The organism is Streptomyces sp. NPDC026589, assembly GCF_040638385.1.
Classification (GTDB): Bacteria; Actinomycetota; Actinomycetes; order Streptomycetales; family Streptomycetaceae; genus Streptomyces.
This window is the reverse complement of record NZ_JBEZYG010000014.1, coordinates 110,673-165,007: the sequence shown is the minus strand read 5'-3', so window position 1 is coordinate 165,007 and position 54,335 is coordinate 110,673. Positions and strand designations below refer to the sequence as shown.

The following is a 54,335-nucleotide window of genomic DNA, read 5'->3' as shown; positions in this document are numbered from 1 at the left end:
CGGCAGGCGCAGAGTCCAGGTATACGAGGGCAAGGCGGAGTGGCCTGAGAGGTCCCACGTGCTTCCCCCGACGACACGGAGGCAGGGCTGTCCGCCCGTCTGCACCGATGTCACGCCGGTGACCCGCGTGGGCACCGGCCACGGGCACCGGCCACGCCGGCCGGCGCGAGCCGGGAATCCTCATCCCGTCCGGGCCTCGGCCACCCCCTCCACGTCCCTGCCCTCCCTGATCGTGACGATGCGGCGGCACGCGCGCGATGCTCGCCGGCACACCTGCCCGGGTCGTCAGGCAGCCCGCGCCGGCGCGTGGCGCTCGGCGTACGGTCCGCCCAGCCCCCACGCCTGGTGCATCGCGTCGGCGAAGGCGGCGGCGAGTCTGTGCTCGCCCGTCGGGCCGGGGTGGGTGCCGTCGTAGGTGTCCGTGCGGATGTCGTACGCCGTGGGGTGTGAGGCCAGCAGGAGCGGGGAGGACGGTTCGTCGAGGTCGGCCACGGCCTTGGCGAGGAGGTCGTTGAAGTGGGCGCAGGAGGCGGCGAAGGGGGTGTCCGTCACGGCCCGGATGTTCGGTATCACCGGGAGCAGCACCATGCGCAGGCGCGGGTTGGCCGTGCGGGCCGCCGTGATGAACGCGCGGGCGTTGGCCGCCGTCTGCTCGGCGTCCGTGTAGAACCCGAGGTCTATCAGGCCGAGCGAGACCAGCAGGACGTCCGCCTCCGCCTGGCGCACCGCGTCCGCGATCACCGGGGCCATGTGCAGCCAGCCCTCGCCCCAGCCGGCCAGGTGCCGGCGGGCGGCGGGCGGGAAGGACGGGTCGGCGTACGCGTGGGAGACCGGGCCGTTCGCCTCGATGTCGTACAGCGTCGTGCGCGGGCCGACGATCTCGTACCGGAGGCCGGCGGACTCCTCGAAGTGCTGCCACAGGCGGTAGCGCCAGGTGAAGTCGCCGGTGGCGCCGATGGTCATGGAATCGCCGACCGGGAGAAAACGCATGGCGTCATCATGGCCGATCACGGCTCCGGCCTGCGACGTGACGATGGACACTTGGGCCATGCGCTCGTATCCGACCGGCCCGGCGGGCCGCGCCGCCGCCACCCTCGCCGCCGCTCTCGCCGTCGCCCTTCCGCTGTTCGCCGGGGCCGGTCCGGCCGTGGCCGACGACGGACGGCCCGACCGTGACTTCACGATCGAGGACCCCCGTATCACCGAGTCCAGCGGCCTCGCCGCCAGCCGCGCGCACCCCGGCGTCTACTGGACGCACAACGACAGCGACGACGGCCCCTACGTCTACGCCGTCGACTCCCGCACCGGGAAGACCCTCGCGACCATCACGATGCGGGGCGTGGGGGAGCCGAGGGACGTCGAGGGCATCTCGATCGGGCCGGACGGCGACCTCTACGTCGGTGACATCGGCGACAACCTCGACGGCACCTGGGACCACGTCTGGATCTACCGCTTCCCCGAGCCGAAGACCCTGCGCGATGCCACGGTCACGGCCGTGCAGTACGACGTGACGTACGCCGACGGGGCCCGCAACGCCGAGGCGCTGATGGTCCACCCGAAGACCGGCCGCGTCTACATCGCCTCCAAGAACGAGGACGGCGGCGGCCTCTACGAAGGCCCCGCGAAGCTCACCGCCGACAACCCGAACGTGTTCCGGCGCGTCGGCGAGGTGCCGTGGGTCACGGACGGGGCCTTCTCACCGGACGGGACCCGTCTGGTGCTGCGCTCGTACTTCAGCGCCCGCGCGTACGCCTTCGAGAAGGGCCGCCTGCGTGAGGACCGGTCGGTCGCCGCCCCGTTCCAGCGGCAGGCCGAGTCGGTGACGTACACGGCTGACGGCTCGGCCCTGATGTTCGGCTCGGAGGGGGCCGGCAGCGAGGTCGTCCGTGTGGAGACGGAGGGCGGGTCGGGGAGCGGTTCGGGGTCCGGGTCCGGCGAGGGTTCCGGGTCCCCCTCGAAGGGCGGCGACCCGGGGAGCGCCGGCGACGCGGATGAGGGCGGCGGCGGCAACGCGACCCTCGGGGCAGCCGTCCTCGTCGGGGCGGTGGCCGTCTGGTTCGCGTTGAAGCGGCGGCGTAGGTAGGCGGAGCTTCCAGCGGCCGGGGCGTTCGCGGCTCGCTCGGGCTCAGGTGTCGTCGTCCGTCACCGGCCACACCTCGTAGTGCAGGGTCCGGTCCCGCTTCAGCCGGTGCGCGAGCGGGACGAGCACGCCCTGCACGACCGGGTACTTGCGCGACAGCATCCGCGCCGCGTGCGTGTTCTCCTTCGTGCCCGGCCGCAGCAGCCGTGCGTGCGCCCTGATCTGCGGTCCGGTGGGGCTGCCCCGGACCGTGCAGGGAGCGATCTCCACCTGCGGGTGGTTGCGCATCCGCTCCACCTTCCAGGCGGAGGAGAACGTGCGGATGAACGCGTGATCGCCCTCGACGGCGATGTTGACCGGTGTGCCGACGGGGGCCCCGTCCTGCCGGTGGGTGCTCAGCAGGACGGCGTACTGCTTGACGAAAGGAGCGAGTTCCCGGCTGGCGTCCATATATCCATTGGGGCACGGGCCGGGGGTGCTGTCATTTCCGGGCCGCTGTCCGCTCCGTGGCCTGGCCCGTGGTCCCGTCCACCGTCCCGTCCGCCGTCCCGTCCGCCGTCCGCTCCGCCGTCCCCTCCACTGTCCGCTCCGCGACCAGGGCCTCGAAGCCGGCGATCAGCCGTCGCAGCCCGAACGCGAAGTGGTCGAACTCGGCGCTGAAGGCGTCCTCCGACAGACCCGCCATCATCGGGTACGCGCCGCTCAGCATGGCCCGCTCCAGGTAGGGGCGCTGGTTGTCCCAGAACTCCTGGTCGCTCAGCCCGGTCTGCCGTACGGCCTCCGCCGCGTCGGCCTGGGTGCGGGCGAGACCCTCCACGAAGCTGTTGACCGTGATGATCACGCCGATCAGCTCGGGGTCGCGCAGGCCCATGGACCGCAGGCCGGTGAGGGAGAGTTCCAGGCCGCGCAGGGCGCTGGGGCCGAGCACCGTACGCGCCTGGTTGATCTTCAGCAGCCAGGGGTGGGCGCGCAGGTTGTCCAGGTAGGTGCGGGCCATGGCGTCGATGGACGCCCGCCAGTCGGCGGGGGGCGCTTCGACGGGAAGCTCCGTGTCGGTGGGCAGGGGCTGGCCCAGCACCCGGTCGAGCATCAGGTCCAGCAGTTCCGCCTTGCCGGGGACGTACCGGTAGAGCGACATGGTGCCCGTGCCGAGCTCGGTGGAGAGCCGGCGCATGGAGACGGCGGCCAGCCCTTCCGCGTCCGCGACGGCGATGGCGGCGGTGACGATCCGGTCCAGCGACAGCCCCGGTTTGGGCCCGCGGCTGGGGCGGTCCCCGGTGCCCCACAGGAGTTCCAGGCTGCGTGCGATGTCGCCGCTCCCGGTGGCCGTGCCGTCCGTCGCCGCTGTCGATCCGTCTTTCGCCATGGGGCCAGCGTAGTGCTCCGGGACGGAGTTGGGTACGCCGTACCCGCATCGGAGTACGGCGTACCCAATTGAGGGGTACGGTGTACTCAGTTAGCTACCGGTCGGTCGAGAACAGGGAGGTTGCAGCATGCTCATGCCTAAAACCGGGTCGGGGTCCGCGTCCGGGTACGCGGTGCTCGCCGAAGGCGTCGTGAAGCGGTACCGGGGGCGGGGTAAGGGTGGGACGGAGAAGCGGGCGCTCGACGGGTTCGACCTCGCCGTGCGCCCCGGCACCGTCCACGGCCTGCTCGGCCCGAACGGGGCGGGCAAGACCACCGCCGTGCGGATCCTCGCCACGCTCCTGCGGTACGACGCGGGCCGGGCGGAGGTCGCCGGGCTCGACGTGGCGCGCGAACCCCGCCGCGTACGGAGCCGGATCGGGCTCACCGGCCAGTACGCGGCCGTCGACGAAGGCCTCACCGGCCGGCAGAACCTGGAGATGTTCGGGCGGCTCTTCCACCTCGGCAACCGCCGGGCCCGGCAGCGCGCCGGGGAACTCCTGGACCGGTTCGACCTGACCGAGGCCGCCGACAAGGGCGCCAAGGAGTACAGCGGCGGCATGCGGCGACGGCTCGACCTGGCCTCGTCGATGATCCTCCAGCCCGACGTGCTCTTCCTGGACGAGCCGACGACCGGGCTCGACCCGCGCGGCCGGGGCGAGGTCTGGGACGCGGTCCGGGCGTTGGTGGCGGGCGGTACGACCGTGCTGCTGACCACGCAGTACCTGGACGAGGCGGACCGGCTCGCCTCGCACATCACCGTCATCGACCGGGGGCGGGCCATCGCCGACGACACCCCGGACGCGCTGAAGAACCGGATCGGCGGCGACCGGATCGAGGTGGTGGCCGCCGACGCGGGAGACCTCGACGCGGTGGCGAGGGCCGTCGACCGGGTGGCCGGCGGCGGGCTCGTCGTCACGGACGCCACCGCCCGCCGGGTGCACGCCCAGGTCGCCGACCGGGTGGCCGCACTCACCGAGGTGGCCCGGAGCCTCCAGGACGCAGGGATCGCGGTGGAGGACATCGGGCTCCGCCGGCCGAGCCTGGACGACGTGTTCCTGCGCCTGACGGGCCACGGTGCGGCAGGCGACGCCGCGAACCACGACACCACCGCGAACCACGGCACCACAGGGAACCACGACACCACCGAGAACCGCGACGCACGAGAGGTGGCGGCGGCATGACCACACTCGAAAGGAACCCCGCTGAGGCGACGGCCCCGGTCCGCGACCGAGCCTCCGTCTTCTGGGCGGTCTCCGACTGCTGGAACATCACCCGCCGCACCCTCACCCATTACCAGCGGCATCCCTCCGCCGTCGTCTGGCAGCTAGGCTTCCCGATCCTCTCCGTCCTGCTGTACGGATACGTCTTCGGCAGCGCGATGAAGGTGCCCGGGGGCGGGGACTACCGGGAGTTCCTGATGCCCGGCATGTTCGCCATGACCATGGCCATGGGCTTCATGAACACCGCCGTGGCCGTCGTCACCGACGCCTCCAAGGGGGTCGTCGACCGCTTCCGGTCCATGCCGATGGCTCCTTCCGCCTTCGCCTCCGGACGCGGGACGGCCGACCTGGTGGTGGCCGCCGCCGAACTGACCATCCTGGCCGTCACCGCGCTGCTGATCGGCTGGCGCGCGGACGGCGGGGTGATGGCCGGCCTCGGGGCGTTCGGGCTGCTCCTGCTCCTGCGGTTCAGCCTGATCTGGGTGGGCGTCTGGCTCGGCATGCTGGTGCCCACCCCGGAGGCGGCGGGCGGGCTGTACGCGGTGGCCTTCCCCATCACGATGATCTCCAGCACCTTCGTCGCCCCGTCCCTGATGCCGGGCTGGCTGGGCACGATCGCCGCCTGGAACCCCATCTCCTCGACGGCGACGGCCACCCGAGAGCTGTTCGGCAACCCCGTGGCGGGCGGCGGCACCTGGGTGGAGGAGCACGCCCTGCTGATGGCCCTGGTGTGGCCGCTCGTGATCACGCTGGTGTTCCTGCCGCTGGCGGTGCGCCGCTTCCAGCACCTGAGCCGGTGAGGGCGTGAGCCGGTGGGGGCGTGAGCCGATGAGGCTTGAGCCGATGGGGCTTGAGCCGGTGTGGGTCCGGACGCGCCGGCCGTGACCTGCGGAAACGAAGGTGCCGGGGGCCGGTGGTCGGCGTAGGGTCGGGCACCGTGCCGACGACCATCACGCCCTCGCCCTTCACCACCGCCCGCCTCGACGCGCTCCCCCTCGAACCGGCGTACGCCGACGAGATGGCGGCCGTCCTCGCGGACCCGGCGCTGTACGTGTTCACCGGCGGCGGCCCCCCGGACCCGGCCGCGCTGCGGTCCCGGTACGAGCGGCAGAGCGCGGGTTCGCCGGACCCGGGGGAGCTGTGGTGGAACTGGGTGCTCAAGGTCCGCGCGGACGGGGCCCTCGCCGGGTACGTCCAGGCGACGGTACGGGGGCCCCGGGCGGAGATCGCCTGGGTGGTCGGGACGCCGTGGCAGGGCCGGGGCTACGCGAGCGAGGCCGCGAAGGGCCTGGCTGCGCACCTGGTCGCGGCCGGGGGCGTCCGGGAGCTCGTCGCCCACGTGCACCCCGACCACGCCGCGTCCGAGGCGGTGGCCACGGCAGCGGGCCTCCGCCCGACCGGGGAGTGGGAGGACGGCGAGCGGCGATGGGCGGGCAACCCGCCCTTGCCGGGGGCCCGTTAGGGCCGACTCCGATCCGGCCCGTCGTGATGCCACGGGCCGAATCGGAGCAGGCCCTAACGCGGGTTACGTCCTGCTGGGCCGGATGACGTCGGCGGGTTCGCGTAGCCACACCTGCTGGCCCCGGTCGGTCACGGTCAGCCCGAATTCCTCGGCGTCGGGCCGCCCCACCGCCTCGTACTCCCACCAGACCTGCTCGATCTCCTCCCACAGGAACCCGGGCCCGTACTGCCATGCCTCCTCGCCGGTGGCGGTCGTGGCAGCGCCGCCGTCCTCGCGGGTCACCCAGACCTGGGCCCCGTCGGCGGTGTCCTGGTGGATGAGCCGCACGCCGGGCAGCCGCGCCCCGGCGTACAGGGCGAACCCGAGGTCGAGGAGCCGGGCGGGGTCCAGGCCCGCCGCCCGGGCCCGACCCTTGCCATGGACCTCGTGGAGATCGGGCACGCGGTGGGAGCGCATCGGCATGTACGTGGCCCCGCCGCAGAACGGGCCGGTCGCCGTTCCGTCATCGTGAACGTGGAGCTGGACCAGCGCGCCGGACCAGAACTCCCGGGCGAGCGGAGCCACGAGGACCCCGCCGGGGCGGACCTGGCGGAGCAGGGCGTACGGGACGTACCGCAACGCGCAGGTGGCGATCAGCCTGTCGACGGGCCCCAAACCGGGCCAGGGCTGCTCGTCCCCGACGCGCAGATGTGGCCGGTACCCGGCCTGCGCCAAGGCGTCGGCCGCCTGCCGGGCCACGACCGGGTCCAGCTCAACGCTGTGGACGAGATCGTCACCGAGCCGTTCGCAGAGCAGCGCGGAAACGTACCCGGTGCCGGTGCCGATCTCCAGCACCCACTGCCCGTCCTGGACATCAAGGAGCGTGAGCATCCGGGCGACCATCGAGGGCATCGAGTTCGACGACGTCGCGACACCGGGCCCTCCCTCGGCACCGTCGTCGAGCTGAGTGACGACCGGCTCGTCCGAGTTCACCAACGCCAGCCACGCATCCGCCCCCACCACGGGCTCGCACCGGTCGGGCAGCTGCCGCCACACATCCGCCGGAACGAACCGGCTGCGCGGAACAGCCTCGAACACCCGCCGCCACCTGGCATCCAGTAATCCACGGTCGGCGAGATACCGCACCAGATCCGGATACGTGGGTGCTCGCGGTGCGGCGCTCATGGCTGCGGGGCATACGTGGGGCGGCTGCCGTCCGGAGACGGCTTCGGCTCCGACGGCGGCGTCCACGGCTTGTCCGACGGCGCACCACCATGCTTGCCGGCATCGGCCCATACGAGGTTGGTAGTCATCACTCATCTCCTCTGATCGGTGAGACAGTTCGATTGGCAAGACGGTGCAACCGGTAGATCCCGTACGGCGGAAAGACATCGACCCGGCGCGGAGAGCCGCTCTCGGCACACGCCCGGCACAGCAGATCCCGGCCACGAGCGGTGTGCCGGGCGGCGGTCACATGGGAACGCCAACACGCCTCACGGGTACGCACATCCGCAGCCGACAGGCTGACGCTCATCCGGCCTCCCGGAGAACGGTGGCCGCCTCATGGCACGGGCAGACACAATCAGGCCGCAGGCAGTAGGCGTGCACCTCGGCCAGACCCGTCACCAACGCACTTCGGCAGACAACGCCGTACGGACCGTCCGCCCCCGCCGACAACCCGCCCAGGTCAGCCACCGCCACCGCCACCTGAGGCACATCAGCGGAAGTGATCGGATCCCCCCGCCACAACAACGTCACCTCATGCTCCGGACAGTAAGCACCGGTGGCGCCCTCGACCGGCACCTCATGCGCATCCCCCGTCGCGAAACACCTCATCCGCGCGCCACCCGCCAGGCACGGCCGAGCTTGGCAGCAGTAGGACAGGAAATTCCGGTGCGGCAGGTCGGGCAATGCTGGGTATGGCCGAGCCAGGCCCGGTATTCGTCTTCCTCCGGAGCCGCCACGGTCTTCACGAATCGCCCCCAGTACAGAGGCGGCACTCGCATGCGGCGAACTCATTTGAAAACTCCGGTTCTTCCAGCGGAATCACGTCGACCTTCGGCCGGAGCACCCGGGCACGACCCTCGCTATCCACCTCGTACACCTTGATCGTCATCGTCACGACAAACGCCTTCCACTACCCTCTGTCGCAGGGCTGTCACTGTGACTACGACGGTAGAGAGCAAGGGCCGCAGCTTGAACTGACTGCGGGTACGGGTGCCCGACGGGCAAAGGGGGCGCCATGGACAGCGGATCACGCACCACCCTGACCAACGGTCGGGGAATGCCGCAAAGAAGCCGCGGCGGCACAGTGTCCGGGTACGTATTCCGCCAGATCCGCGAGCAGCTGGACCACACACAGGAGACCCTCGCGGAGCAGTTTCGGGTCTCACCCGACACCGTTGCGGGCTGGGAATCGGGGCGGCGGCCTTTGACCGCCGTCCCGGTCGGGCAGATGCTCGTACACCGCCATCAACTCTTACGCCTGGGCAGCGCGCCCGCCCTGCTCCTCGCTCTGGAACGGGCCACGGAGGCCGACGTACTTCTGGCGGCCACTCTCAACGAGGACGTACCCACCGAGGACAGCCCGATCGGCGCGTGGGTTATGCAGCGTGAGCTGGTCGAGTTGCTTTCCTGGCCACTCAACGGCGTGGCTCCGACGCCGTTGCGATCCTTACCCGCCTCTCCGCGACCGCGCAGGGGGCCCGCGCCGCGAGGTCCCGAGCTGTCCGCTGCAGACCGCAGGCGCTTCTTCTCCCGCATGCGTCAAGCCGCAGAGCAGGCGCGAGGCAAGGACCGTTTTCTATTACGTCGTCAAGCCCTCTACCTGGCCGGGTACGACGACGCGTCCGACACTTCCGACTGGCTGGCCCAGCAGCAACGGACCGAGCGCCCGGACGGGTGGCTGGCAGCCTGGCTCAACGCCCGCTCGGTCGCAGCCGTCGCCGCCAGACAGGGCGACCGGGACCGCATGAGGCACTTCATCAACGTGACACTCGCCGAGGACGACGCAGGCGAGGCAGCAAACCTCAACTACTGGGCGTACTGGATCGGTGAGACACCGCATATCCAACTCTCCGACGACTTCATCGCCACCACGAACCCAGGCCCGTGGCCCGGCGACAAACTCATGCGCCACCTGGTTCGTGGCCTGACCCCTGACCATGGCTTCTTCGACTTGAACGTTCACACCCTGTGGGCCCTGCTCGCCGCACGTCCCAACCTGCTGCGGCCCGAAAGCGCGATCAGGAACGAACTACGCGCATCCCTCCCTGTGATGTTGGATAGTCGAGAGCTTTCGGCACGGACGCGCCGGGAGCTGGAGGGCATCCGGTATGCAATCCGCCTCGCCGAGGCGTGAGAGGAGATGGTCGTGGCTGATGACCTGTCCGCGGTGGGACGCTTCCTGTACGAGGCGGGCACGCTCAAGCAGACGCGGCGCACCGGGTGGTGGATGGCCGGGGTCCGTGATCCGGAGAGCGTTGCCGAGCACTCCTGGCGTACGGCTTTGATCGCCACGATCATCGCAAAGCTGGAGGGCGCGGATCCCGCGCGCGCCGCCTATCTCGCCGTGTGGCACGACACGCAGGAGACCCGGACCGGGGACGTGAACCACCTCGGGAAGAGGTACGCGCCCGCCGGCGACCCACAGGAAGTCACCGCCGACCAGACGGCGGGTATGCCCGAGGTGCTGGCCTCGGCGGTCCGCGAACTGGTCGCGGAGTACGAGGCGAAGGAGTCACCGGAGGCGGTCTGCGCCCGGGACGCGGACAAGCTGGAATGCATGCTCCAGGGCATCGAGTACAAGGCCCAGGGCTACGAGAACGCCCAGCGCTGGATCGACAACAGCCGCAGCCGCCTCGTCACCGAGACCGCCAACCGCCTGGCCGACGAGCTGCTGGCGCAGGGGAGCCTTGATTGGCTGCGCGTGGCCTTGGGTGAGGGCAAGAGGTAGCCCCCCTCGCAGCCCGAATCCCGAGCCCTGAGCTTCGGGCCTCGGGCTTCGGGGCGGTCGGGTCACTCTTCTGGGGGTACGTGGATGAGGCCCCGGCCCGAAGCTCGGGTGCCGAGACTCGGGCTTCGGGATGCGGGACTCGGGGTTCGAGCGCCTTCTTTAACCGGTGGGTAGAAGAAGGGGTTTGGGAAAACCTCCCCTACCTCCCTACCTCGTAACGGTCAGCAAGTATGACTAATCGTGACGGCTTGCGGCACAGCGTCACGACTGCTTACGGTGCGAGAACCAAACGACCCCGACCGGTGTCGCAAGCACCAGGCCGGGGTCTCACCGCAAGACCGATCACCTAGAAAGCCGATCCCGTGGCTACTCAGCACACTAGCTCCGCCCTGCCCGCTTCCGCACACTCCGCCGCGTACCCGATGGCCAAGCCCGGCTACGGCAAACGCTCCGCGCCGGACCAACAGGCCCGTACGCCGCACGACTTCGCGCTCCTCCCGGCCCGCGAGCGGTACGTCGCTGGATTCGTCGACCACCTCCCCGAGGGCGCGGCGATGAGCGTGAAGACCCTGGCCAAGCAGCTCCCGCTCTACGGCCAGCAGGCCATCTCCACCTCCTTGACCAGCCTGTCCGTCGCCGGGCATCTGCGACGCGTACGGTGCCCCGCCGGCGAGGGCGACGAGACCCGCTGGGTCTTCCGCACCTTCTGGTCCCGCACCGCGCGCGACAACGAGTGGTGGAACGCCTACCTCGCCACCGAGAAGGCCGCCCTGGCCGCAACCCCCGCACCGGAGAGGCCTGCCTTCAACACGGCACCGCCGCCACCGTGGGCCCCGGCCGAAGAGCCGCCGCCTGCGCCCGCTCCGGAGTGCCCCGGTACCGATCAGGCCCCCGAACCCAGCGCCGTACCGCACCAGCGCACCCCCGACCAGGCCCCGGACGCCGAGGCCGCGCCGCCCCATCCGACCGCCCCGGGCGCGGTGCCCGCGACGCCCCACGGAGCTTCCGAAGCAGGGCGGTCTCCCGCCTACCTCGCCCTGGCCCGTCTCGGCCGTGACGATCACCGGCTCGCCCTCTCCGCCGACGACTGCGCCACCCTGGAAGCACAGGCGGCGGAATGGCTCGCCCGGGGCGTGAGCGTCGACTACCTGACCAGCGCCCTGACCGCAGGGCTCCCCGCCCGGGTCGACAGCCCCCTCGGCTTCGTCCGCCGCCGCCTCAGCGACAAGATGCCGCCTCGGCTCCCCCACGAGAACGCCTCGCCCGGCACTCCCGCACCAACCCGCCGCATCCTCATGGAATGCACCGCCTGCGGACGCCCCGGACGGCCGGAAGCCCCCCCCGACGGCCTCTGCCGACCCTGCCGAGAAGCCCACTCAGTGGACGTCGAGAACTCGACCCGCCCCGTCGAGATCGCCGACGTCAAAGCACACATGAGCAACCTCCGCGACCTGCTCAAACCCGTCTGACCTCGCCTCGGCGAGCAGGCTCGGGTCCGCAGCCCCGGCGCACGGTAGCCATCAGCATCAGGCGGCACGTTGCAGGTCAGCGCACCAGCAGGTCGATCACGCCCGACAGGTCCTCCTCGCCGCTGCCCTCGGCCAGGCGGCGTCGCATCAGCTCGAAGTAGGGGCTGAGCAGTTCGGGGCTGACCCCCTGCTGTGCGGCGGTGTCCAGGAAGGTCGGCGTGCCGGCCACCTGCATGCCGAGGTTGGAGACGACGCCCCTGGTGTAGTCACCGCTCCGCAGCTGGTCGGCGGTCTGGTGGACCGACGGGGCCATCGCGACGAGCCAGTCGGCGAGCAGCGGGGCGAGCGCCGCCGGGTCGATGTCCTCCTTGCGGATCAGGGCGAAGGCGTGCGCCGCCCCGGCGAACATCCCGTACATGGCGCTGAGCAGGGCCACGTCGTGCAGGGCCGCGAATCCCGCGTCCTCGCCGACGTAAGTGGTGCCGACCGGGACGCCCAGCGTCTGCTGGTGTCGCTCGAAGAGCTCCGGCGAGCCGCTGTAGAAGACGTAGCCGCCGGCCTCCGGGACTCCGATCATGGGCGGGACGGCCATGATCCCGCCGTCCAGGTAGCGGGCGCCACGCTCGCGGGCCCACTCGGCGCGGGCCCGGGCCTGGGCAGGGGTGCTGGTGGTCAGGTTGACCAGGTCCTTGCCGGCCAGGTCGGTGCCCGCCAGCGCCTCGGCGACCGAGGCGTCGTCCAACAGGCAGACCACGACAAGAGTGTTCGCCGCGACCGCTTCAGTGACGGTGTCCGCGACCTCTGCCCCCTCGGCGGCGAGCGCCGCGGCGCGGGCCGGGGAGCGGTTCCAGACGGTGAGCGGATGGCCGGCCGCAAGCCAGGTACGCGCCAGTGCGGCGCCCATCGCGCCGAGGCCCAGCAACGTGACGGGGGTCTTCTCAACAGTGTTCTCTGCCATGCGGATCATGCTGGTCGCAGGCCTGGAGGCGATCAAGTACGCACTGTTTAGTGGGTGGTTACCCCGAGGTGAGCAAGCACGTCGGAGCCCTGCGGCAGGACTCCGGCCCGCTGCTCCTCGCGAGCCGCGGGCCGGAGGCGTGGCCCTCCGTCCTGACCGGCTCAGAGAGTGAGCCGGTCAGGACGGGCGGTTCAGGAGTCGAGGACCCATTTCCCGCACGACTTCTCCGACATCCACTGGTGGGAGCTGATCCCGTTGTCGACGGCCTTTCCGCTGCTGAACGTGAAGCCGCTGAGATCGCTCATGTACTGCTCGCCCATCGTGAGGCAGGTGTAGCCGCCGCCCCAGTCCTTGCCGGTCCCGTTGATGACCTGTACGGCCAGCCCCGACGTGCCCTTGTGCAGGATCGACTGGGCGTTGTTGGTGTCGCTGCCCTGGAACGGTCCGGAGCTGTTGCCCCAGTCCGAGTCCCAGCTCGTGGTCTTGCCCAGGTAGCCGCTGCAGTGGTCGCCGGAGTAGGCGTAGAAGTAGCCGCCCAGGGCCGCATGGTAGGCCCGGTTGCAGGTGTCGGACGCTTGCGCCCCTCCGGCGGGAAGGACAACGCCGAGGCCGGCGAGTGCCAGGGTGGCGGCCGTGGCCAGGGTCTTGCGCATGGTGTATCACTCCCTGTGTGTTCGGGTGTTGTGCGGAACCCGCGGCACGGGGCCGCGGAAGTCGTTGTCAGCGGGGCGCCCGCCCCGCGACCGCTCGGTCAGGCGGTCGCGCCGGTGATGTCCTCGGCCCGCGCGAGAGCGGCGAGGCCCATCCGCCGGTGCGCGGCGACGTCTTCGCCGTACTCCGCCAGGAGGGGGGAGCGGTACTCGGCGGTCAGCGCCCGCAGGGTCGCGGCCAGTGGCGTACGCGTCGCGCAGCGGGCCTCGGTCACGGCCAGGCCGTTCTCGACGGCGAACGCCTGGGCGGGGGTCAGCCCTTCGGTGAGCGAGGGAAGGCCGTCGCGGACCGACGGCGGGTCGGCGTAGTCGTGGCCCGCTTCACGCATGCACGCGGACCACGCCTTCAACGCCTTCGCGGTGCGACCGTCCTCGACGACCTCCGCCGCGTAGAGGCGCGCCAGGTGGGTGACGGTCTTGTCCGACCGGTACCAGGTCTCGAAGTCGCCGTACAGCCGGCCTTTCGCATCCGACAGGCAGCTGACCCGCGGGATGCCGACGGTTCCTCCGCCGGGCAGTTCTGCCGCCACCATGCCGTTCGACGAGTCCCCTTCGAGCGCCTTGGTGTAGCGAACGCGTTCGTCCTCGGGGAGCGCGTTGGCATAGGCGTGGTTCGGGTCGTCGCGTTGCAGCCGCTGGAGCCTCTCACGGACCCGGCTCCCGTACCCGTTGCGCTTCGCCCAGGCGGCGTCGGTCAGCACGTAGCCTCCGCCCCGCAGATCGTCGGGCGTCGGCAGGACACCGGCCCAGTAGCTGAAGCCGGCCTCCTCCATGCACTCCTTCACCAACAGCTGTTCCGCGCGCTGCACCAGAAGCTCTTCGGCGGCGGACAGTTCCCGTCCGGTGACCTGCGCCTCAACCGCCGGGTGGGCGCGCTCCGGTGCGGTACCGGCGTCAGCGGCGCAGCCGGCGAGGAAGGCCGCCATGGCCGCCACCCCGGCGCACGTGGACACGTACACCCGTTTCATCGCCGCTCCCCTCGACACGGCGCCGGTACCTCGGCGCCTTTCCGTCGCCGGGGTGCGCGACCGGAGTCGAGTCCTGGAAGTCCGGGACTCGACTCCGGTCGGTGCCCCCGTCCACGGGAAGAATCGCCCAGGTGGCAGTGGCCCGGCCATGCTGTTGCGGCTCACCGCAAAAGCCGAGCCACCGAGGGAGGAAGTAGATGCTCCGCTTGTGTTCCGGCGCAGCCGACCGCACGGGACAGGGGTTGTACGTACCAGTAGATCGCGCGGTATCAGGCCTGTCGTAGGGTTCCGGTCCATGACCGCCGTACCTGACTTCCTGAACGCCACCCGGTCCTCGTACGACGCCATGGCCCCCGGCTACGTCGAGTTCGCCCGAGGCGAGTTGGCGGCCAAGTCTTTGGAACGTGCGCTGTTGGGCGCGTTCGCCGAACTCGCGGCGGCCGGCGGCGGCGGCCTCCCGGTGGCCGATGTCGGCTGCGGGACGGGCCGGGTGACCGCGCACCTTCACGAACTGGGCCTGGCACTGGACGTGTTCGGGATCGACCTTTCCCCGCAGATGGTCGCCGTGGCGCGGGAGGAGCACCCGGGTCTGCGCTTCGAGGAAGGTTCCATGCTGGACCTCGCGCTGCCGGACGCCTCGCTGGGCGGGCTGCTCGCCCGGTACTCGACGATCCACGTACCGGACGCAAAACTGCCGCGCGCCTTTGAGGAGTTCCACCGCGTCCTGGCCCCGGGGGCCCACGTACAGCTGGGCTTCCAGGTCGGGGACGAGCCGCTGCGACTGACGGAGGCGTGGGGCATGGAGGTCTCGCTCGACTTCCACCGGCGGCAGCCCGAGCGGATCGGCGAGCTGCTGCGGGACGCGGGACTGGAGGTGGTGTCCCGGGTGTGGCGGGAGCGGGACACGGACGGGCCGTTCCCGGAGCGGGCGCCGCAGGGGTTCGTACTGGCGCGGAGGCCGTCCGCGGCCTGACCCTGGCTGTCGTCGGATCTCGCGCGCTTTCTGCCCTGCGGGTCTCTGACTCTGGCTGTCGTCCGACGTCGCCCGCCTCCTGGCCTGCGGGTCTCTGACTCTGGCTGTCGTCCGATCTCGCCCGCCTCCTGCCTCGCCCGCCTTCTGCCTCGCCCGCCTCCGATCTCGCCCGCCTCCTGCCCTGCCCGGCTCTGCCTGCTGACCGGCCCGGGAGGGCGGGGTGTCGCACCACCGGCTCACTCAGGATGCGAAGTGACCCGTGGTGACCAGACTGGTCACCATGGCAGACCAACGTTCAGCGCGCGCCGAACGCTCCTCCCCGGGGACCCGGAAGAAGCCCTCGGCCAGGAAGGGGCCCGAGCACGCGGCCCGCGCCGCCTGTCAGAGCCTGGAATCGCTGATCAGCCACCCGGCCGAGGGCGTCTCCGCGATCCGACGATCCGACGACGACGGCTGGTGCGTCGTCGTGGACGTCCTCGAAGTGCCCCGCATCCCGGACACGACCAGTCTCCTCGCCTCGTACGAGGTGCGGCTCGACGGCGCCTGCGAACTCGTGGAGTACACCCGGGTCCGCCGCTACCGGCGCGGTGCCGCCGACGAGTGACCCCACTGCGTCCGACAGCTGGAAGGACCCCCCCATGACCACCACGACCTACGTCGACGGCGCCGCTCCGTGCCCGCCCCGCGCAGGCACGCTCTATGACGTGCTGGAGCTCATTCTCGACCGGGGCATGGTGATCGACGTATTCGTACGCGTCTCCCTGGTCGGCATCGAGATCCTCAAGATCGACGCGCGCATAGTCGTGGCGAGTGTCGACACCTACCTGCGCTTCGCCGAGGCGTGCAACCGTCTCGACCTCGAACGTGACTCGGGCAGCACCACCGTCCCCGAGCTGCTCGGCGGCTCCGCCGCCCGCTCCATCGGCAAGCGGAAGGTGCGCAAGGCCGCGGAGTCCGTCGGCGACACCGTACGCAAGGCGGTCGGGGCCGGCGGCCACGACGATGACGACGAGTACGACGATTACGACGAGGAAGAGGCGGAGGAACGACCGGCGCGCCCGAAGAAGCGTCGCGCCCCCGCCCGCAGCAGCGGCAGCGGTGGTACGAGCCGTCGCCGCAGGGCAGAGGCCTGACGTGCGCGCCGACGGCCCGGTGACGGGCCAGGCCGCCGGAACGGGGCTGTACGTGTACGCGGTCGTCCGGGCCGGAACGCCGCTGCCCGGGAAGTCCGGGGGCGTCGGCAGCCCGCCCGCCCCGCTGCGGACGGTCGCAGTGGGCCCGGTGGCCGCCGTCGTCAGTGCCGCCCCCACGCAGTTGCGGGCCCGGCGGCGTGACCTGCTGGCTCACCAGGAACTCCTGACGCGTCTGGCGGACAGCGGGCCGGTCCTGCCGATGCGTTTCGGCATGGTCGCACCGGACGACGACGCGCTGCGCGCCCAGCTGACCGGGGCGCAGGCGGGCCATCTCGCCGCCCTGGACCGGGTCGCCGGGCACATCGAGATGAACGTCAAGGCTCTGCCGGCCCATGGCTCCCTCGCCGCACTGGTGGCGGGGGACGCGACCGTACGGCGGCTGCGCGAGGAAACCCGCCGGCGGCCCGGATACGAGGCCAATGTGCGCCTGGGGGCGGCCGTCGCGTCCGCCCTGGCGCGCCGGGCGGGCGAGGCGGGACGGAGGGCGCTGCGCGATCTGGCCCCGATGGCCCGGGCGACGGCCGCCGGCCCCGAGGTTCCCGGCTGCGCGCTCAACGTGTCCTTCCTCGTGGCGCGGGCGGACAGCGACCGGTTCCGCGCGACGGCCGATCGTTTCGCGGCGGCCCACCGCGACCACGTCGAACTCCGCCTCGCGGGGCCGCTGCCCTGCTACAGCTTCGTCGGCGCCGCGAGCACGAGGCCGCCCGCGCCGGTCGGTGGAGGCTGACGATGGGGCTGATCTCCGGACTCCTGATGCTCCCCCTCGCACCCGCCCGGGGCGTGGTGTGGGTCGCGGAGCGGTTGCAGGACGCCGCCGAGCGCGAACTCTACGACCCCGGGGTGATCCGCGCGCAGCTGGCGGCCCTCAACCAGGAGCTCGACGAGGGGCACATCGGGCTGGAGGAGTTCGAAGCAGAAGAGGAAAGGCTGCTCGACCGGTTGTATGCCGCGCAGACCGGCCGGACACCGACGACAGAAGGTGACAGACATGGATGACCAGGCGAAAGTGGCGCTCGCAGCCGCCGTAGTGGGCGGATATGTGCTGGGCCGGACGAAGAAGGGCCGGGTCGCGCTGAGCGTCGCGACCTATCTGGCGGGGCGCCGGTTCGGACTCGAACCCCGCCAGCTGGCGGCCGAAGGCATGCGCAGGCTCGGTGAGGTGCCGCAAGTCGCCGAGTTGCAGGAGCAGCTGAGGGGCGAGGTCCTCGACGCGGGACGCCAGGCGGTGACGGCCGCCGCCAACCGCTCCATGGCCTCCCTGGCGGACGCCATCGGCGACCGGACGGCCCGGCTCACGGCGGCGCCGGACGACGAGGCGGACGAAGAGGACGAGGGCGAGTACGAGGACGAGGACGAGGACGAGGACGAGGGGCCCGAGGAAGAGCCGGAAGGCGAGGACGAGGAGGAGGACGAAGAGGAGCCCGAAGAGGACGAAGAGTACGAGGACGAGGAGCCGGAAGAGGAAGACGAGGAAGAAGAGGAAGACGAGGAAGACGAGGAAGAAGAGCCCGAAGAGGACGAAGAGGAAGAGGCGGCCCCGCCGCAGCCGTCCCGGGCGAGGAAGTCCCCCGCCAGGAAGGCGGCCCCGGCCAGGAAGTCGGCGGAGAAGAAGGCAGCCCCCGCAAAGAAGGCTCCGGCGAAGAAGGCCCCCGCCAAGAAGGCCCCCGCCAAGAAGGCTCCGGCCAATAAGGCCAAGAAGGCCGCTCCCGCGAAGAAGGCTTCAGCCAAGAAGGCCGCTCCGGCCAAGAAGGCTGCACCAGCGAAGAAGACGTCAGCGAAGAAGACGGCGAAGAAGACCGCTCCGGCCAAGAAGTCTGCCGCCAAGAAGTCCGCAGCCAAGAAGTCCACCCCTCAGAAGTCTGCCGCGAAGAAGACAGCGACGTCGAAGCGGTCAGCATCCAAGCGCGCCGATCGCCGGAGGTAGTCAGCCATGGCAACGACGGACAAGGACGAATCCGAGGCTCCGGCGGAGTCGGGTGTCGGCCGCATCAAGGAAGAGCTGTCGAAATTCGCCGGCGCTCAGGTCCAGCAGCTTGCCGAGAAGGCAGGCAGCAAACTCTCCGATCTCACGGGCCAGTTGACCGACGCAGCCGAGAACGGCGGCTCACTGCCCGCCATCGGTTCTCGCGTGCTCCAGGGCGAATCCCCGGTGAAGGCGTTCGTCTCGGAGAAGGCCAAGGGCGCGAAGGACGCGGTGGTGGACAAGGCGAAGAGCGCGTTCGGCGGGGGTGGCGGCAAGGGCAACCGCAAGGCCGGCGGCGGCAAGTTCATGAACATCATCGAAGTGATCGACGTCGGTGTGCCGCTGCGTACCGCCTACGACGCCTGGACGCAGTACGAAGAGTTCAGCGGCTTCATGAAGGGCGTCCAGAGCGTCTCCAAGGGCGAGGACGAGGAAAGCGACTGGAAGGTCAAGGTCGGCCCCTCCACCCGCGGCTTCAAGGCCACGGTGCAGGAACAGGTGCCGGACGACCGGATCGTCTGGACCTCCGAGGGCGCCAAGGGCAGCACGCGCGGAGCCATCAGCTTCCATGAGCTGGCCCCGAACCTGACCCGCATCGTGCTGGTCATGGAGTACTACCCGTCCGGGTTCTTCGAGAAGACGGGCAACCTCTGGCGCGCCCAGGGCCGCCGCGTACGGCTGGACTTCAAGCACTTCCAGCGCTACGTGAGCCTCACCGAAGAAGAGCCCGAGGGGTGGCGCGGCGAGATCCGCGACGGCGAGGTCGTGGTCAGCCACGAGGAGGCCGTCGAGCGCGAGGAGGCGGAAGAGGCCGAGGACGGGGAGGACGAGGACGGGGAGGCCGAGGACGAGTACGGCGAGGAGGAGCCTGAGGAAGGCGAGGAGGACGAGGAAGAGGACGAGGAGCCTGAGGAAGGCGAGGAAGAGGACTACGACGAGGAGGACGAGGACGAGCCTGAGGAAGGTGAGGACGAGGACGAGCCTGACGAAGACGAAGACGAAGACGAAGACGAAGACGAAGACGAAGACGAAGAGGACGAGGACGAGGAGGAGCCGGAGGAGCCGCCCGCCAAGAAGCGCGCGAGCCGCAGGCGCCGGTCCGGGGCCTCGCGGTGACCGACCTCGACTTCCGACAGGGAGGGCCGCCCGCCAACGGCCCTCAGACCACCAACCTCGCCGACATCCTCGAACGCGTCCTGGACAAGGGCATCGTCATCGCCGGGGACATCAAGATCGACCTTCTCGACATCGAACTCCTCACCATCCGGCTCCGCCTATTCGTGGCATCCGTCGACACCGCGAAGAAGGCGGGCATCGACTGGTGGGAGACCGATCCCGCCCTCAGCTCCCGGGCCTCGCGCAACGCCCTGGAAGACGAGAACCGCCGGCTGCGGGAACGCCTCCAGGCCCTCGAACCAGGAACGGACGAGGACGCGGACGCGGACGAGAACCCCGGCCCGCGCCCGAACCGGAACGCGGACCGAAACGACAGCAAGGAGACCGGGCAGAGATGACGCATCACGCCCACCTGGACCGGGCTCCGGGCACCGGTGTCACGTACGTGTTCGCCGTCTGCCGGGGCGCCCGTGCCACGCACACGGCCGACGTCACCGGCCTGGTCGGCATGCCCGGCGGTGCGGCCGTCCGGCTGCTGCCCTCCGGACCGCTGACCGCTGTGGTCCAGACCGTCCGGGCCGCCGACTTCACGGACGAGGTCTGGCAGTCGCGACTCTCCGACCCGCGTGAGATCGAACGGTACGCCCGGGCCCACCACGAGGTCGTGTCCGCCGCGGCCGCGCACGGGCCCGCCGTACCGCTGCCCCTCGCCACGCTCTACCACGACGACGATCGGGCCCGCCGTGCTCTCGACGACGAGGCACACCGCTTCCACCGGGTGCTGAAACACATCGCGCACCACGCCGAATGGGGCGTGAAGGTGTACGAGCCCGCGACGGCACCCGAGGAAACGGAACCCGTCACCGCCGGAGGCGGCGGGCGCGAGGCTCCCGCCGCCGGTGCCGGGCTCGCCTACCTGAACCGCAGACGCGGGGTCCAGGAGCGACGCGAGCAGCGCCGGGAACAAGCCCTGTCCGTCGCGGAATCCGTGGACGCCGAACTCCGAGAGCTGGCTGCCGCGTCGCGCCGACTCCGTACGCACGGAGCCGTACCGGGAGGTGACGGCCGGGTGCACGTGCTCAACGCCACGTACCTCGTGGCCGAGCAGAGAGCGGAGGAACTGGACGCTCTGGTACGGGGCTTGGGCGAGCGGACCGGGGCGCGGATCGAGCTGACCGGCCCCTGGGTGCCGTACTCCTTCGTCGGGGAGGTGTAGCCGTGGCAGCGTCTGAGCGCGCGGTGGTCCCCTGGGACAGCCCGGAGCCCCTGAGCGGTCCCATCGGGGTGCCGCTGGTGGACCTGCTGGACCGTGTCCTGGCGACCGGTGTCGTCGTCAGCGGGGACCTGGTGATCGCCATCGCCGACGTACCTCTGGTACGGGTGTCACTGCACGCCCTGCTGTCGTCGGTCAGCGAGCGGGTTCCGGCGCCCTGGGCCGACGGGGGGCCGTTGTGACGGGCGCGGGCCGGGCCCCGGGTTCCCGGGTGGATCTGGACTCCGAGCAGATGGGGCGGGACCTGGTGGCCCTGGTCCTCACCGTGGTGGAGCTTCTCCGGCAGCTGATGGAGCGGCAGGCGATCCGCCGGGTCGAACAGGGCGACCTCAGTGACGAGCAGGTCGAGGAGATCGGGACCACGCTCATGCTGCTCGACCAGCGGATGAAGGAGCTCTGCGATCAGCACGGGGTGCGGCCCGAGGACCTCAACCTGGACCTCGGACCGCTGGGGACGCTGCTGCCCCGCGACTGAGCCCGGTCCCTCGAATGGCGGATGGTCGTGGGCGGGCGGAGAGTGAGTGAGGGGGCCGCACGGGCGGGAGGAGCGCCCGTGGCCATCACTCTCTGCGAGGCGGACATGGTCGACATCGAATCTCGGAGCGGAAACCCGGCGGCGAGCGGCGGGAATCAGGGAAGCGGCGTGCGGGGCAGGACCACCATCGCCGACGGCGTCGTGGCCACCATCGCGGAGATCGCCATCCGCGAGACCGAGGGCGTTCACTCGGTGGGCAAGGGCGCGTCGAAGGCGCTGGGCGCGGTGACGAGCAGGGTGTCCGGGTCCTCGGGCAGGGGCCGGACCGTGAAGGTCGAGGTGGGCGAGAAACAGACGGCGATCGATGTCGACGTCGAGGTGGAGTACGGCGTTCCGATCCATGAGCTGGCCGACCGGATCCGCGCGAACGTCGTCGACGCCGTGGAGACGATGACCGGTCTGGAGGTCGTCGAGATCAACATCAACGTCTTCGACGTGCACATCCCGGGTGAGGACGACGAGGACGACTCGGACGACGCCGATTCCGGAAGAGGCGGTTCCCGCGTGCGGTGAGCCCGGACCGGGGACCCGCGCCCTCAGCGTTTCGAGCGGCCCGCGCGCACGATCCCGTCGACGTCCAGGGAGACTTCGGCGCCGATCGAGGCGGGGAGCGGGGCCTGCTGGCCGGGGGCGTAGACCTCGTGGCGGTCGTAGCCGCCGGGGAGCGGTTCGGTCAGGACGTGGACGCGGCCGTGCTTGCGGTCGACGATCACGTAGACCGGGATCTTGGCCTGGGCGTAGGCGGTGACCTTGTGGCGCAGGTCGGTCTGGTAGTTCCCGGAGGTAACCTCCAGGACCAGGCGGAAGCAGGCGGGGTCGTAGCAGTTGTTTTCGATCAGGTGCTCGTCGAAGTCGGCGTCCACGATCGCCAGGTCGGGGATCACGTAGTCCTCGGGGCCACTGGGTAGCCAGAGGCCGATGCCCTGGAGGACATTCGACTCCTCGCTGTGCAGACCGGCGGAGAGGAAGGGGACCATGAGTGCGGTCAGGGCTTTGGCATGCGGGCCGTCCGGGGGTGGTGCCACGGTGACGAGGCCTCCGATGATCTCGACGCGATGCCCCGGAAGCTGCTCCATGAGACGGTTGGCCGTTTCCAGCAGCGTTTCCGGCTCATCGTCACAGGGGTGCTCGACTGCTGCTGCAGACATTGCGGGCCTCCTGGAATGGGCTGGTGTCGAGAACATCATCGTAGGGCGGAGTGGGCCGCGATCGCGCTTCTGGCATATGCCACCCGGTCGAGTGAAGCAGAAACGACCCGGCACACCGCGTGGGTGCCGGGCCGTCTCCGTACAGCCGTCGAGCCGTGAGCCGGTAGGAGCTTGAGCCGGTAGGAGCTACAGCTTCTCGATCACGTAGTCGACGCACGCCGTCAGCGCCTGCACGTCCGCCGGGTCGATCGCCGGGAACATCGCCACGCGCAGCTGGTTGCGGCCCAGCTTGCGGTACGGCTCGGTGTCCACGATGCCGTTGGCGCGCAGCACCTTGGCGACGGCCGCCGCGTCGATCTCGTCCGCGAAGTCGATCGTGCCGATGACCTGCGAGCGCTTCGCCGGGTCCGTGACGAACGGGGTGGCGTACTTCGACGCGTCGGCCCAGTCGTAGAGGTGGCCCGACGAAGCCGCCGTGCGGCCCGTCGTGAAGTCCAGGCCGCCCTGGGTGTTCATCCACTTCAGCTGCTCGTTCAGCAGGAAGAGGGTGGAGAGCGCCGGGGTGTTGTACGTCTGGTTCTTGAGGGAGTTGTCGATCGCCGTGGGCAGCGAGAAGAACTCCGGGATGTGCCGGCCCGAGGCGTGGATCCGGGCGGCGCGCTCCAGGGCGGCCGGGGAGAACACGGCGATCCACAGGCCGCCGTCGGAGGCGAAGGACTTCTGCGGGGCGAAGTAGTAGACGTCGGACTCGGTGATGTCGACCGGCAGGCCGCCCGCACCGGAGGTGGCGTCCACCAGGACGAGGGCGCCCTCGTCGGCGCCCGCGACGCGCTTGACCGGGGCCGCGACACCGGTGGAGGTCTCGTTGTGGGTGAAGGCGTAGACATCGACGCCCGCCTCGGCCTTCGGGTCCGGGTGGGTGCCCGGGTCGGAGGCGATGACGGTGGGGTCGGACAGCCAGGGCGCGAGCTTCGCGGCCTTGGCGAACTTCGACGAGAACTCGCCGAAGTTCAGGTGCTGGGACTTCGACTCGATCAGTCCGTGCGTCGCGACGTCCCAGAAGGCGGTGGAGCCGCCGTTGCCGAGGACGACCTCGTAACCCTCGGGGAGGGAGAAGAGGCTGCGCACGCCGTCCCGTACCTCGCCGACCAGGTTCTTGACCGGGGCCTGGCGGTGGGACGTACCGAGGAGGGAGGTGCCGGTGGCGGCCAGCGCGTCGAGCGCCTCCGTCCGCACCTTGGAAGGACCGGCGCCGAAGCGTCCGTCGGCGGGCTTGATGTCAGCGGGAATCTGGATGTCGGCCACGGGACGGAGCGTAGTCCCTCGGTGGCACGGCTCAGCAACCGTGTCCGTCGGATGAGACGCGCGCTCCGGCCCGTGGACGTCACCCACGACGGGCGATCAGGAAGCGTGGCCGAACGGACAGCCCAGCTCCACCGGCAGTTCGTGCAGGTCGTTCTGGGTCACGATCGGCTTGTTGCGCAACTCGGCGGCCGGCACCGCCAGGTCCAGTTCCGGGAACCGCTCGTACAGCGCCGGGAGCGCGATGCCCGCCTCCAGGCGGGAGAGCGCCGCACCCGGGCAGATGTGCGGGCCGTGGCCGAAGGCGATGTGGCGGTTCGGGGTGCGGGCGGCGTCGAACTCGCCGGCCGTCGGGCCGTACTGCTCCTCGTCGCGGCCCAGCGCGCCGAACGAGACGATCAGCCCCTCGCCCTTCGGCAGGACCTTGTCGCCGACCTCGACGTCCTCCGTCGCGAAGCGGATCAGCACGTGCGAGGTCGGGGTGTTCCAGCGCAGCGTCTCCTCGATCACGCCGTCCCACCCGAGCTCCCCCTTCAGCACCTTCTCGCGCTGCTCGGGGTGGGTGGCCAGCGCCTCCACGACGTTGACGATCAGGCTGATCGTGGTCTCGTGCCCGGCGGCGATGATCAGTTGCAACGTGTTGACGATCTCCTCGTCGGAGAGGTGGTCGCCGTCCTCGGAGGCCGCGATCAGGGCGCTGGTCAGGTCGTCGCCCGGGTTCGCCCGCTTGGAGTCGACGATCTTCGTGAAGAGGGCCCCGAGGTCCGCCATCATCCGCGGGACCTCCTCCGGCGGCGTCTGCGTCGAGAAGAACTTCTCGAACAGCTCCTTCAGCCGGGGGTGGTCCGCCGCGTCCACGCCCATCAGCTCGCTGATCACGTTCATGGGGAGCGGATAGGCGAACTCGGCCTTCAGGTCGACCGGCTGTCCGGCGGGGAGGGCCGCCAGCCTCTCCAGGCTCGCGTTCGTCAGCGCCTCGATCCCGGCGCGCAGCCGCTCCACCCTCTTTACTGTGAGCGCCTGCGCCACCAGCGTACGGAGACGGCGGTGGTCCGCCCCGTCGACCGTCAGCATCGAGCGGCCCGGGTTGGCCAGGCCGATCAGCGGCCAGTCCATGGGTATCTCGCCGCGCTGCCAGGCGTTCCAGACGTTGATGTCCTTGACCAGGCGGCTGTCGGTGAGGAGCGCGCGGGCCTCCGCGTGGCGGGTGACCGCGTACACGTGTACACCGCCGGGCAGCTCCACCTCGGCCAGTGGGCCGGCGGCCCGCAGCGCGGCGCTCTCGCCGTCGAGGTCGGTGACGAACGGGTCGAGCGCGATGCGGGTCATGCGGGGCCTCCGAAGCTTCCGGGTCTTCCGACGGCGGGGGTGGGTGTGAAGAGCACCGGCAGGTCGGTCAGCCCGCGCAGCCACGGCGAGGGGCGGCGGGTGAGCTGCTCGGCGGGGACGGCGAGGTCCACGTCGGGCAGCCGGTCGAGGAGGACCTCGATGCCGGTACGGGCGATGACCTCGGCGGTCTCCTGGGCCGGGAACGGGCAGCGGTGCTCGCCGTGGCCGAAGGAGAGGAAGGCGTTGTTGCCGCCGGTCAGCGTCGAGCCGTCGGTGCGCACCTGCGGGTCGCCGTTGGCGGCGGCGAGGCCGAGGAGCAGCAGGTCGCCGGCGCGGATGTGGCGGCCGCCGAGGTGGGTGTCGCGGGCGGCCCAGCGGCCGGCCACGTTCTGGGTGGGGGTGTCCTCCCAGAGGACCTCGTTCATCGCCTCGGCGACGCTGTGCCGGCCGCCCGAGAGGGAGGCGGCGAACCGGTCGTCGGTGAGCATGAGGCGCAGCGAGTTGCCCATCCAGTCGGCGGTCGGCTGGTGGCCGGCCGCCATCATCACCATGAGGTCCTGGGCGACCTCCTCGTCGGTGAAGCCGCCGGGGTCGGCGAGCATCCGGCTGGCGACGTCGTCACCGGGCTCGGCGTGCTTGTCGGCCAACAGCCGGAACATCGACGTGGCGAGGTGCTGCTGTCCGGCGAGCGCCCGCTCCCGGCCGTCGATCATGTCGTTGATCGCGCCGACCAGCGGATACGCCTCCTCGTCGGAGAAGCCGTAGATCCTGGCCAGTACGAGGGCGGGCAGCAGCTTGGCGTACTCCGCGATGATGTCGACCGAGCCCTTGGTGCAGAACCGGTCGATCAGCTCGTCCGCGAACTCCTCCGCGTACCGCTTCAGGGAGAACGGGTCGACGCCCTCCAGCGCGTTGCTGATCATCATGGCGCGGACGCTGTGGCGCTCGCCGACCGTGTAGAGGATCGAGGGCTGCTTGCGCCCGATCATCGGCAGCAGCGGCCAGTCGTCGGGGATGCGGTCCCACTGGTTCCACAGGTCGGAGTCCCGGCTGAAGAGAACCGGGTCGCCGGTGACCTGGTGCAGTTCGCGGTAGCCGAGGACGAGCCAGGCCGGCACGGAGCCGTCGAGGACGACCGGGGCGATCGCCCCGTGGTCGCGCCGCATGTCCCGGTAGAGCTGGACGGGGTCGCTCTGGAAGCGGGGCCCGGACAGGGGGACGGACCCGTGGGTGACGGGGCAGCCGGAGACAGGGGTCACGGGGCGGGCTCCGGGGTCGGGCCGGCCGCCGCCAGGGCCGCCTCGGGGGCGCGGAGGCGGGCGGCGGAGAGCGCGGCGAGGTGTTCGACGAGCGTGATGAGCACGTACTTGCTGGACGAGCGGTCGCGCGCGTCGCACTCCACCAGCGGCACGTCCTCCGAGAGGTCCAGGGCCTCGCGGATCTGCTGCTCGCTGTGGAGCGGCCCGCCGAAGTCGTTGCACGCCACGATGAACGGTGTGCCGTGGTGCTCCAGGCGGTCGATGGCGTACCAGGAGTCGGCGAGCCGCCGGGTGTCGACGAGGACGACCGCGCCGAGCGTGCCGGAGAACAGCCGGTCCCACAGGAACCAGAAGCGCTCCTGTCCGGGTGCGCCGAAGAGGTACAGCACGGAGCGTGCGTCGAGCGTGATCCGGCCGAAGTCGAACGCCACGGTGGTGGACGACTTGGCCTGGATGCCGTCGAGGTGGTCGACGGCCTCGCCCGCGCGGGTCATGGTCTCCTCCGTGTTGAGCGGACGGATCTCGCTCACGGATCGGACCATCGTGGTCTTGCCGACCCCGAAGCCGCCGACGACAACGATCTTCAGTCCGTTGTCGGCCGTCGCGCTCAGGGCGGCGCGGTCAGAGGTTGCGGAGTCCAACGAGCACCTGTTCCAGGATGTCGGGGTCGGGGAGCCGGTCCGCGACACGGGCTGTACGGGGGTGGCGGGCGCTGATCCGGCCGGTGTCGAGCAGGTCGCACAGCATGATGCGGACGATGCTGACCGGCAGGTTCAGGGTCGCGGCTATCTCGACGACGGCGGTGGGGCCCTGGCACATCCGCAGGATCGCGACGTGCTCGGACTGCATCCCGGGGGCCGGGTCGCACTCGGCGACGACGAGTGTCACCAGGTCGAACGCGGCGGAGTCGGAGCGGCTGCGGCCCCCGGTGAGGGTGTACAGCCGGTCCGGGTCCTCGTCGCGGCCCGGCCGGGGGCGGGGTGCCGTCGTCATACGGCCGGGGCTTCGGCGGGTTCGCGCGGCGGCGCGACGAGGTGTTCGCCGAGCTGCTCGACGAGCTCGCTCATGTTGTGGCCGACGAGGCCCACGTCGGAGTCCTCGTCGGCGACGACGGCCAGGTGGGCCCCGGCCCCCGCCTCGACGATGAACAGCACGCCGCCGTAGAACTCGGCCATCGCGGACCGTACGCCGCCGGTTCCGTCGCCGAACTCGATGGACGCTCCGTGCGAGAGGCTCTGGATCCCGGCGGAGATCGCGGCCAGCTGGTCGGCCTGGTCGACGGAGAGCTCGGGGGTGCGGCACAGCTTGAGGCCGTCGCGGGAGAGGACGAGGGCGTGGCGGGTACCGGGGGTGCGGTCGAGCAGCCCCTCCAGCAGCCAGTTGAGCTTCTCGTCGGTGGTCGCGGTCATCGGGTGTTGCCTTCCGGGTGCGTGGAGTTGGCCCGTACCGCCTTGCTGAAGGTGCTGAAGCGCGCGGCCTGGACCTTCGGGTCGGTGGTGCGGGCCCGGGGGGTGTCGGCTTCGCCGGGGGTGGCGTTGCCGGTACGGGCCTCGGCGGCGGCCAGCGTGCGGCCGCGGCGGCGCTTGGGCAGGCCGCTCTCGCCGAACGCGGGCACGGCGCCCGTGGACTCGGACGCCGAATCCACCGAAGAGCCCGAGGGCTCCGACTCCGCCGCCGGGGTCAGGGGCGTGGAGGCGTCGTCCTCGGGAAGGGACCGGGCCGCGGGGGCGGCGTCGGCGGTGTCCGTTCCGGCGGCCGAGGCGTGCGAGGGCTCCGGCTCGGCGGGGGTGGTGAGGGCTGCCGGGGCGGCTGCCGGGGCGGCGACCGCCTGGGCCGGGACTGTCGGGGCCGGTGCGGGCGAGCGGGAGATGAGGTCCTGGGGGAGCATCATCAGCGCGCCGGTGCCGCCCCGGGCGGACGGCCGGAAGGAGACGGTCAGTCCGTGCTTGCGGGCCAGCCTGCCGACGACGGCGAGCCCGAGTCGGGTGCCGGAGAGGTTGGTGAGGTCCTGGTGGTCGGCGGAGACCGCCTTCTCGGCGCGGCGCAGCTGCACCTCGCTCATGACGAGCCCGCTGTCCTCGACGGTGATGACGATGCCCGCCGGGACCTCCTCCACGTACACGTGGACCTCGGCGGTGGGCGGCGAGAAGTTGGCAGCGTTGTCGAGGAGTTCGGCGAGCGCGTGCATGACGCCCTCGGCCGCGTGGCCGGCGATGGCGACATCGCTGGTGGAGTGCAGGCGGACCCGCTGGTAGCTGCCGATCCGGCCCATCGCGCCGCGCAGGATCGACTCCATGACGATCGGCTTCGCCCAGCGCCGGCCGGAGCGGGCCCCGGTCAGCACGGCGATGGAGTCGGCGAGGCGGCCCGCCTGGGCGGTGCGGTGGTCCAGGTGGAGCAGGTCCCCGAGGACGGACTCGTCGGAGTGCCGGTGCTCCATCTCGCGGAGGTCGGCCAGCATGCTGGTGGCCAGGGCCTGCATCCGGCCCGCCGCGTTGGCGCAGGCGGCGACGGCCGCGGAGCGCTCGGTCTCGGCACGGGTGGCACGGGCGGTCAGCCGGTCGACGGAGACGGCCAGCCGGCCCTGCTCGGCGGCGGCGGCCGCGGCGATCCGCTCGTTCTCGGCGCGGGCGTCGGCGACGACCCGGGCGGTCTCGGCGGAGGCGGCGCCCTTGATCCGGGCGGTCTCCGCGGTGAAGCGCTGGGCCTCGACGGCGGAGGCGGAGACCAGGCGCGAGGTCTCGGCGGTGAACCGCTGGGCGTCGGCGGCCCGCAGGGCGCGCAGGGTCCGCGCGGTCCCCAGGGTGTGGACGGTGACGGCCACGCAGACGCTCAGCAGCACGGCGGCTGCGCCCGCGCCCCAGGCCAGCGGAGTCCGTACCGCGTCAGGGGCCGCGGCGACGCCCCACAGGGTCAGCGTGCCGGTTGCGGCTGCCGAGATCAGCAGGGCGAGTGCGGTGGGCCGGTGTGAGGGGCGCAATCGGAGTCCTCGGTGGCGGACGGTGCGGGACGGTATGAGGCGGAGCGGGTGGTGCGAGGCGGTGCGGGTGGTGCGAGGCGGAGCGAGACGGAGCGGGTGGTGCGAGGCAAGTGGCACAAAGTGGTTCAAGTGGTGCGAACCGGGTGAAATCGACCAGTCGAATTCAGGACAGTTCGGCACGGTTATAGGCGATCCGGCACAACTGGAGCTGCCAATTCCTGCGCAAGTCTTGGTCACTATAGGAGACTTGACGGTCTGTTTGGGAAGATCTTGTGGGCTTTTTTGTACTGCTTACGTGCTTTGATCCTGGCGCATCCCAAGAGTTCACCTGACGCGACGGCATGCTGAGACCATGGCCGAACAGCATCGACCGCATACCGACATCGCCCCGGACACCACCATGCGTCCGGACACCGCCGTGCCCCCGGCTTTCGTCGCGGCGCTCCGCTCCGCCGTACGCGGCACGAGCGATTTCGGGGCCGCCGCACGGGCGCTGACGACGATGGACGCCTCCAACTACCGCCGGGTTCCGCTCGGTGTGCTCGCCCCGCGCGACGCCGACGACATCGCCGCCGCCCTGGCCGTCTGCCGCGAACACGGGGTGCCGGTGGTGGCGCGCGGCGGCGGCACCTCCATCGCAGGACAGGCCACCGGCACCGGACTCGTCCTCGACCTCACCCGCCATCTGCGCACGATCCTCGACCTGGACCCAGCCGCCCGCACCGCCGTCGTCCAGCCCGGCGTGATCCTCGACGACCTGCGGGCCGCCGCCGCACCCCACGGCCTGACCTTCGGCCCCGACCCCTCCACCCACAGCCGCTGCACCCTCGGCGGGATGATCGGCAACAACTCCTGCGGCGCCCACTCGGTGGCCTGGGGCACGACGGCGGACAACGTGCGGAAGCTGTCGGTCGTCCGGTACGGGGGCGAGGCCCTGCACCTGGAACAGGGGAACGGCGAGGGGCCCGAGGGCGTCGGAGCGCTCGTCGCCGCCCATCTCGCCCTCCTGCGCACCGGCTACCCCGACCTCCCGCGCCGCATCTCCGGGTACGCGCTCGACGCCCTGCTCCCCGAACACCCCGGCGGCCCCGACCCGGTCCGGGCGTTCTGCGGCAGCGAGGGCACCCTCGGCGTCGTCACCGAGGCCACCGTCCGCCTGGTCGAGGCCCCGCGCGCCCGCGCCCTGGCGGTCCTCGGGTACGCCGACGAGTCCGCCGCCGCCGACGCCGCCCCGGGCCTCCTCCCGTACCGGCCGCTCACCGTCGAGGGCATGGCCGCCGACCTCGTCACCCGGTCCGCCGGGCTGCCGCGCGGGGCCGCCTGGCTGTTCGTCGAGACCGGCGGCGACACCCCGGCCGAGGCGAGGGCGCACGCCGAACGCGTCCTGCGGGGCGCCGGCGCGGTGGACGGGGCGGTCGTCACGGACCCGGCCGGGCAGCGGGCCCTGTGGCGGATCCGCGAGGACGCCGCCGGAACCGCGACCCGGATGCCCGACGGCACCGAGGCCTGGCCCGGGTGGGAGGACTGCGCGGTGCCGCCCGCCCGGCTCGGCGCGTACCTCCGCGACTTCCGGGCCCTCCTCGCCGAACACGGCCTGCGCGGCGCCCCGTACGGCCACTTCGGCGACGGCTGCGTCCACGTCCGCATCGACTTCGACCTGATGACCGACGCCGGGGTGGCCCGCTTCCGCCGGTTCTCCGAGGAGACGGCCTCTCTCGTCGTCGCGCACGGCGGCTCCCTCAGCGGCGAGCACGGCGACGGCCAGGCGCGCGCGGAACTGCTGCCCCGGATGTACGGGGACGAACTCGTCGCCCTCTTCCACCGGTTCAAGGACCTGTGGGACCCGGAGGGCGGCCTGAACCCCGGCATCCTCGCCCGCCCGGCCCGCCTCGACGAGAACCTTCGCTTCGCCGTCCTCCCGAAACGCCCGGTGGACGTGGAGTTCGGCTACCCGCAGGACGGCGGGGACTTCGCGGGAGCCGTCCGCCGCTGCGTCGGCGTCGCCAAGTGCCGGACGACCGAGGCGAGCGGCGCGGGCGTCATGTGCCCGTCCTTCCGGGCGACCGGCGAGGAGGCCCACTCCACCCGGGGCCGGGCCCGGCTGCTCCACGAGATGCTCGCGGGCGAGGTCATCACGGACGGCTGGCGCAGCGAGGAGGTCCGGGACGCGCTCGACCTGTGCCTCTCCTGCAAGGGCTGCCGCAGCGACTGCCCCGTGGGCGTCGACATGGCCACGTACAAGGCGGAGTTCCTGCACCACCACTACCGGGGCCGGCTCCGGCCCGCCGCCCACTACGCGATGGGCCGCCTGCCGCAGTGGCTGCGCCTCGCCGCCCCCTTCGCCCGTCCCCTCAACGCACTGGCCCGGCTGCGCCCCCTCGCCGCGCTCGCGAAACGGCTGGCCGGGATCGCGCCCGAGCGCACGATCCCGGTGCTCGCGACCCAGACGTACAGCCGGTGGCTGCGCCGCCGCCGGGGGAAGGAGACCCGGGGTCTCTCCGCGGACCGGGTGGTGGCGCTCTGGGCGGACACCTTCACCGAGCACCTCTCCCCGCAGGTGGGCCGGGCGGCGGTCCGGGTCCTGGAGGAGGCGACGGGGCGCACGGTGCTGCCACCCCCGCGTGGTCTGTGCTGCGGCCTCACCTACGTGTCGACGGGGCAGCTCGACGCGGCCCGCCGCGTGATGCGCCGCACCCTGGACCGGCTCCGCCTCCCGCCGGGCCACCCGCTCGTCGTCCTCGAACCGAGCTGCGCCGCGACGCTCCGCACCGACCTGCCCGAACTCCTCCCCGACGACCCGCGCGCCGCCGAACTGGCCGCTTCGGTACGGACGTTCGCCCAGTACCTGGAGGAGTACGCCCCCGACTGGACTCCGCCCCGCCTGGACCGCCCGGCCGCCGGCCAGACGCACTGCCACCAGCACGCGGTCCTCGGCGACGCGGCGGAACGCGGGCTGCGCGAACGGATGGGCCTCACCGGCGACCTCAGCGGCGGCTGCTGCGGACTCGCCGGGAACTTCGGCTTCGAGAAGGGCCACTGGGAAGTGTCCGTCGCCTGCGCGGAGGAGCGGCTGCTCCCCGCCGTACGGAACGCGGAACCCGGTACGGAACTCCTCGCGGACGGCTTCTCCTGCCGTACGCAGCTCGACCAGCTGGCCGGGCGGCGGGCCCGGCACCTGGCGGAGGTCGTCGCGGAGGCCATCGAGGAGGCGGCTGCGACGGCCGTCGACGAGGGGCCGGGGGGCGGCGCGTAGGGCCCGGCCCGGGGCTCAGCGCGGCGCGCCCCGGGCGACGATCTCGCGGGCCAGCGCGGCCAGCTCCGGCAGGGCGGGGTGGCCGGGGGCGTCGCGGCGGGCGAGGAGGACCGGGACGCCCGGGGCGTCGTCGAGCGGGACGTAGACGACCCCCGCGTGCGGGTGCAGGGTCGCGGTCGAGGCGGTCGACACCCCGCTGCCGCGGCCGGCGGCGATCGCGGTGAGCCAGTCGTCGGTGTTCCCGACGGTGACGGTGGTGGCCGGCCGGGCGTGGGGCGGCCACAGGCCGGCGGTGGTGGTGCCGGAGACGGTGTTCAGGACGACGGGGCCTCCCGCGAGATCGGCGAGGGCGAGCGAGGCCCGCCCCGCGAGCGGCCCGTCCGCGGTCACCGCCGCCACCCGGACCTCGGTGAACAGCACCTCGGCGATGAGCCCCGGCGCGTCCACGGGCCCCCGCAGCAACGCCGCGTCGACCTCGCCCCGGGTCAGGCCGGCGGTGCGGTCGTCGATCCGGAGCAGCTCCAGCGGGGTGCCCGGGTGGCGCTCCTGCCAGGCCCGCAGCAGCGGCGTGGTGTACGGCCCGAAGGCGGACCAGGCGTGCCCGAGCCGCAGCGGCCAGGTGCGCAGCCGGCCGGGGTCGAGGGCCTCGTCGAAGGCGGCGACCGCGGCGGCGGCCTTGTCACGGAAGGCGACGCCGTCGGGGGTCAGGGCGAGGTGGTGGGTGGAACGGTCGACGAGCCGGACCCCCAGGTGCCGCTCCAGCGCAGCGAGGGTGCGGGACACGGCGGGCTGGGTGAGCCGGAGGCGGGCGGCGGCACGCGTGATGTTCAACTCTTCGGCGACCGCGAGGAAGGCCCGCAGATGCCGGAGTTCCACGGGGCGGCCGGTGGGGGGCGCTTCGTTCATGCGTGGGGAGCATAACGGGAGCTTGATCGGCATTTCACGGAACGCGCGGGGGTCCCTACGGTGAAGGGACGCCCCCATCGACGACGCAGTACGCCCTGACGTCCCGCCGTAGGCGGAACAGTACGTCTTGCCGTACTCCCCGGTCCATTACAGTGGACTGATCTGTCTTGCCCCTGTTCCCTGCTCCCCGTTCCCCGCTCCCCGTTCTCTGTTCCCTCGGAAGGTCCCCCGTGAACGACCAGCGCAGCGCCGCCGAACCGGCCGCCGCAGCCGTCGCCGTACCCGAAGCGGTGCCGGCACTCGAAGGCGCCGGGGCGGGTGCGGACGCCCAGGGGGGCCTGGGCGCGGGCACGCCCGCCGGGCGGCCCGGGGCCGACCGCCGGGCGGCGCTGACGCCGATCGTGCTGGTGGTCGCCGGCGGCCTGTCCGTCCAGTTCGGCTCGGCCGTCGCGGCGCTCCTGATGCCGAAGGCGGGCGCGCTGGGCGTCGTCACCCTGCGGCTGGCGGCCGCCGCACTGATCCTGCTGGTGATCTGCCGCCCGAAGCTGCGCGGCCACTCGCGTGCCGACTGGGGCACGGTGCTCGCCTTCGGCGTCGCCATGGGCGGCATGAACACGCTCTTCTACCAGGCGCTGGACCGGATCCCGCTCGGCATCGCCGTCACGCTGGAGGTGCTCGGCCCGCTGGCCCTCTCGGTGTTCGCCTCGCGCCGCCTGATCAACCTCGTGTGGGCGGGCCTCGCCCTCGCAGGCGTCGTCCTGCTGGGCGGCGGCGGCTTCGACCGCCTCGACCCGGTGGGCGCGGCGTACGCCCTGGGGGCCGGGGCGATGTGGGCGGCGTACATCGTGTTCAGCGCCCGCACCGGCCGCCGCTTCCCGCAGGCGGACGGGCTGGCGCTGGCGATGGTGGTCGCCGCGGTCCTCTCGCTGCCCCTGGGCATCATCGAGTCCGGCGCGAAGCTCACGGTCCCGTCCACCGTGGCGCTCGGCGCGGCGGTGGCCCTCCTCAGCTCGGTCCTCCCGTACACCCTGGAGCTGATGGCGCTGCGCCGGCTGCCCGCGCCCACGTTCGCCGTGATGATGAGCCTGGAGCCGGCCATCGCCGCCGGCGCGGGCTTCCTGATCCTGGACCAGGCCCTCTCCACCACGGACGCCCTCGCCATCGCCCTGGTCATCGGTGCCAGCGTCGGCGCGGTGCGCAGCCGGACAGGCCCGCGCCGCGAGGGGTGAGCCGTGGCGGTGATGTGCTCCGCCGTGGGCTCCCCTGTCCCTGCCGGCTGCTCAGGCGCGGCAGACGGTTCGCGATCCGTTTCATGATGCTGCTCGGCCCGCCCGGGGCGTTCGCCACGATGACGTCGCCGCCGCGATCCATCACGGATTTCGCGATCTGGAAGCCCATCGAAGGCTCGGTGAGGACACCGAAGACCAGGACCTTCTTACCGTTGAGAGTCATGACCGCCCTTCATTCGTCGAGTCCATACGGCGCAGATGCCGTCCTGGTAGTGGCCGTAGAAGTTGTGCAGGGATGTTTCCAGTCTCCAACCCTGAAGATTTTTCTCGTCGAGAGCCGACAAATGGGTGGGGTCCTGTGCAAAGACGTCCACCACATTCTTGTTGGGTGTGGTCAGGACGAAGCCCTCGACCGCCCATTCCTTCAGCCGCTCGACGAGAGAGCGCGGGTGTCCCTGGTGCTCGATGACCTCCAGGGCCGCGTACCAGTGGAAGGGACGCGGTGGTTCCCAGGTGAGCAGGTCGAACGTGCCGTCCAGCCAGACATCGGCCGGCACGTACCGGCCCCGGAAGCCGTACGAGCTGCGTAAGACGCAGTCCAGCTCGGTGTAGCCGGCGCCCAGGTCGATCAGCACGTGCTCGTCCGACAGGCCCCGTGCCCGCATGCGGTCGCTGGCAGCCGGCGGCCGGGATGAAGAACAGCCCGATCATGCCGAGCGGGTTCACGGCGGCGCTCAGCGGGCCCACCGAGAAGGACGGTCGTCGACCGAGGCCACCCCGCAGAACACCGAGAAGGCGGCGACGAACACCAGCGACGCGACGATCCACCGCTGAGCGAGACCGAAGCCGCCGCGTGGGGCGCTACCGACCAGGCCGAAAAAGACTGATGCCGATTCGGCCGTGTCGACCGGACCGGACCGGGCCCGGTCCGGCCGACACAATCTTCCTCGTCCCGGAGAGCGTGCCAGCGGATCGAGGTGATGCCCGAAGGGACCACGCTGATCGGCATCAGCACCACCAGCCGGGCCATCGCCGTTGACCTGGGCGCCGAATCCCCGCGTGTCCTGGTCTGCACCGCCACCGGCGGCGGCAGCACCACGGCCCTGTGCTTCCTCTCCCTCGTACCAGCGCGACATCCACTTCTTCTGCCGCCCTCCTGCCTGAATTCACTCCCCTCGCGCCCCGGAAATCAGCCAAAGATCACGAAGGTCTATGGGTCGATCAGGCTGGCATATACATTCGGCGTCGGTACAACTATGGCTCGGGGAAAGGCGCTTGCGTTCCTTTGCATTTTCCCATGCCCCGTTCCGTATCGTGCGAAGGCCATGCTTCCGTATAAAAGGAGAAGACTTTAATGAAGCGAAACCTGGTGGGGGCAGCACTCATCGGAGCGGCATTGATCATCGGCGGGACCGGAATCGCCAGTGCTGCTCCGGCCGGCTGTGAGACGACGGGCTTCGTCTGCCTGTACAGGGACGACGACTACCGAGGCGGTCAGGTCACCCTGACCAACAGCACCACCGCGATATCTCACATGAGCTCGTACGGGTTCAACGACCAGGCCGACTCGTACTACAGCAACTACACCTACGACTCCGCCTGGTGGACGGACACCAGCTACGTGGGCCGCCGTGTGTGCATCCACAACAACACCAGCAACCGCAGCTTCAGCTTCCAGGACTCCGACGAGGCAAGCTCGGCCCGAAAGTACAGTTCTCGCACGGCCTGTTGACGGTGGTTGAGGTGAGGTGACCCGTGGGGCGGCCGGACAACCGGCTGCCCCACTCGCGTAGAAGAGGAAGAACCATTCACGTGGGCAAGAACGTGGCAATCGTCGCCACTCAAGTCGGTAAGAAATTCCCCATGGGGAAGCAGACCGTGACCGCGCTGCGGGACGTGTCGTTGTCTCTCCCCGCTGGAACGCTGACCGCGCTGACCGGGCCCAGCGGATCCGGCAAGAGCACCCTGCTCCATCTGATCGCGGGCCTGGAGCGGGTTGACTCCGGAACTCTCGATGTCCTGGGGAGCCAGCTCCACTCGTGCACCGCGGCCGAGCTTTCCGCGCTGAGGCTTCGCGAGATCGGCTTCGTCCACCAGGACTTCAGCCTTCTTGCCGACCTCACCTTGATCGAGAATGTGCGCCTTCCGCTGGAAGCCACTGGCACCGCCCGTAAGGACGCGGCCGCGGCAGCACGTGAGGCGATGGGCCGCGTCGGTCTGGAAGGGCTGGAGCAGCGGTTTCCCGCCGAGGTCTCCGGCGGGCAGCAGCAGCGTGCCGCCATCGCCCGTGCCATCGTCGGAAGCCGCACTCTCGTTCTGGCGGACGAGCCCACAGGATCGCTCGACTCCAAAACGGGCGCGGAGATCATGGGCGTTCTGGCCCAGCTCCGCGATGAAGGCGTCACCGTCGTTCTCAGCACCCACAACCCGGCCAACCTCTCCCACGCAGACCAGGTCGCCGTCCTCCAGGACGGCACGCTTCTCTCCTTCACCACCGCCGAGGAAGGCGTGGCATGAGCAAGGGGTATGTGCATCTGGTCGGCAGGCGCACCGTCGTGGGCCGCGGCAGCAGGCGTATCGGTCTTCTCGTGCTGCTCATGCTGCCCGTGCTGCTCGCCACGCTCGCGGCCGGGGTTTTCGCCTCGGCTGCTCCTTCGGCGCCACAGCGTGCCACCAGCAGCCTCGGCGGTGCCGACGGGTTCATCACGCTTTCCGACCCCGTGATGACGGGCGAGCTCGCACAAGAGTTGCGCCGGCGCGCGCCAGGAATCGCCGTGGTCGCGCTTGATGACAACAGCGAGTTCCCCGTGTGGGCGAAGGACCGCACGGTTGCCGTGCGCTATGTGGATACCGATTGGTCATCCCCTCTGATGCGCGGCCGGTACCGGCTGCTGGAGGGACACTTCCCCTCGAAGCTGGGGGAGGTCGCAGTAAGCAGGCCCCTTGCCGACGCGTACGGACTGGGCCTCGGTGACCATCTGCCCTATCGGTGGAAGCGCGACGCCCCCGCGCGGATCATCGGACTGGTCGAGAGCCCGCAGGCGCACACCGCATACGACTACCTCGCCGCCCCCGGCCAGCTGCGGGCCTGGCCGAAGACCGGAAACGACAGCACCAACACCGCAATGTCCAGCTACGGTCTGCTCCTCGCGGGTGACGCCCGCCAGATGGAGACAGCACAGAACCTCATCGGCGAAAAGGGGCTGCGGCTGGAGACCAGGTCGAACATCTCCGCCTCCCGGACGATGATCGAGCGCGAGCCCGCACTGCTGCTCATCCCCGGCATCGTCGTGCTCGGGGTCATCGCCGCGGGGGCGTTCGCCCTGCGCATGCGGCGCACCCGCGCCGAGTTCGCGATCCTCGCCGCCCTCGGTGTGCCGGACCGGGACCTGCGGTATGCCGCCGTCTCCGGAGCGGTATCGGCCAGCCTGGCCGCCGTTCCCGCCGGGTGGCTCGCGGGGAGTCTGCTCGCTCTTGCCGCACGCCCGGTGCTGCCCCGCTTCACCCACAAGGACACCGCCCCCTACGACCCGCTGCTGGTCGGGGGCCTGCTGACCGTCCTGTTGTCGGTCGCGGTGGCGGCCCTGGCGGCCGTACTGTCGTCGCGGTACCCCGCCGGACTTCCTGCCCGTGCTCGGGCCCGCACCACCCTCCGTGACAGCAAGCGAGCCCGCCTGTGGTCCCCGGTGCTGTATGGCGTCGCCGCGCTCGGTATCGCTCTCGCCGTGGTTCTCCAGGACAACGAGACCGTCTCCGCCGCCGCGGCCGTCACGGCTGTGGTGTTCCTGTCCGCCGCCGTACTCACCCGCATCGCAGATGTGCTGCGCGGCCTGGCCCGTCTGGCCGACCGTACGCTCAGCGCCCGTATCGCCCTGCGCGCGTTCGCCCGCGACCCTCGCCGGCCGGTCTCGGCGGTCGTGATCGGATCCGTCGCGCTCGCCCTCACCGTCGGCATCCTCGGCACCCTGTCCAGCGTCACCGCCCAGGAACGCGCCACCTACGTCGGCAGCCGCCACCTCAACCAGGTGGAGGCTCTGCTGTTCGCCGGCAGTGATCCCAGTGAAGTCGAGAAGACCCTCACCAGCGTCTTCCCCGAGGGAACACCGATCATCCGGGGCTCCTACCCAGTGGACGAAGAGCTCCGCGAAGCCTCCGTCACCCCCGCCCTCACTCCCCCCTGGAGCGTCGCCTGGCAGGCAGGCGGAGAGTTCGCCAACCGGACGCAGACGATCGGAATTGTCGACGACGGCACGACGTTCAAGGCACTCACCGGCCGGGCCTGGTCCTCCCGGGAACAGCAAGCTCTCGAAGAGGGCCGCATCCTGGTCCTGGCCCCCGAATACATCAAGGGGGACCGCGTCACGATCTCCATGCCGACCTCCCTGCCCACCAGCCCCGAACAGTCCGACACCCGCCGCGAGATCAACGGCGCTGCCCTTTCCGACCCCGTCAACGCCACCACCCTCACCCGCGCCTCCGCCTACATCACCACCAAGGCAGCACGCGCCCTCGGCGCATCGACCGTGGACTACTCGGTCATCGCCTCCCCCGCCGGCCCCGTGCCCGATCTACAGGAACAGCTCACCAAGGCACTCGAACCGGTCGACGTCCTCATGTCGGACGTCCGCATCGAAACCGGCCCCGAGCTCACCCCGCCCTCCCTGTGGTACCTCATGCTCGGCCTCGCACTCGCCGCCGTGGTGACCGTCCTCGGCATCACCATCACCTCCTCCGCGGCCGAGCTCCGACCCGACCTGGTACGCCTGCACCGCATCGGCCTGTCCCCAGGCACCCTGCGCCAGATCGTCGTATGGCAATCGGTCACCATCGCCGCCCTCGCGGCAGTCCTCGGCACCGCCGCCGGCTGGGGCCTGACCGCCGCACGGAACTGGCCCGGCGACATCCCCGTCGTCATGGACTGGACAGCCGTCTGCGCCGTCCTCGCCCTGACCCTCCTCCTCGGCGCGGCCTACGGTGCACTCGCCGCACCACGCCGCATCAGCAACACACTCAACCGCACCGAAGCCTGACCCGCTCCACGCTCCTCCGGCCCCGTACTCGGGGCCGGAGGGGCGTGGAACCGCCGCCCGACTCGGCGTGGACCTCTTCGATCAGCGGCATGAGCTGTTCGTCGCGGAGCCGGCGGGCCGACTTCGGCCGCTTCTTGCGGGCGAAGTACATCGACGGCGGACAGCTCCAGCACCCGGCAGACGGGACGCCGAGACCTCGCCATCGCCCTGGTCATCGGGGCCAGCGTCGGCGCGGTGCGCAGCCGGACGGGCCCGCGCCGCGAGGGGTGAGCCGCGGCGGGGGGACGGGGCCGGGCCCTCAGCCGTCGGCGGGCAGGATGCGGAAGGCGTCCAGCCCGCCTGCGAGTGCTCCGCCTGTGCGGCGTCGAAAGCGGCGTGGAGAGCCGAGTCGGCGACGATGATCAACGACGCGCGGTCCGTTGTTTGATGTGCTCGTGCACCGAGTCATCCATCTCGTCAGGCGTGCGGGAGCGCCCGCTGTCGAAGACGGGCAGTTCCCGGGCGCGCTTCTGCCGCTCCGCGCTGTCCAGCGGCAAGGCGATGCTCCGCCGGATGAGTTCGGCCTTCCTGACGCCGGTCGCGGAGGACTCGGCATCCAGGCGCACTTCCCGTTCTTCCGGAAGGTGCACGGTCGTCTTCTTCATGCCGCCGATTTTGCCTCCCTGCCCTCCATAGGGCAGGGAGGCGCTGCGGGGCCTGGAGTACCGGGGGAGCCCCGGCCCCGTCACGCGGGAGCCGGCAGCGGGAAGCGGACCTCGGTCAGCCGCTCCGACACCTCCCACAGCCGCCGCCCGGTCGCGGCGTCGACGGCCGCCGGGGCGAGGGCCACCCGGGTCGGTCCGCCGCGCAGCTCGCCGGGGCCGTCCGGGCCGATGAGGTCGCCGCCCCGCGCGTCCGGGTCGGTCGCCGCGTACAGCTGCGGAAGGGCGCCCGCGCCGGGGTGCTGGGCGAGGGGCCGCAGAACGTGGCCGAACAGCAGCTTCACCAGGCCGGTCGGCCCGCTCGTCTGAAGGTTCGTCGCGGTGTAGCCCGGGTGTGCCAGCAGGCTCCGGACCGGGCTGCCGGACGCGGTCAGCCGCCGGTGCAGCTCATGCCCGAAGACGGCGTTGGCGAGCTTCGACCGGTCGTAGCAGGCCATCGGCCCGTAGTCGCGTTCGCTGTTCAGGTCGTCGAAGCGCAGGTGCGCCTTACGGTGGTTGACCGAGGTCACCGTGACGACGCGCGGGTCCTGTCGCCCGGCCGCCAGCAGGTCGAGCAGCAGCCCGGTGAGCGCGAAGTGGCCGAGGTGGTTGCAGGCGAACTGCAGCTCGTGCCCCTGCGCGCTGGCCGTGCGGGGCGGTGCCATCACCCCGGCGTTGTTGACGAGCGTGTCCAGCCGCGCGTGATCGGCGTGCAGGGCGTCGGAGAACGCCCGTACGGAGTCGAGGTCGGCCAGGTCCAGGCGGCGCACCTCCAGCGAGGCCCCCGGCCGGTCGGCGGTGATGCCGGCGACGGCCCGGCGTCCCTTCTCCTCGTCACGCACGGCGAGGATCACGTGCCCGCCCCGGCGGGCGAGGGCCAGGGCGGTCGCCAGGCCCAGGCCGCTGTTGGCCCCGGTGACCACGGAGACCCGGCCGGTCTGGTCGGGGATCCGCTCGGCGGTCCAGCGCGGCTTCTTCTGCTTCCCGTCCTGTGCTGTCATGCGGCACACGTTGCCGTGCGTGTCACTCGGTGTCAAGACGATACTGGACGCCGAAAAGATACCGAGTGTCAGACATGGCATGGCGTTACGATGGTGGGCGTGAGTACCCGCCCCGCAGTGACCATGGCCCAGCGCAAACGCCAGCTCGTCACCGACGAACTGGCCGAATCGGCACTCCAGTTGATGGCGCGGGAAGGATTCGACGCGGTCACGGTCGACGCGATCGCCGCCGCCGCCGGCGTGTCCAAGCGGACGTTCTTCCGGTACTTCGCGTCCAAGGAGGACGTGGTGGTCCAGTTCCTGGCCGACATGGGAACGGGCATGCGCGCCGAGCTGGCCGCCCGCCCCGAGGCAGAACCCCCCTCCGCGGCCCTGCGCCACGCCGTCTGGGTCGCCATGGCGGCCTGCGCCGACGGCGCCGAGCACTCCGGCCGGGCCCTGCGGGTCGTCCAGCTGATCCTGCGCACACCCGCCCTGCGCGCCCGCTTCCTGGAGCACCAGGCCCAGTGGCGCGACGACCTCGCCGTGGAGACGGCCCGCCGCCTCGGGCTCGACCCGGTGGCGGACCTCTCCCCGCGCCTCGCCGCCGGGGCCGCGCTCGCGGCGTTCGACACCGTGCTGCGGCGCTGGAGCGACAGCGACGGAGTCGAGGACCCCGCCGCGCTCACCGACCGGGCCTTCGCCTTCCTCGCCCCGGCGCTGGACACGGCCGGGACGCCCGGCGCTCCCCGGTAGGGCCACCGGTGTCCGGACCGGGGCGCCGCAGGGGTCGTCCGGCGTCGAACCGGCTCCAATGGCGGATGCCACTGTGCGGGGGAACGACGCGCGGGTGAGGCTGGCTCATGGCATCGAGTCGTCCATGCCGATCGTGTAGTCCGCTCCGACCCGCAGAAGCAACGTGAGGACACGGCGACATGCCCCTGCAGCCCGATGACCTTGCCGCCCACTACGAGCGCCTCGCCGACGACTTCGAAGAGAGCTGGGCCCACAGCCCGGAGTTCGTCGCCTGGATGAACCGGTGCATCGACACCAGGCTCGGTCTCCAGCCCCAGAACCGGGCCGCGGACATCGGGTGCGGTAGCGGCCTGTACGCGCGGTCCATGGCCGAGCACGCGCGCACCGTCGTGTGCGTCGACCCCTCCACGAAGATGCTGGCGAAACTGCCGACTTCGCCTTCCTTCGTGCCGGTGCGCGCGTCCATCGAGGATCTCGTGACCGGGTCCGTCCAGCTCCCCCACGCGGGGCGGCTCGACGGGGTGCTGGCCAAGGACGTCATTCATCACGCTCGCGATGTGCCGGCGGCACTGCGCGCGCTGGCGTCCTTGCTCGCTCCGGGAGGAAGGCTGGTCATCGTGACCTGGCCGTTGCGCATCGACTATCCGCTGTTCGACAAGGCGGTGGAGCTGCACGAGCAGGCCTACATCGACCCCGAGGACATGAGGAGGGTGCTCACCGCCCGCGGTCTGAAGGTCGAGGTGACGTGCGAGAGGTATCAGTTGTCGATCGCCAAGGAGCAGTGGCTGGCTTGGGTGGCCAACCGCTTCATGTCGCTCCTCGGCACCTTCGACGACGAGGAGCTGGCGGAGGGGCTGCGCGAGATCGACACCCGCCACCCCGGGCCGGTGATCGAATTCGAGGGCCGATTCGTCTTCACCCACGCACACCGCTGAGAGCCCCGTGACCGTCGCTGAGAGCCCCGTGACCGTCGCGACCTGCGGCGGGCCTTTCTGCGGCAGATAAATCATGCAAGCGTGCTTGCTTGTTTCCTGGCGCGCTGCCATGCTCCTGGGCACCACACCCGGTCCCGAGGGGAGCGCACGTGTCCGCTGTCGTAGCCGTGATCGATGATCTGCGCGAAGAGAGCGACGAACTCGACGCCCTGGTAGGGGTGTTGGACGGGCCCGGCTGGCGCCGGCCGACCCCGGCCGAGCGGTGGACCGTGGCCCACCAGATCGCCCACCTCAGCTGGACCGACGAGGTCGCGCTGCTGGCCGCCACCGAACCGGACCGGTTCGGGGACGAGGTGGCCAAGGCCCTCGCCGCGCCCGAGACCTTCGTCCACGAGGCGGCCGAGGCGCTGGTCGCCGCCCATGACCCGGGCGCCCTGCTCGCCAGGTGGCGGGAGGGGCGGCAACGGCTCGACAAGGTCCTGAGGGACGCCCCGGCCGGCACCCGGATCCCCTGGTACGGGCCGCCGATGAGCATCGCGTCCATGGCGACCGCCCGGCTCATGGAGACCTGGGCGCACGCCCAGGACATCGCCGACGCCCTCGGGGTGACCCGGGCCCCCACCACCCGGCTCCGGCATGTGGCGCGGATCGGCGTCCGGGCCCGGAACTACGCCTACGGGGTACGCGGGATCGCCGCGCCCGAGGAGGAGTTCCGCGTCGAGCTACGCGCGCCCGACGGCGAGATGATCACCTACGGCCCGGACGGCGCTGCCCAGCGGATCACCGGCCCGCTCCTCGACTTCTGCCTCCTGGTCACCCAGCGCGCCCACCGGTCCGACCTCGCGGTCACCGCCGAGGGACGCGACGCCGACCAGTGGCTCGGTATCGCCCAGGCCTTCGCGGGGCCTCCCGGGCCGGGCCGCCCGCCCCGCGCGGAGCAGGGCGACCCCCGGTGAGCGCCCCCGCGTCCTTCCGGATCGGCAACGCCTCCGGCTTCTACGGCGACCGCTTCGACGCGCTGCGCGAGATGCTGACCGGCGGCCCCCTCGACGTCGTCACCGGGGACTACCTCGCCGAGCTGACCATGCTCATCCTCGGCCGGAGCCGCCTCAAGGACCCGGACAAGGGCTACGCCACCACCTTCCTGCGCCAGCTGGAGGAAGGGCTCGGCCTCGCCCACGAGCGCGGGGTGCGGATCGTCGCCAACGCGGGCGGCCTCAACCCGGCCGGACTGGCCGACGCCGTACGGCAGTTGGCGGAGAAGGTCGGCGTGCCCGTCGCCGTCGCCCACGTCGAGGGCGACAGCCTGCCCGTCCCGGACGGGTTCCTCACCGCCAACGCCTACCTCGGCGGCTCCGGGATCGCCGCCTGTCTGCGGGCCGGGGCGGATGTCGTCGTCACCGGCCGGGTCACCGACGCGGCCCTGGTCACCGGGCCCGCCGCCGCCCACTTCGGCTGGGGCCCGGACGACCTGGACGCGCTCGCGGGAGCCGTCGTCGCCGGGCACGTCCTGGAGTGCGGCACGCAGGCGACCGGCGGGAACTACGCGTTCTTCCGCGAGCACGACGCCCGTCTTCTCCGCCGCCCCGGCTTCCCGCTCGCCGAGATCCACGCCGACGGCTCCTCGGTCATCACCAAGCACGACGGTACGGGCGGGGTCGTCGACGTCGGCACCGTCACCGCCCAACTCCTCTACGAGACCGGCGGAGCCCGGTACGCGGGCCCCGACGTCACCGCCCGCCTCGACACCGTGAGGCTGACCCCGGACGGCCCGGACCGGGTCCGCGTCAGCGGCGTACGCGGCGAGGCCCCGCCGCCCACCCTCAAGGCGGGGCTCACCCGGCTCGGCGGCTGGCGCAACGAGGTCGTCTTCGTCCTCACCGGCCTGGACATCGAGGCCAAGGCAGAGCTGGTGAGGGGCCAGTTCGCCGACGCCCTGGCACGGGCCGGCGGGCGCCCCCCGGCCGAGGTGCGCTGGGAGCCGGCCCGGACCGACCGCGCCGACGCCGACACCGAGGAGCGGGCCAGCGCCCTGCTGCGGCTCGTCGTCCGCGACAGGGACGCCGACGCGGTCGGCCGGGCCGTCTCCGGGGCGGCCGTGGAGCTGGCCCTCGGCAGCTATCCGGGCTTCCACGTCACCGCCCCGCCCGGAAAGGGCGCGCCCTACGGGGTGTTCGAGGCCAGGCCCGTACCGGCGGCGGACGTCGAGCACACCGCCGTACTCCCGGACGGCCGCAGGGAGATACAGGAACCCCCCGCCCGGACCAGGGAGTTGGCCGAGGTCGACGCGCCGCCGCTCCCCGAGCCGTATCCCGCCTCCACCCCCACCCGGCGCGCACCCCTCGGTCTGGTCGCGGGCGCCCGCAGCGGCGACAAGGGCGGCGACGCCAACGTGGGCGTCTGGGTGCGCGACGACGCCGCCTGGCGGTGGCTGGCGCACGAGCTGACCGTCGAGCGGTTCCAAGAACTGCTGCCGGAGTGCGCCGACTTGACCGTCGTGCGCCATGTCCTGCCCAATCTCCGCGCCCTGAACTTCACCGTCCACGGCCTCCTGGGTGAGGGCGTCGCCGCCCAGGCCCGCTTCGACCCGCAGGCCAAGGCGCTGGGGGAGTGGCTGCGGTCCCGGTGGCTCCCCGTGCCCGTACCGCTGCTGGAAGGCGTCCCGCTCCCGGAGGTGACCGCATGACCGTCCTGCCCACCGGGCTCGACACCGACGGCCCCGAGTACGCGGCCGACCGGGCCACCATGGTGGCCAAGCTCGCCGAGCTGGAGGCCGAGCACGCCAAGGCGCTCGCGGGCGGCGGTGAGAAGTACGTCGCCCGGCACCGCAAGCGCGGCAAGCTCCCGGCCCGCGAGCGGATCGAGCTGCTCGTCGACCCCGACACCCCGTTCCTGGAGCTGTCGCCGCTGGCCGCCTGGGGCAGCGATTACGCGGTCGGCGCCGCGCTCGTCACGGGGATCGGGGTGGTGGAGGGCGTCGAGTGCCTGATCACCGCCAACGACCCGACCGTACGCGGCGGGGCCTCGAACCCGTGGACGCTGAAGAAGGCTCTGCGCGCCAACGAGATCGCCTTCGCCAACCGGCTCCCTGCCATCAGCCTGGTGGAGTCGGGCGGGGCCGACCTGCCGTCCCAGAAGGAGATCTTCATCCCGGGCGGGGCCCTCTTCCGCGACCTCACCCGGCTCTCCGCCGCCGGAATCCCCACCGTGGCCGTCGTGTTCGGCAACTCGACCGCCGGAGGCGCGTACGTCCCCGGCATGTCCGACCACGTGGTGATGATCAAGGAGCGGTCCAAGGTCTTCCTCGGCGGACCGCCGCTGGTGAAGATGGCGACCGGCGAGGAGAGCGACGACGAGTCCCTCGGCGGCGCCGAGATGCACGCCCGCACCTCCGGGCTCGCCGACCACTTCGCCGTCGACGAGCAGGACGCGATCCGCCAGGCCCGGCGCATCGTCGCCCGCCTCAACTGGCGGAAAGCGCACGCCGATCCGGGCCCCGCCGAGCCGCCCGCGTACGACGAGGACGAGCTGCTCGGCATCGTGCCGGGGGATCTGAAAGCGCCCTTCGACCCGCGCGAGGTCATCGCCCGGCTCGTCGACGGCTCGGACTTTGACGCGTTCAAACCGCTGTACGGGACGAGCCTGGTCACCGGCTGGGCGCGGCTGCACGGCTACCCGGTCGGGATCCTCGCCAACGCGCAGGGGGTCCTCTTCAGCGAGGAGTCGCAGAAGGCCGCCCAGTTCATCCAGTTGGCGAACCAGCGCGACATCCCGCTGCTCTTCCTCCACAACACCACCGGCTACATGGTCGGCAAGGAGTACGAGCAGGGCGGCATCATCAAGCACGGCGCGATGATGATCAACGCGGTCGCCAACTCGAAGGTCCCGCATCTTTCGGTCCTGATGGGGGCGTCCTACGGGGCCGGCCACTACGGCATGTGCGGCCGCGCCTTCGATCCGCGCTTCCTCTTCGCCTGGCCGAGCAGCAAGTCCGCCGTCATGGGACCGCAGCAGCTCGCCGGGGTCCTGTCCATCGTCGCCCGCGCCTCCGCCGCCGCGAAGGGGCAGCCGTACGACGACGAGGCGGACGCCGGTCTGCGGGCGATGGTGGAGCAGCAGATCGAGGCGGAGTCGCTGCCGGTGTTCCTGTCCGGGCGGCTGTACGACGACGGGGTCATCGACCCGCGCGACACCCGGACCGTCCTCGGCATGTGCCTGTCCGCGATCCACACCGCACCGGTCGAGGGCGCCCGTGGCGGCTTCGGCGTCTTCCGGATGTGAGGCCCAGATGACCATCGGCACCCTGCTCGTAGCCAACCGGGGCGAGATCGCCTGCCGGATCTTCCGCACCTGCCGTGACCTGGGCATCACCACGGTCGCCGTGCACTCCGACGCGGACGCCGACGCCCTGCACGTACGGGAGGCCGACCTCGCCGTACGGCTGCCGGGCGCGGCCCCCGCCGACACGTATCTGCGCGGCGACCTCGTCGTGGCCGCCGCGCTGGCCGCCGGGGCGGACGCCGTGCACCCCGGGTACGGCTTCCTCTCCGAGAACGCCGCCTTCGCCGCCGCCGTGCGGGACGCGGGCCTGGTGTGGGTGGGCCCGCCGGCGAAGGCCATCGAGCTGATGGCGTCCAAGACCCGGGCCAAGGAGCTGATGGCCGGGGCGGGGGTGCCGTTGCTGGCCCCCGTGGACCCGGCGACGGCGGGCCCCGACGAGCTGCCGCTGCTGCTGAAGGCGGCGTCCGGCGGCGGCGGACGCGGTATGCGGATCGTCCGCGAACTCGACGCACTCCCGGGCGAGCTGCTGGCGGCCGCCGCCGAGGCCGCGTCCGCCTTCGGGGACGGCGAGGTCTTCGCCGAGCCGTACGTGGAGCGCGGCCGGCACGTCGAGGTCCAGGTCATGGCGGACGAGCACGGCACGGTGTGGGCGCTCGGCACCCGGGACTGCTCGCTCCAGCGCCGCCACCAGAAGGTCATCGAGGAGTCCCCCGCCCCGGGCCTGGACGACGCCCTGCGCACCCGGCTCCACGAGGCGGCCGTCGCGGCGGCCCGTGCCGTGGGCTACCGGGGCGCGGGGACCGTGGAGTTCCTGGTCTCCGCCGAGGGGCGCCCGTACTTCCTGGAGATGAACACCCGCCTCCAGGTCGAACACCCGGTCACGGAAGCCGTGTTCGGGCTCGACCTGGTCGCCCTGCAACTGCGGGTGGCCGAGGGCGAGCCGCTGGAACCGACGCCCCCGTCGCCGTCGGGCCACGCGGTCGAGGCCCGGCTCTATGCCGAGGACCCCGCCCGCGGCTGGCAGCCGCAGACCGGGGTCCTCCGCGCCCTGGACGTGCCGGAGGGGCCGGGTCTGCGCCTGGACACCGGGTACACCGGCGGCGACACCATCGGCGTGCACTACGACCCGATGCTCGCCAAGGTGATCGCGCACGCCCCGACCCGGGCCGGGGCCGTCCGGCTGCTGGCCCGCGCGCTGGAGCGGGCCCGGATCCACGGCCCGGTCACCAACCGCGACCTGCTCGTACGGTCGTTGCGCCACCCGGACTTCGCGGCGGCGCGCCTGGACACCGGGTTCTACGACCGGCACCTGGCGGCCCTGACCGCCCCGGCCCCCGGCCGGGACCCGGCGACGGCCGCCCTCGCCGCGGCCCTGGCGGCAGCCGTCCGCGCCGCCGCCTCCGGCGGCCCCGCCCCCACCCGCTTCGGGGCCTGGCGCAACGTGGCATCGGGACCGCAGGTCAAGCGCTACCGGAGCGAACCCGGCGGGACCGAGCACGAGGTCGCCTACCGCACCCCGCGCACCGGCGTCCCGGAACCGCACGACGCCCGGGGCGTCCGGGTCCTCGCCGTCACACCGGACCGGGTCGCCCTCGAAGTGGGCGGTGTGGTGCGGCACTTCATGGTCACCGCGGACCGTGACGGCGACCGGGTGTACGTGGACGCCGACGCCGCCTCGTACGCCTTCACCGCCCTGCCCCGCTTCACCGACCCCGCCACGCACACCGAACCGGGCTCCCTGCTCGCCCCGATGCCCGGGACCGTCGTCCGCCTCGCGGAGGGCCTGGCCGCCGGGGCCCCGGTCGAGGCCGGGCAGCCGTTGATCTGGCTGGAGGCGATGAAGATGGAGCACCGCATCCTCGCCCCCGCATCCGGCACCCTCGCCGCCCTGCACGCCGCCCCCGGACTCCAGGTCGAGGTCGGCGCGCTGCTCGCCGTGGTCCAGGAGGACCCGGCCGCCATCCCCGTACCGGAGGAGACCGCATGAGCACCGCACGCACCGCCGTCGGCACGACCCTCGAAACCGAAGAGCACCAGGCCCTGCGCGCCGCCGTCGCCGCCCTCGGCAAGCGGTACGGGCGTGACTACATGACCACCGTCATCCGCGAGGGCAACCACACCGACGAGCTGTGGGCGGAGGCCGCCAAGCTCGGCTACCTCGGGGTGAACCTCCCTGAGGAGTACGGCGGCGGAGGCGGCGGCATGGCCGAACTCTCCATTGTCCTGGAGGAGTTGGGAGCCGCCGGCTCGCCCCTCCTCATGATGATCGTGTCGCCCGCGATCTGCGGCACGGTCATCGCCCGCTTCGGCACCGCCGAACAGAAACGCACCTGGCTGCCGGGCCTCGCCGACGGCAGCCTCACCATGGCCTTCGGCATCACCGAGCCCGACGCCGGCTCCAACTCCCACCGCATCACCACCACCGCCCGCCGCGACGGCACGGGCCCGGGCGCCGACTGGCTGCTCACCGGCCGCAAGGTCTTCGTGTCCGGTGTCGACATAGCCGACGCCACGCTGATCGTCGGCCGCACCGAGGACGCCCGCTCCGGGAAACTCAAACCCTGCCTGTTCATCGTCCCGCGCGACGCCGAGGGTTTCGGCCGGAACCAGATCGACATGGAACTACACGCCCCCGAGAAGCAGTTCGAGCTGTTCCTGGACGACGTACGGCTCCCGGCCGACGCCCTGGTCGGCGACGAGGACGCGGGCCTCCTCCAGCTCTTCGCGGGACTCAACCCCGAACGGATCATGACGGCCGCTTTCGGCATCGGCATGGGCCGCTTCGCGCTCTCCAAGGCCGTCGAGTATGCCCGTACCCGGCAGGTCTGGAAGGCCCCGATCGGCTCCCACCAGGCCATCGCGCACCCCCTGGCCACCGCGCACATCGACCTGGAGCTGTCGCGCCTGATGATGCAGAAGGCGGCCCGGCTGTACGACGAGGGCGACGACGTCGGGGCGGGCGAGGCGGCCAACATGGCGAAATACGCGGCCGGGGAGGCGTGCGTGAAGGCGGTCGACCAGGCCGTGCACACCCTCGGCGGCAACGGCCTGACCCGCGAGTACGGTCTCGCCTCCCTGATCACCGCGTCCCGGGTGGCCCGGATCGCCCCGGTCAGCCGCGAGATGATCCTGAACTACGTCTCGCACCAGACGCTCGGCCTGCCGAAGTCCTACTGAGCCCCGCCCTCCCCGCCCTGGCCCGGCCCGCCCTGGCCCGGTTCGCCACGGCCCGGCCCGAGAGAAGCGCGTCCGACCTCTCCCCATCCCTCCCCCACAGGGGTGATTCTGACCCTCCACACCCGCACGGCGTCCCGCGCCGCCCCTCCCGGGCGGCGCGGGAGACCGCGACGACAGGGGACCGCCATGGTGTTCCGCAGCGAGTACGCAGACGTACCGGCCCTCGACACGCCCATCCACGACGCGGTCCTCGGCGGGGCCGCCGGGTTCGGTGACACCGTCGCCCTGATCGACGGAACGAACGGCGCCTCCCTCACGTACGCCCAGCTCGACGGCTTCCACCGGCGCATCGCCGCCGCGCTCGCCGAGGCCGGTCTCCGCAAGGGCGACGTCCTCGCCCTCCACAGCCCGAACACCATCGCCTACCCGGCGGTCTTCTACGGGGCCACCCGCGCCGGGGCCTCCGTCACCACCGTCCACCCGCTGGCCACACCCGAGGAGTTCGCCAAACAGCTCGCCGACAGCGGGGCGAAGTGGATCGTCACGGTCTCCCCGCTCCTGGCGACGGCCCGCCGCGCGGCCGAACTGACCGGCGGCGTACGGGAGATCTACGTCTGCGACCGGGCGGAGGGCCACCCCTCCATCCTGGACATGCTGTCCTCCACCGCCCCCGTGCCTACGATCGCCATCGACCCGGCCGAGGACGTCGCGGCGCTCCCGTACAGCTCCGGCACGACGGGCACGCCCAAGGGCGTGATGCTCACGCACCGCTCGATCGCGACCAACCTGGAGCAGCTGAGACCGTTCATCCCGATGGGCGAGGGCGACCGCATCCTGGCCGTCCTCCCCTTCTTCCACATCTACGGGTCTAAATGACTGCATGGTGGCCCGATAGTCTGACAACACAACGCGCCCCCGGGACCTATCTTGTCCCGGGGGCGCGTTGCGGCCTTCCTACCGTGTGGGCGCACCGTCCGTGTGGCAGTAGCACGCGCAGTTGCCCGGTCGGCCGCACTCCAGGTGTACGGCCGGCCGATTGGCCAGTGTCGCGGCCCGGCAGTGCGGCCCCGTGGGCATCCCGGAGTCCGCACCGACCCTGACGGAAATCGCGCCGTCCGCCCCGCCCCCCCGGTGATCGCGGGTGATGTCCCGCGCCACCCTCGCCAGCTGGGAGAGCCGGGAGCCGTACGGGCACGGCCGTTCGGCCCGGCAGGTCTCGCACTGCGCCGTGTGGTCTATCACCGCCCGGTACAGAACCATGTCGTCCGTCACGATGGCCCACTGTGTGGCCGACCGGGTCACCACGTCACCGCCGCCCACACGCATTTCCCGCCGTCGCGGTCTGCGGCCCCCCATGCGGCGGCCATGAGCGATACGAGCAGCAGCCCGCGCCCCCGCTCGGCGAGGGACGACAGAGGCCGGATGTACGGCAGGGTCGGGCACTCGTCGTGCACCTCGACCCTCGTACGCCCCGGCCTGGCATCGACAACCACCCGAATGGACGTACCGGCCAGCCTCGCGCCGTACCGGACGGCGTTCGTCGCCAGCTCGGACGCCAGCAGCTCCAGAGTGCCGAGGGCGCCCTCGGGAGTCTCCGGCTCCTGGTAGCTCGCGGCCTCGCGGACGAAGCGGCGGGCGGCTCGGACCGACTGCGGCTCAGCCGCAAGGATCAGCTGTGGCGGCACCAAGGGGGGCCCGTCTGCCCCTAGCGGCGGTAACACGCGTGCACCCATGGTCATCATGCTGACCCCTTACTCCCGGGCGTTTTCAGGCCCGGGTGACTTTCTCCGGCTGTAAACGACACCGTCAGAGTGCCGCGCATACAGTGATCCATGCAAGTGTCGTAGGGATGAAATGTAAATTTGCATATGCCCGTGAGAATGCGTGTAGGCGGAGGTGGCCGAGGTGACACACCAGGGTGCGGGGCGGCAAACTGGTCGCGACCACATTCGAGAGGCGGCGATGGTGAGCGCACCGACAGTGCGACGGCGGCAGCTCGGCCGCACCCTCCGCGCCATGCGCGAGCAGCGAGGCTTGAAGCAAGAGGACATCGCGACGGCGTCCGGCGGACGGCTCAACGGCGCCAAAATCTCGCGTATCGAGACGGCGAAAACCGCCGCGAGCGCGGGTGACGTCGCGACCATCCTCGACGCGCTCGGGGTGACTGACGAATCACTCCGCAGCAGCCTGCTGAAACTGACGCGCGAAGGGGCACGCCGCGGGTGGTGGCAGTCGTATCGGAACGTGCTCTCGCCCGCATACGAGGATCTGATCAGCCTGGAGAGCGAGGCCGACCAGATCAGCACGTGGCAGCCGTCCGTCATCCCCGGGCTGCTCCAGACTGGCGAGTACGCCCGGCAGATAATCGCTGCAACCGCCATGAGTGCAGCCGTCGAGGACCGCGTAGACGCGCTCGTTGAGGTCCGTCTCGCTCGGCAGTCTGTGTTGACCCGCGAGGATCCGCTCACTCTGTGGGCAATCATCGGCGAGTCGGCCCTACGAACGCAGTGCTCAGACGACCGGATCATGCATGACCAGCTGGGACGGCTACTCGCCCTTGCTGCCCGACCGACCATCACAGTCCAGGTGCTGCCGTCCGCCGCCGCCCCGCACGTCGGGCAAATGGGGGCCTGGTCGATCCTCGGCTACGGTGCGCACGCTGACCTCTCCGTCGTGCATGTGGAGAGCCTGACCAGCGCTCTGTACGTCGAGGAGCGCGACGACGTAGCCATGTATCAGGACGCTGCCGAGCAGCTGCGCGCGGCGGCGCTGTCTACCGGTAAATCGGTGGACATGATCAGAGAGATAAGGGACAAGAAATGACCACCATCCCGAATTCGTCGAGTCTCCCTGTCACCTGGTGGAAGTCCTCCGCGTCCGGTGCACAGTCGGACTGTGTGGAGTGCGGCCTCCTCGACGGCGGCGTTGCCGTCCGCGACAGCAAGCACCCGCACGGCCCGGCCATCGTCTTCAGCCGTGACGCCTTGGCGGTCATGGTCGGCGCGGTCGCCGACGGCGCCCTGTAGCACCCCCGGACACGACGAAACCGCCCCCTCCCGCACTACGCGGGAGGGGGCGCGGTTACTTCTGGGCCAGCTGCCACAGGGTCAGGGCGAGGCCGATCACGGCGACCAGGGCGGCGATGCTGGGCAGGGGCCACCGGGCGCGTTCGAGGGCGTCGAGGCGCTGTTCGTGGTCGGTCAGGGTGCGGTCGGTCTGGTCGGTGCGCTGAGCGACAAGGGCCAGGCTGCCGTTGACCGTCGCGAATCCGGTCTCCATCGTGCCGCGCAGCTTCTCAAGCTCGACGGCGACGGCGGCCGGGTCGGACGGGGTAGGGATGCTCACGGGCGCCCGTCCTCGACCAGGCCGAGCCCGACGCGGTCGAGCAGCTGCTCCACCGCAGGGAGCGCCATGACCCGGGCGAGGCCGGCCGCGACGGCGAGGGCCCCGGCGACCCACGGCAGGGACTCGGGGATGCCGGATGCGGCGACGATCGCGGGGAGCGCGACCGCGACACCAACGGCAGCCTGGATGGCGGTGCGGATCGTGCGCCTGGTGCTGGTCTTCATACTGTTCACTTCTTCCGGTTGGCGATGGTGTGGAGTGCGGCCCATCCGCGGGGGCCGATGGCGGGGTCATAGTGCAGGCCCCGGGCCCTGTACGCGGGGTGCGCCTGGTGGAAGCGGGCGACGGCGGCCTGTGTGGCGGGCCCGTACGAGTCGGCCTCGGGGATGCCCTTGGACATGAACCCGGCCGTCTTTAGCGCGCGCTGAAGGGGCTTCGCCGACGGCGTCTTGCGGCCCGGCGCGAGACCCGCCGGGAACTTCGG

At 71.5% G+C, this 54,335-nt stretch carries 60 protein-coding genes and 1 pseudogene (1 of these 61 only partly in view); 34 read left to right on the top strand and 27 right to left on the bottom strand.

Annotated elements, in window-relative coordinates; genetic code table 11:
• Positions 1-285 precede the first annotated feature (285 nt).
• A complete protein-coding gene (locus tag AB0F29_RS24425) occupies positions 286-1,050 on the bottom strand; it encodes a GDSL-type esterase/lipase family protein (RefSeq protein WP_361875551.1) in 765 nt (254 codons plus the stop codon).
• Here AB0F29_RS24425 and AB0F29_RS24420 point away from each other — a divergent pair.
• Positions 1,049-2,083 (top strand): WD40 repeat domain-containing protein, encoded by a 1,035-nt coding sequence (locus AB0F29_RS24420; RefSeq protein ID WP_361875549.1) that lies wholly within the window; start codon positions 1,049-1,051, stop codon positions 2,081-2,083. The genes AB0F29_RS24425 and AB0F29_RS24420 overlap by 2 nt on opposite strands.
• 42 nt (positions 2,084-2,125) lie before the next feature.
• Here AB0F29_RS24420 and AB0F29_RS24415 read toward each other — a convergent pair whose 3' ends face one another.
• Together AB0F29_RS24415 and AB0F29_RS24410 are read right to left on the bottom strand one after the other, a co-directional pair.
• The gene (locus AB0F29_RS24415) at positions 2,126-2,530 is read right to left on the bottom strand and encodes a PPOX class F420-dependent oxidoreductase (RefSeq protein WP_361875546.1); all 405 of its coding nucleotides are present in this window, start codon (positions 2,528-2,530) and stop codon (positions 2,126-2,128) included.
• Positions 2,531-2,561: 31 nt separating this feature from the next.
• Entirely contained in the window at positions 2,562-3,446 is an 885-nt protein-coding gene (locus AB0F29_RS24410) for a TetR/AcrR family transcriptional regulator (protein WP_361875543.1), read from the bottom strand.
• 127 nt (positions 3,447-3,573) lie between these two features.
• On the opposite strand from AB0F29_RS24410, the gene AB0F29_RS24405 reads away from it, so the two are divergent.
• From AB0F29_RS24405 to AB0F29_RS24395, 3 genes are all read left to right on the top strand, one after another.
• Positions 3,574-4,668, top strand: coding sequence for an ATP-binding cassette domain-containing protein (locus AB0F29_RS24405; RefSeq protein ID WP_361875540.1), 1,095 nt, complete (start codon positions 3,574-3,576; stop codon positions 4,666-4,668).
• Complete coding sequence (locus AB0F29_RS24400; RefSeq protein ID WP_361875537.1) at positions 4,665-5,507, top strand: ABC transporter permease; 843 nt, start codon at positions 4,665-4,667, stop codon at positions 5,505-5,507. Before AB0F29_RS24405 ends, AB0F29_RS24400 begins: the two co-directional genes overlap by 4 nt.
• Before the next feature lie 137 nt (positions 5,508-5,644).
• On the top strand, positions 5,645-6,169 hold the full coding sequence (locus tag AB0F29_RS24395) for a GNAT family N-acetyltransferase (protein WP_361875534.1): 525 nt from the start codon (positions 5,645-5,647) through the stop codon (positions 6,167-6,169).
• Positions 6,170-6,232: 63 nt separating this feature from the next.
• Here AB0F29_RS24395 and AB0F29_RS24390 read toward each other — a convergent pair whose 3' ends face one another.
• The 4 genes from AB0F29_RS24390 to AB0F29_RS24375 form a co-directional block, all read right to left on the bottom strand.
• A complete protein-coding gene (locus tag AB0F29_RS24390) occupies positions 6,233-7,333 on the bottom strand; it encodes a methyltransferase domain-containing protein (RefSeq protein ID WP_361875531.1) in 1,101 nt (366 codons plus the stop codon).
• A 127-nt stretch (positions 7,334-7,460) separates the two neighbouring features.
• Positions 7,461-7,682, bottom strand: coding sequence for a hypothetical protein (locus AB0F29_RS24385; protein WP_361875528.1), 222 nt, complete (start codon positions 7,680-7,682; stop codon positions 7,461-7,463).
• Positions 7,679-7,984, bottom strand: coding sequence for a hypothetical protein (locus AB0F29_RS24380; RefSeq protein WP_361875525.1), 306 nt, complete (start codon positions 7,982-7,984; stop codon positions 7,679-7,681). The genes AB0F29_RS24385 and AB0F29_RS24380 overlap by 4 nt, the downstream gene beginning before the upstream one ends.
• A 133-nt stretch (positions 7,985-8,117) precedes the next feature.
• Entirely contained in the window at positions 8,118-8,270 is a 153-nt protein-coding gene (locus tag AB0F29_RS24375) for a hypothetical protein (protein ID WP_361875804.1), read from the bottom strand.
• Between the two features lie 162 nt (positions 8,271-8,432).
• Between AB0F29_RS24375 and AB0F29_RS24370 the strand changes: the two genes are divergently transcribed.
• From AB0F29_RS24370 to AB0F29_RS24360, 3 genes are all read left to right on the top strand, one after another.
• Entirely contained in the window at positions 8,433-9,509 is a 1,077-nt protein-coding gene (locus AB0F29_RS24370) for a helix-turn-helix transcriptional regulator (protein WP_361875783.1), read from the top strand.
• A gap of 12 nt (positions 9,510-9,521) precedes the next feature.
• Positions 9,522-10,103, top strand: coding sequence for an HD domain-containing protein (locus tag AB0F29_RS24365; protein WP_361875522.1), 582 nt, complete (start codon positions 9,522-9,524; stop codon positions 10,101-10,103).
• 422 nt (positions 10,104-10,525) lie between these two features.
• Positions 10,526-11,572, top strand: a complete 1,047-nt coding sequence (locus AB0F29_RS24360) for a MarR family transcriptional regulator (protein ID WP_361875780.1) — start codon at positions 10,526-10,528, stop codon at positions 11,570-11,572.
• A gap of 76 nt (positions 11,573-11,648) precedes the next feature.
• Here AB0F29_RS24360 and AB0F29_RS24355 read toward each other — a convergent pair whose 3' ends face one another.
• From AB0F29_RS24355 to AB0F29_RS24345, 3 genes are all read right to left on the bottom strand, one after another.
• Positions 11,649-12,530 (bottom strand): NAD(P)-binding domain-containing protein, encoded by an 882-nt coding sequence (locus AB0F29_RS24355; RefSeq protein ID WP_361875519.1) that lies wholly within the window; start codon positions 12,528-12,530, stop codon positions 11,649-11,651.
• A 191-nt stretch (positions 12,531-12,721) separates the two neighbouring features.
• Entirely contained in the window at positions 12,722-13,183 is a 462-nt protein-coding gene (locus tag AB0F29_RS24350; RefSeq protein WP_361875516.1) for a hypothetical protein, read from the bottom strand.
• A gap of 98 nt (positions 13,184-13,281) precedes the next feature.
• Positions 13,282-14,208: a hypothetical protein gene (locus tag AB0F29_RS24345; RefSeq protein ID WP_361875513.1), complete on the bottom strand. Its 927-nt coding sequence runs from the start codon at positions 14,206-14,208 to the stop codon at positions 13,282-13,284.
• Positions 14,209-14,503: 295 nt separating this feature from the next.
• Between AB0F29_RS24345 and AB0F29_RS24340 the strand changes: the two genes are divergently transcribed.
• The 12 genes from AB0F29_RS24340 to AB0F29_RS24285 all read left to right on the top strand — a co-directional run bounded on the left by AB0F29_RS24340 (position 14,504) and on the right by AB0F29_RS24285 (position 21,774).
• On the top strand, positions 14,504-15,181 hold the full coding sequence (locus AB0F29_RS24340) for a class I SAM-dependent methyltransferase (RefSeq protein WP_361875510.1): 678 nt from the start codon (positions 14,504-14,506) through the stop codon (positions 15,179-15,181).
• A gap of 280 nt (positions 15,182-15,461) precedes the next feature.
• Positions 15,462-15,785 (top strand): gas vesicle protein, encoded by a 324-nt coding sequence (locus AB0F29_RS24335; RefSeq protein ID WP_026291203.1) that lies wholly within the window; start codon positions 15,462-15,464, stop codon positions 15,783-15,785.
• 34 nt (positions 15,786-15,819) lie between these two features.
• Positions 15,820-16,314, top strand: coding sequence for a gas vesicle protein GvpJ (gvpJ, locus tag AB0F29_RS24330; RefSeq protein WP_361875507.1), 495 nt, complete (start codon positions 15,820-15,822; stop codon positions 16,312-16,314).
• Between the two features lies 1 nt (position 16,315).
• Positions 16,316-17,101, top strand: a complete 786-nt coding sequence (locus tag AB0F29_RS24325) for a GvpL/GvpF family gas vesicle protein (RefSeq protein WP_361875504.1) — start codon at positions 16,316-16,318, stop codon at positions 17,099-17,101.
• A gap of 2 nt (positions 17,102-17,103) precedes the next feature.
• The gene (locus AB0F29_RS24320; protein WP_361875502.1) at positions 17,104-17,370 is read left to right on the top strand and encodes a gas vesicle protein GvpG; all 267 of its coding nucleotides are present in this window, start codon (positions 17,104-17,106) and stop codon (positions 17,368-17,370) included.
• On the top strand, positions 17,363-18,298 hold the full coding sequence (locus AB0F29_RS24315; protein WP_361875499.1) for a histone protein: 936 nt from the start codon (positions 17,363-17,365) through the stop codon (positions 18,296-18,298). The genes AB0F29_RS24320 and AB0F29_RS24315 overlap by 8 nt, the downstream gene beginning before the upstream one ends.
• A 6-nt stretch (positions 18,299-18,304) precedes the next feature.
• Positions 18,305-19,453, top strand: coding sequence for an SRPBCC family protein (locus AB0F29_RS24310; protein ID WP_361875496.1), 1,149 nt, complete (start codon positions 18,305-18,307; stop codon positions 19,451-19,453).
• A complete protein-coding gene (locus AB0F29_RS24305) occupies positions 19,450-19,851 on the top strand; it encodes a gas vesicle protein (RefSeq protein WP_361875493.1) in 402 nt (133 codons plus the stop codon). The genes AB0F29_RS24310 and AB0F29_RS24305 overlap by 4 nt, the downstream gene beginning before the upstream one ends.
• On the top strand, positions 19,848-20,669 hold the full coding sequence (locus AB0F29_RS24300; RefSeq protein WP_361875490.1) for a GvpL/GvpF family gas vesicle protein: 822 nt from the start codon (positions 19,848-19,850) through the stop codon (positions 20,667-20,669). Before AB0F29_RS24305 ends, AB0F29_RS24300 begins: the two co-directional genes overlap by 4 nt.
• A gap of 2 nt (positions 20,670-20,671) precedes the next feature.
• Entirely contained in the window at positions 20,672-20,908 is a 237-nt protein-coding gene (locus AB0F29_RS24295) for a gas vesicle protein (protein WP_361875487.1), read from the top strand.
• Positions 20,905-21,201 (top strand): gas vesicle protein K, encoded by a 297-nt coding sequence (locus AB0F29_RS24290; protein ID WP_265600096.1) that lies wholly within the window; start codon positions 20,905-20,907, stop codon positions 21,199-21,201. Before AB0F29_RS24295 ends, AB0F29_RS24290 begins: the two co-directional genes overlap by 4 nt.
• A 105-nt stretch (positions 21,202-21,306) precedes the next feature.
• Complete coding sequence (locus AB0F29_RS24285; protein ID WP_361875777.1) at positions 21,307-21,774, top strand: Asp23/Gls24 family envelope stress response protein; 468 nt, start codon at positions 21,307-21,309, stop codon at positions 21,772-21,774.
• Between the two features lie 23 nt (positions 21,775-21,797).
• Here AB0F29_RS24285 and AB0F29_RS24280 read toward each other — a convergent pair whose 3' ends face one another.
• The 8 genes from AB0F29_RS24280 to AB0F29_RS24245 form a co-directional block, all read right to left on the bottom strand.
• The gene (locus tag AB0F29_RS24280) at positions 21,798-22,409 is read right to left on the bottom strand and encodes a Uma2 family endonuclease (RefSeq protein ID WP_361875484.1); all 612 of its coding nucleotides are present in this window, start codon (positions 22,407-22,409) and stop codon (positions 21,798-21,800) included.
• A 186-nt stretch (positions 22,410-22,595) separates the two neighbouring features.
• Positions 22,596-23,714, bottom strand: coding sequence for a phosphoserine transaminase (gene serC, locus AB0F29_RS24275; protein WP_361875481.1), 1,119 nt, complete (start codon positions 23,712-23,714; stop codon positions 22,596-22,598).
• A gap of 96 nt (positions 23,715-23,810) precedes the next feature.
• Positions 23,811-25,040 carry a cytochrome P450 gene (locus AB0F29_RS24270; RefSeq protein ID WP_361875478.1) on the bottom strand — a complete coding sequence of 410 codons (1,230 nt, stop codon included), beginning with the start codon at positions 25,038-25,040 and terminating at the stop codon, positions 23,811-23,813.
• On the bottom strand, positions 25,037-26,299 hold the full coding sequence (locus tag AB0F29_RS24265; RefSeq protein ID WP_361875475.1) for a cytochrome P450: 1,263 nt from the start codon (positions 26,297-26,299) through the stop codon (positions 25,037-25,039). Before AB0F29_RS24265 ends, AB0F29_RS24270 begins: the two co-directional genes overlap by 4 nt.
• Positions 26,296-26,940: an ATP/GTP-binding protein gene (locus AB0F29_RS24260; RefSeq protein WP_047178089.1), complete on the bottom strand. Its 645-nt coding sequence runs from the start codon at positions 26,938-26,940 to the stop codon at positions 26,296-26,298. Before AB0F29_RS24260 ends, AB0F29_RS24265 begins: the two co-directional genes overlap by 4 nt.
• Complete coding sequence (locus AB0F29_RS24255; protein ID WP_003967208.1) at positions 26,921-27,292, bottom strand: DUF742 domain-containing protein; 372 nt, start codon at positions 27,290-27,292, stop codon at positions 26,921-26,923. The genes AB0F29_RS24260 and AB0F29_RS24255 overlap by 20 nt, the downstream gene beginning before the upstream one ends.
• Positions 27,289-27,708 carry a roadblock/LC7 domain-containing protein gene (locus tag AB0F29_RS24250; RefSeq protein WP_030709614.1) on the bottom strand — a complete coding sequence of 140 codons (420 nt, stop codon included), beginning with the start codon at positions 27,706-27,708 and terminating at the stop codon, positions 27,289-27,291. The genes AB0F29_RS24255 and AB0F29_RS24250 overlap by 4 nt, the downstream gene beginning before the upstream one ends.
• Complete coding sequence (locus AB0F29_RS24245; protein ID WP_361875470.1) at positions 27,705-29,279, bottom strand: ATP-binding protein; 1,575 nt, start codon at positions 29,277-29,279, stop codon at positions 27,705-27,707. The genes AB0F29_RS24250 and AB0F29_RS24245 overlap by 4 nt, the downstream gene beginning before the upstream one ends.
• A gap of 400 nt (positions 29,280-29,679) precedes the next feature.
• On the opposite strand from AB0F29_RS24245, the gene AB0F29_RS24240 reads away from it, so the two are divergent.
• Positions 29,680-32,532, top strand: a complete 2,853-nt coding sequence (locus tag AB0F29_RS24240; RefSeq protein ID WP_361875775.1) for an FAD-binding and (Fe-S)-binding domain-containing protein — start codon at positions 29,680-29,682, stop codon at positions 32,530-32,532.
• A 15-nt stretch (positions 32,533-32,547) separates the two neighbouring features.
• On the opposite strand, the gene AB0F29_RS24235 is transcribed toward AB0F29_RS24240, so the two are convergent.
• Positions 32,548-33,438, bottom strand: coding sequence for a LysR family transcriptional regulator (locus tag AB0F29_RS24235; protein ID WP_361875468.1), 891 nt, complete (start codon positions 33,436-33,438; stop codon positions 32,548-32,550).
• Positions 33,439-33,668: 230 nt separating this feature from the next.
• Here AB0F29_RS24235 and AB0F29_RS24230 point away from each other — a divergent pair, with 230 nt between their 5' ends.
• Entirely contained in the window at positions 33,669-34,667 is a 999-nt protein-coding gene (locus AB0F29_RS24230) for an EamA family transporter (RefSeq protein ID WP_361875465.1), read from the top strand.
• Between the two features lie 206 nt (positions 34,668-34,873).
• On the opposite strand, the gene AB0F29_RS24225 is transcribed toward AB0F29_RS24230, so the two are convergent.
• Both AB0F29_RS24225 and AB0F29_RS24220 read right to left on the bottom strand, forming a co-directional pair.
• Complete coding sequence (locus AB0F29_RS24225) at positions 34,874-35,332, bottom strand: hypothetical protein (RefSeq protein ID WP_361875462.1); 459 nt, start codon at positions 35,330-35,332, stop codon at positions 34,874-34,876.
• A gap of 69 nt (positions 35,333-35,401) precedes the next feature.
• Complete coding sequence (locus AB0F29_RS24220; RefSeq protein ID WP_361875460.1) at positions 35,402-35,803, bottom strand: hypothetical protein; 402 nt, start codon at positions 35,801-35,803, stop codon at positions 35,402-35,404.
• 218 nt (positions 35,804-36,021) lie between these two features.
• On the opposite strand from AB0F29_RS24220, the gene AB0F29_RS24215 reads away from it, so the two are divergent.
• The 3 genes from AB0F29_RS24215 (at position 36,022) to AB0F29_RS24205 (ending at position 39,697) form a co-directional block, all read left to right on the top strand.
• Positions 36,022-36,399, top strand: a complete 378-nt coding sequence (locus tag AB0F29_RS24215) for a peptidase inhibitor family I36 protein (protein ID WP_361875457.1) — start codon at positions 36,022-36,024, stop codon at positions 36,397-36,399.
• Between the two features lie 131 nt (positions 36,400-36,530).
• The gene (locus tag AB0F29_RS24210) at positions 36,531-37,184 is read left to right on the top strand and encodes an ABC transporter ATP-binding protein (RefSeq protein ID WP_361875454.1); all 654 of its coding nucleotides are present in this window, start codon (positions 36,531-36,533) and stop codon (positions 37,182-37,184) included.
• Positions 37,181-39,697, top strand: a complete 2,517-nt coding sequence (locus AB0F29_RS24205) for an FtsX-like permease family protein (RefSeq protein ID WP_361875452.1) — start codon at positions 37,181-37,183, stop codon at positions 39,695-39,697. The genes AB0F29_RS24210 and AB0F29_RS24205 overlap by 4 nt, the downstream gene beginning before the upstream one ends.
• Positions 39,698-40,098: 401 nt before the next feature.
• Here the strand turns inward: AB0F29_RS24205 and AB0F29_RS24200 are convergent, their stop codons facing one another.
• Together AB0F29_RS24200 and AB0F29_RS24195 are read right to left on the bottom strand one after the other, a co-directional pair.
• The gene (locus AB0F29_RS24200) at positions 40,099-40,341 is read right to left on the bottom strand and encodes a CopG family transcriptional regulator (RefSeq protein ID WP_361875449.1); all 243 of its coding nucleotides are present in this window, start codon (positions 40,339-40,341) and stop codon (positions 40,099-40,101) included.
• An 80-nt stretch (positions 40,342-40,421) separates the two neighbouring features.
• A complete protein-coding gene (locus AB0F29_RS24195; RefSeq protein ID WP_361875446.1) occupies positions 40,422-41,378 on the bottom strand; it encodes an oxidoreductase in 957 nt (318 codons plus the stop codon).
• 90 nt (positions 41,379-41,468) lie between these two features.
• On the opposite strand from AB0F29_RS24195, the gene AB0F29_RS24190 reads away from it, so the two are divergent.
• From AB0F29_RS24190 to AB0F29_RS24155, 8 genes and pseudogenes are all read left to right on the top strand, one after another.
• Positions 41,469-42,113, top strand: a complete 645-nt coding sequence (locus AB0F29_RS24190; RefSeq protein WP_361875443.1) for a TetR family transcriptional regulator — start codon at positions 41,469-41,471, stop codon at positions 42,111-42,113.
• Between the two features lie 179 nt (positions 42,114-42,292).
• Positions 42,293-43,048 (top strand): methyltransferase domain-containing protein, encoded by a 756-nt coding sequence (locus AB0F29_RS24185; protein ID WP_361875440.1) that lies wholly within the window; start codon positions 42,293-42,295, stop codon positions 43,046-43,048.
• A gap of 149 nt (positions 43,049-43,197) precedes the next feature.
• Positions 43,198-44,004, top strand: coding sequence for a TIGR03084 family metal-binding protein (locus AB0F29_RS24180; RefSeq protein ID WP_361875437.1), 807 nt, complete (start codon positions 43,198-43,200; stop codon positions 44,002-44,004).
• Positions 44,001-45,734, top strand: a complete 1,734-nt coding sequence (locus AB0F29_RS24175; RefSeq protein WP_361875434.1) for an acyclic terpene utilization AtuA family protein — start codon at positions 44,001-44,003, stop codon at positions 45,732-45,734. Before AB0F29_RS24180 ends, AB0F29_RS24175 begins: the two co-directional genes overlap by 4 nt.
• On the top strand, positions 45,731-47,329 hold the full coding sequence (locus tag AB0F29_RS24170) for a carboxyl transferase domain-containing protein (RefSeq protein WP_361875431.1): 1,599 nt from the start codon (positions 45,731-45,733) through the stop codon (positions 47,327-47,329). The genes AB0F29_RS24175 and AB0F29_RS24170 overlap by 4 nt, the downstream gene beginning before the upstream one ends.
• Before the next feature lie 7 nt (positions 47,330-47,336).
• Positions 47,337-49,316: a biotin carboxylase N-terminal domain-containing protein gene (locus tag AB0F29_RS24165; RefSeq protein WP_361875428.1), complete on the top strand. Its 1,980-nt coding sequence runs from the start codon at positions 47,337-47,339 to the stop codon at positions 49,314-49,316.
• A complete protein-coding gene (locus AB0F29_RS24160; protein ID WP_361875425.1) occupies positions 49,313-50,506 on the top strand; it encodes an acyl-CoA dehydrogenase family protein in 1,194 nt (397 codons plus the stop codon). Before AB0F29_RS24165 ends, AB0F29_RS24160 begins: the two co-directional genes overlap by 4 nt.
• A 186-nt stretch (positions 50,507-50,692) precedes the next feature.
• Positions 50,693-51,490 (top strand): annotated as a pseudogene (locus AB0F29_RS24155) (AMP-binding protein); the annotation flags it as partial.
• Positions 51,491-51,804: 314 nt separating this feature from the next.
• Here the strand turns inward: AB0F29_RS24155 and AB0F29_RS24150 are convergent.
• A complete protein-coding gene (locus AB0F29_RS24150; RefSeq protein WP_361875773.1) occupies positions 51,805-52,191 on the bottom strand; it encodes an ATP-binding protein in 387 nt (128 codons plus the stop codon).
• A 277-nt stretch (positions 52,192-52,468) separates the two neighbouring features.
• Here AB0F29_RS24150 and AB0F29_RS24145 point away from each other — a divergent pair, with 277 nt between their 5' ends.
• A complete protein-coding gene (locus AB0F29_RS24145; RefSeq protein ID WP_361875770.1) occupies positions 52,469-53,329 on the top strand; it encodes a helix-turn-helix transcriptional regulator in 861 nt (286 codons plus the stop codon).
• Positions 53,326-53,532 carry a DUF397 domain-containing protein gene (locus AB0F29_RS24140; RefSeq protein WP_361875422.1) on the top strand — a complete coding sequence of 69 codons (207 nt, stop codon included), beginning with the start codon at positions 53,326-53,328 and terminating at the stop codon, positions 53,530-53,532. Before AB0F29_RS24145 ends, AB0F29_RS24140 begins: the two co-directional genes overlap by 4 nt.
• 55 nt (positions 53,533-53,587) lie before the next feature.
• Here AB0F29_RS24140 and AB0F29_RS24135 read toward each other — a convergent pair whose 3' ends face one another.
• The 3 genes in view from AB0F29_RS24135 to AB0F29_RS24125 are tightly spaced (at most 5 nt apart) and all read right to left on the bottom strand, a layout consistent with a single transcriptional unit that may run on beyond the window.
• Positions 53,588-53,851: a hypothetical protein gene (locus tag AB0F29_RS24135; RefSeq protein ID WP_361875419.1), complete on the bottom strand. Its 264-nt coding sequence runs from the start codon at positions 53,849-53,851 to the stop codon at positions 53,588-53,590.
• The gene (locus AB0F29_RS24130) at positions 53,848-54,075 is read right to left on the bottom strand and encodes a hypothetical protein (RefSeq protein WP_361875416.1); all 228 of its coding nucleotides are present in this window, start codon (positions 54,073-54,075) and stop codon (positions 53,848-53,850) included. Before AB0F29_RS24130 ends, AB0F29_RS24135 begins: the two co-directional genes overlap by 4 nt.
• Positions 54,076-54,080: 5 nt before the next feature.
• Positions 54,081-54,335 carry the end of an N-acetylmuramoyl-L-alanine amidase gene (locus AB0F29_RS24125; protein ID WP_361875413.1) on the bottom strand. 690 nt of this gene lie beyond the right edge of the window, so 255 of the gene's 945 nt are visible here — the last part of the coding sequence; its start codon lies off the right edge, out of view; the stop codon is at positions 54,081-54,083.

Bases quoted from the DNA above. Each gene is read 5' to 3' on its own strand.
- AB0F29_RS24420 (WP_361875549.1), top strand. From the start codon at position 1,049: ATGCGCTCGTATCCGACCGGCCCGGCGGGCCGCGCCGCCGCCACCCTC.
- AB0F29_RS24425 (WP_361875551.1), bottom strand. From the start codon at position 1,050: ATGGCCCAAGTGTCCATCGTCACGTCGCAGGCCGGAGCCGTGATCGGC.
- AB0F29_RS24415 (WP_361875546.1), bottom strand. From the start codon at position 2,530: ATGGACGCCAGCCGGGAACTCGCTCCTTTCGTCAAGCAGTACGCCGTC.
- AB0F29_RS24410 (WP_361875543.1), bottom strand. From the start codon at position 3,446: ATGGCGAAAGACGGATCGACAGCGGCGACGGACGGCACGGCCACCGGG.
- AB0F29_RS24405 (WP_361875540.1), top strand. From the start codon at position 3,574: ATGCTCATGCCTAAAACCGGGTCGGGGTCCGCGTCCGGGTACGCGGTG.
- AB0F29_RS24400 (WP_361875537.1), top strand. From the start codon at position 4,665: ATGACCACACTCGAAAGGAACCCCGCTGAGGCGACGGCCCCGGTCCGC.
- AB0F29_RS24390 (WP_361875531.1), bottom strand. From the start codon at position 7,333: ATGAGCGCCGCACCGCGAGCACCCACGTATCCGGATCTGGTGCGGTAT.
- AB0F29_RS24385 (WP_361875528.1), bottom strand. From the start codon at position 7,682: ATGAGCGTCAGCCTGTCGGCTGCGGATGTGCGTACCCGTGAGGCGTGT.
- AB0F29_RS24380 (WP_361875525.1), bottom strand. From the start codon at position 7,984: ATGAGGTGTTTCGCGACGGGGGATGCGCATGAGGTGCCGGTCGAGGGC.
- AB0F29_RS24370 (WP_361875783.1), top strand. From the start codon at position 8,433: ATGCCGCAAAGAAGCCGCGGCGGCACAGTGTCCGGGTACGTATTCCGC.
- AB0F29_RS24360 (WP_361875780.1), top strand. From the start codon at position 10,526: ATGGCCAAGCCCGGCTACGGCAAACGCTCCGCGCCGGACCAACAGGCC.
- AB0F29_RS24355 (WP_361875519.1), bottom strand. From the start codon at position 12,530: ATGGCAGAGAACACTGTTGAGAAGACCCCCGTCACGTTGCTGGGCCTC.
- AB0F29_RS24350 (WP_361875516.1), bottom strand. From the start codon at position 13,183: ATGCGCAAGACCCTGGCCACGGCCGCCACCCTGGCACTCGCCGGCCTC.
- AB0F29_RS24345 (WP_361875513.1), bottom strand. From the start codon at position 14,208: ATGAAACGGGTGTACGTGTCCACGTGCGCCGGGGTGGCGGCCATGGCG.
- AB0F29_RS24340 (WP_361875510.1), top strand. From the start codon at position 14,504: ATGACCGCCGTACCTGACTTCCTGAACGCCACCCGGTCCTCGTACGAC.
- AB0F29_RS24335 (WP_026291203.1), top strand. From the start codon at position 15,462: ATGGCAGACCAACGTTCAGCGCGCGCCGAACGCTCCTCCCCGGGGACC.
- gvpJ (WP_361875507.1), top strand. From the start codon at position 15,820: ATGACCACCACGACCTACGTCGACGGCGCCGCTCCGTGCCCGCCCCGC.
- AB0F29_RS24320 (WP_361875502.1), top strand. From the start codon at position 17,104: ATGGGGCTGATCTCCGGACTCCTGATGCTCCCCCTCGCACCCGCCCGG.
- AB0F29_RS24315 (WP_361875499.1), top strand. From the start codon at position 17,363: ATGGATGACCAGGCGAAAGTGGCGCTCGCAGCCGCCGTAGTGGGCGGA.
- AB0F29_RS24310 (WP_361875496.1), top strand. From the start codon at position 18,305: ATGGCAACGACGGACAAGGACGAATCCGAGGCTCCGGCGGAGTCGGGT.
- AB0F29_RS24300 (WP_361875490.1), top strand. From the start codon at position 19,848: ATGACGCATCACGCCCACCTGGACCGGGCTCCGGGCACCGGTGTCACG.
- AB0F29_RS24285 (WP_361875777.1), top strand. From the start codon at position 21,307: ATGGTCGACATCGAATCTCGGAGCGGAAACCCGGCGGCGAGCGGCGGG.
- AB0F29_RS24280 (WP_361875484.1), bottom strand. From the start codon at position 22,409: ATGTCTGCAGCAGCAGTCGAGCACCCCTGTGACGATGAGCCGGAAACG.
- AB0F29_RS24270 (WP_361875478.1), bottom strand. From the start codon at position 25,040: ATGACCCGCATCGCGCTCGACCCGTTCGTCACCGACCTCGACGGCGAG.
- AB0F29_RS24255 (WP_003967208.1), bottom strand. From the start codon at position 27,292: ATGACGACGGCACCCCGCCCCCGGCCGGGCCGCGACGAGGACCCGGAC.
- AB0F29_RS24250 (WP_030709614.1), bottom strand. From the start codon at position 27,708: ATGACCGCGACCACCGACGAGAAGCTCAACTGGCTGCTGGAGGGGCTG.
- AB0F29_RS24240 (WP_361875775.1), top strand. From the start codon at position 29,680: ATGCGTCCGGACACCGCCGTGCCCCCGGCTTTCGTCGCGGCGCTCCGC.
- AB0F29_RS24235 (WP_361875468.1), bottom strand. From the start codon at position 33,438: ATGAACGAAGCGCCCCCCACCGGCCGCCCCGTGGAACTCCGGCATCTG.
- AB0F29_RS24225 (WP_361875462.1), bottom strand. From the start codon at position 35,332: ATGCGGGCACGGGGCCTGTCGGACGAGCACGTGCTGATCGACCTGGGC.
- AB0F29_RS24220 (WP_361875460.1), bottom strand. From the start codon at position 35,803: ATGTCGCGCTGGTACGAGGGAGAGGAAGCACAGGGCCGTGGTGCTGCC.
- AB0F29_RS24215 (WP_361875457.1), top strand. From the start codon at position 36,022: ATGAAGCGAAACCTGGTGGGGGCAGCACTCATCGGAGCGGCATTGATC.
- AB0F29_RS24210 (WP_361875454.1), top strand. From the start codon at position 36,531: ATGGGGAAGCAGACCGTGACCGCGCTGCGGGACGTGTCGTTGTCTCTC.
- AB0F29_RS24205 (WP_361875452.1), top strand. From the start codon at position 37,181: ATGAGCAAGGGGTATGTGCATCTGGTCGGCAGGCGCACCGTCGTGGGC.
- AB0F29_RS24200 (WP_361875449.1), bottom strand. From the start codon at position 40,341: ATGAAGAAGACGACCGTGCACCTTCCGGAAGAACGGGAAGTGCGCCTG.
- AB0F29_RS24195 (WP_361875446.1), bottom strand. From the start codon at position 41,378: ATGACAGCACAGGACGGGAAGCAGAAGAAGCCGCGCTGGACCGCCGAG.
- AB0F29_RS24190 (WP_361875443.1), top strand. From the start codon at position 41,469: ATGGTGGGCGTGAGTACCCGCCCCGCAGTGACCATGGCCCAGCGCAAA.
- AB0F29_RS24185 (WP_361875440.1), top strand. From the start codon at position 42,293: ATGCCCCTGCAGCCCGATGACCTTGCCGCCCACTACGAGCGCCTCGCC.
- AB0F29_RS24170 (WP_361875431.1), top strand. From the start codon at position 45,731: ATGACCGTCCTGCCCACCGGGCTCGACACCGACGGCCCCGAGTACGCG.
- AB0F29_RS24165 (WP_361875428.1), top strand. From the start codon at position 47,337: ATGACCATCGGCACCCTGCTCGTAGCCAACCGGGGCGAGATCGCCTGC.
- AB0F29_RS24160 (WP_361875425.1), top strand. From the start codon at position 49,313: ATGAGCACCGCACGCACCGCCGTCGGCACGACCCTCGAAACCGAAGAG.
- AB0F29_RS24145 (WP_361875770.1), top strand. From the start codon at position 52,469: ATGGTGAGCGCACCGACAGTGCGACGGCGGCAGCTCGGCCGCACCCTC.
- AB0F29_RS24140 (WP_361875422.1), top strand. From the start codon at position 53,326: ATGACCACCATCCCGAATTCGTCGAGTCTCCCTGTCACCTGGTGGAAG.
- AB0F29_RS24130 (WP_361875416.1), bottom strand. From the start codon at position 54,075: ATGAAGACCAGCACCAGGCGCACGATCCGCACCGCCATCCAGGCTGCC.